General features: G+C 66.8%; 38 protein-coding genes and 2 tRNA genes. 18 read left to right on the top strand and 22 right to left on the bottom strand.

Going from position 1 to position 44,371, the window contains the following annotated elements:
- Positions 1-112: 112 nt before the first annotated feature.
- Together cydC and cydD are read right to left on the bottom strand one after the other, a co-directional pair.
- Positions 113-1,786, bottom strand: coding sequence for a thiol reductant ABC exporter subunit CydC (cydC, locus tag V9K93_RS12355; RefSeq protein ID WP_046986135.1), 1,674 nt, complete (start codon positions 1,784-1,786; stop codon positions 113-115).
- The gene (gene cydD / locus V9K93_RS12350) at positions 1,783-3,528 is read right to left on the bottom strand and encodes a thiol reductant ABC exporter subunit CydD (RefSeq protein ID WP_046986136.1); all 1,746 of its coding nucleotides are present in this window, start codon (positions 3,526-3,528) and stop codon (positions 1,783-1,785) included. The genes cydC and cydD overlap by 4 nt, the downstream gene beginning before the upstream one ends.
- A 228-nt stretch (positions 3,529-3,756) precedes the next feature.
- Here cydD and V9K93_RS12345 point away from each other — a divergent pair, with 228 nt between their 5' ends.
- The 10 genes from V9K93_RS12345 (at position 3,757) to pgaD (ending at position 14,423) form a co-directional block, all read left to right on the top strand.
- Positions 3,757-5,340 carry a cytochrome ubiquinol oxidase subunit I gene (locus V9K93_RS12345; RefSeq protein WP_006378378.1) on the top strand — a complete coding sequence of 528 codons (1,584 nt, stop codon included), beginning with the start codon at positions 3,757-3,759 and terminating at the stop codon, positions 5,338-5,340.
- A 15-nt stretch (positions 5,341-5,355) separates the two neighbouring features.
- Positions 5,356-6,510 (top strand): cytochrome d ubiquinol oxidase subunit II, encoded by a 1,155-nt coding sequence (gene cydB / locus V9K93_RS12340; protein WP_046986137.1) that lies wholly within the window; start codon positions 5,356-5,358, stop codon positions 6,508-6,510.
- Between the two features lie 54 nt (positions 6,511-6,564).
- Positions 6,565-6,681, top strand: a complete 117-nt coding sequence (gene cydX, locus V9K93_RS12335; protein WP_005410354.1) for a cytochrome bd-I oxidase subunit CydX — start codon at positions 6,565-6,567, stop codon at positions 6,679-6,681.
- A 55-nt stretch (positions 6,682-6,736) separates the two neighbouring features.
- Positions 6,737-6,813, top strand: a tRNA-Pro gene (locus V9K93_RS12330).
- Between the two features lie 140 nt (positions 6,814-6,953).
- A tRNA-Pro gene (locus V9K93_RS12325) sits at positions 6,954-7,030 on the top strand.
- Between the two features lie 202 nt (positions 7,031-7,232).
- Positions 7,233-8,438: a CynX/NimT family MFS transporter gene (locus V9K93_RS12320; RefSeq protein WP_136639736.1), complete on the top strand. Its 1,206-nt coding sequence runs from the start codon at positions 7,233-7,235 to the stop codon at positions 8,436-8,438.
- Positions 8,439-8,782: 344 nt separating this feature from the next.
- Positions 8,783-10,810 carry a poly-beta-1,6 N-acetyl-D-glucosamine export porin PgaA gene (gene pgaA, locus V9K93_RS12315; RefSeq protein ID WP_337302638.1) on the top strand — a complete coding sequence of 676 codons (2,028 nt, stop codon included), beginning with the start codon at positions 8,783-8,785 and terminating at the stop codon, positions 10,808-10,810.
- 1 nt (position 10,811) lies between these two features.
- Positions 10,812-12,698 (top strand): poly-beta-1,6-N-acetyl-D-glucosamine N-deacetylase PgaB, encoded by a 1,887-nt coding sequence (gene pgaB, locus V9K93_RS12310; RefSeq protein WP_046986140.1) that lies wholly within the window; start codon positions 10,812-10,814, stop codon positions 12,696-12,698.
- A 7-nt stretch (positions 12,699-12,705) separates the two neighbouring features.
- Positions 12,706-13,956 carry a poly-beta-1,6-N-acetyl-D-glucosamine synthase gene (gene pgaC / locus V9K93_RS12305; protein WP_202909479.1) on the top strand — a complete coding sequence of 417 codons (1,251 nt, stop codon included), beginning with the start codon at positions 12,706-12,708 and terminating at the stop codon, positions 13,954-13,956.
- Entirely contained in the window at positions 13,953-14,423 is a 471-nt protein-coding gene (gene pgaD, locus V9K93_RS12300; RefSeq protein WP_046986142.1) for a poly-beta-1,6-N-acetyl-D-glucosamine biosynthesis protein PgaD, read from the top strand. Before pgaC ends, pgaD begins: the two co-directional genes overlap by 4 nt.
- Positions 14,424-14,502: 79 nt before the next feature.
- On the opposite strand, the gene V9K93_RS12295 is transcribed toward pgaD, so the two are convergent.
- The 11 genes from V9K93_RS12295 to V9K93_RS12245 all read right to left on the bottom strand — a co-directional run bounded on the left by V9K93_RS12295 (position 14,503) and on the right by V9K93_RS12245 (position 25,851).
- The gene (locus V9K93_RS12295; protein ID WP_337302637.1) at positions 14,503-15,774 is read right to left on the bottom strand and encodes a glutamate-5-semialdehyde dehydrogenase; all 1,272 of its coding nucleotides are present in this window, start codon (positions 15,772-15,774) and stop codon (positions 14,503-14,505) included.
- Positions 15,771-16,928 carry a glutamate 5-kinase gene (proB, locus tag V9K93_RS12290; RefSeq protein WP_046986144.1) on the bottom strand — a complete coding sequence of 386 codons (1,158 nt, stop codon included), beginning with the start codon at positions 16,926-16,928 and terminating at the stop codon, positions 15,771-15,773. The genes V9K93_RS12295 and proB overlap by 4 nt, the downstream gene beginning before the upstream one ends.
- 10 nt (positions 16,929-16,938) lie before the next feature.
- Entirely contained in the window at positions 16,939-17,202 is a 264-nt protein-coding gene (locus V9K93_RS12285) for a YciI family protein (protein WP_046986145.1), read from the bottom strand.
- Positions 17,202-18,497 (bottom strand): argininosuccinate lyase, encoded by a 1,296-nt coding sequence (argH, locus tag V9K93_RS12280; protein WP_337302636.1) that lies wholly within the window; start codon positions 18,495-18,497, stop codon positions 17,202-17,204. The genes V9K93_RS12285 and argH overlap by 1 nt, the downstream gene beginning before the upstream one ends.
- A gap of 20 nt (positions 18,498-18,517) precedes the next feature.
- Positions 18,518-19,471 (bottom strand): N-acetyl-gamma-glutamyl-phosphate reductase, encoded by a 954-nt coding sequence (gene argC / locus V9K93_RS12275; RefSeq protein ID WP_046986147.1) that lies wholly within the window; start codon positions 19,469-19,471, stop codon positions 18,518-18,520.
- Positions 19,468-20,067 carry a GNAT family N-acetyltransferase gene (locus V9K93_RS12270; RefSeq protein ID WP_046986148.1) on the bottom strand — a complete coding sequence of 200 codons (600 nt, stop codon included), beginning with the start codon at positions 20,065-20,067 and terminating at the stop codon, positions 19,468-19,470. Before V9K93_RS12270 ends, argC begins: the two co-directional genes overlap by 4 nt.
- Before the next feature lie 5 nt (positions 20,068-20,072).
- On the bottom strand, positions 20,073-21,401 hold the full coding sequence (locus V9K93_RS12265; protein WP_046986149.1) for an acetylglutamate kinase: 1,329 nt from the start codon (positions 21,399-21,401) through the stop codon (positions 20,073-20,075).
- Positions 21,402-21,476: 75 nt separating this feature from the next.
- Positions 21,477-22,565: an acetylornithine deacetylase gene (locus V9K93_RS12260; RefSeq protein ID WP_046986150.1), complete on the bottom strand. Its 1,089-nt coding sequence runs from the start codon at positions 22,563-22,565 to the stop codon at positions 21,477-21,479.
- A gap of 125 nt (positions 22,566-22,690) precedes the next feature.
- Entirely contained in the window at positions 22,691-23,884 is a 1,194-nt protein-coding gene (locus tag V9K93_RS12255) for an argininosuccinate synthase (RefSeq protein WP_337302635.1), read from the bottom strand.
- A gap of 67 nt (positions 23,885-23,951) precedes the next feature.
- Complete coding sequence (locus V9K93_RS12250) at positions 23,952-24,962, bottom strand: N-acetylornithine carbamoyltransferase (protein WP_005410369.1); 1,011 nt, start codon at positions 24,960-24,962, stop codon at positions 23,952-23,954.
- A gap of 319 nt (positions 24,963-25,281) precedes the next feature.
- On the bottom strand, positions 25,282-25,851 hold the full coding sequence (locus V9K93_RS12245) for a glycine zipper 2TM domain-containing protein (RefSeq protein ID WP_046986152.1): 570 nt from the start codon (positions 25,849-25,851) through the stop codon (positions 25,282-25,284).
- Positions 25,852-26,039: 188 nt separating this feature from the next.
- Here V9K93_RS12245 and cysS point away from each other — a divergent pair, with 188 nt between their 5' ends.
- Genes cysS through V9K93_RS12230 form a run of 3 tightly spaced genes read left to right on the top strand, consistent with a single transcriptional unit; the run spans position 26,040 to position 29,169 of the window.
- Positions 26,040-27,416: a cysteine--tRNA ligase gene (cysS, locus tag V9K93_RS12240; RefSeq protein WP_337302634.1), complete on the top strand. Its 1,377-nt coding sequence runs from the start codon at positions 26,040-26,042 to the stop codon at positions 27,414-27,416.
- Positions 27,417-27,472: 56 nt separating this feature from the next.
- Entirely contained in the window at positions 27,473-27,925 is a 453-nt protein-coding gene (locus tag V9K93_RS12235; RefSeq protein WP_006378633.1) for a SufE family protein, read from the top strand.
- On the top strand, positions 27,922-29,169 hold the full coding sequence (locus tag V9K93_RS12230) for an MFS transporter (RefSeq protein WP_046986154.1): 1,248 nt from the start codon (positions 27,922-27,924) through the stop codon (positions 29,167-29,169). The genes V9K93_RS12235 and V9K93_RS12230 overlap by 4 nt, the downstream gene beginning before the upstream one ends.
- Before the next feature lie 640 nt (positions 29,170-29,809).
- Here V9K93_RS12230 and dksA read toward each other — a convergent pair.
- Positions 29,810-31,027: an RNA polymerase-binding protein DksA gene (gene dksA, locus V9K93_RS12225; protein ID WP_337302633.1), complete on the bottom strand. Its 1,218-nt coding sequence runs from the start codon at positions 31,025-31,027 to the stop codon at positions 29,810-29,812.
- A gap of 272 nt (positions 31,028-31,299) precedes the next feature.
- Between dksA and yidD the strand changes: the two genes are divergently transcribed.
- The 3 genes from yidD to V9K93_RS12210 are packed head-to-tail and all read left to right on the top strand — an operon-like array spanning position 31,300 to position 33,747.
- The gene (gene yidD / locus V9K93_RS12220; protein WP_005414016.1) at positions 31,300-31,554 is read left to right on the top strand and encodes a membrane protein insertion efficiency factor YidD; all 255 of its coding nucleotides are present in this window, start codon (positions 31,300-31,302) and stop codon (positions 31,552-31,554) included.
- 1 nt (position 31,555) lies between these two features.
- Entirely contained in the window at positions 31,556-32,902 is a 1,347-nt protein-coding gene (locus V9K93_RS12215) for a dihydroorotase (RefSeq protein ID WP_337302632.1), read from the top strand.
- Positions 32,902-33,747: a M23 family metallopeptidase gene (locus V9K93_RS12210; protein WP_046988150.1), complete on the top strand. Its 846-nt coding sequence runs from the start codon at positions 32,902-32,904 to the stop codon at positions 33,745-33,747. The genes V9K93_RS12215 and V9K93_RS12210 overlap by 1 nt, the downstream gene beginning before the upstream one ends.
- A gap of 87 nt (positions 33,748-33,834) precedes the next feature.
- Here the strand turns inward: V9K93_RS12210 and V9K93_RS12205 are convergent, their stop codons facing one another.
- The 5 genes from V9K93_RS12205 to efp all read right to left on the bottom strand — a co-directional run bounded on the left by V9K93_RS12205 (position 33,835) and on the right by efp (position 38,113).
- Positions 33,835-34,539, bottom strand: coding sequence for a squalene/phytoene synthase family protein (locus V9K93_RS12205; protein ID WP_136639853.1), 705 nt, complete (start codon positions 34,537-34,539; stop codon positions 33,835-33,837).
- An 11-nt stretch (positions 34,540-34,550) separates the two neighbouring features.
- Positions 34,551-35,246: a phosphoglycolate phosphatase gene (locus tag V9K93_RS12200; RefSeq protein ID WP_295377079.1), complete on the bottom strand. Its 696-nt coding sequence runs from the start codon at positions 35,244-35,246 to the stop codon at positions 34,551-34,553.
- On the bottom strand, positions 35,243-35,959 hold the full coding sequence (gene ubiG, locus V9K93_RS12195) for a bifunctional 2-polyprenyl-6-hydroxyphenol methylase/3-demethylubiquinol 3-O-methyltransferase UbiG (RefSeq protein ID WP_337302631.1): 717 nt from the start codon (positions 35,957-35,959) through the stop codon (positions 35,243-35,245). The genes V9K93_RS12200 and ubiG overlap by 4 nt, the downstream gene beginning before the upstream one ends.
- Before the next feature lie 25 nt (positions 35,960-35,984).
- Positions 35,985-37,328, bottom strand: a complete 1,344-nt coding sequence (locus tag V9K93_RS12190) for a TRZ/ATZ family hydrolase (RefSeq protein ID WP_337302630.1) — start codon at positions 37,326-37,328, stop codon at positions 35,985-35,987.
- Positions 37,329-37,546: 218 nt separating this feature from the next.
- Entirely contained in the window at positions 37,547-38,113 is a 567-nt protein-coding gene (efp, locus tag V9K93_RS12185) for an elongation factor P (RefSeq protein WP_046988145.1), read from the bottom strand.
- 97 nt (positions 38,114-38,210) lie between these two features.
- On the opposite strand from efp, the gene epmB reads away from it, so the two are divergent.
- Positions 38,211-39,251 carry an EF-P beta-lysylation protein EpmB gene (gene epmB, locus V9K93_RS12180; RefSeq protein ID WP_337302629.1) on the top strand — a complete coding sequence of 347 codons (1,041 nt, stop codon included), beginning with the start codon at positions 38,211-38,213 and terminating at the stop codon, positions 39,249-39,251.
- Between the two features lie 60 nt (positions 39,252-39,311).
- Here epmB and V9K93_RS12175 read toward each other — a convergent pair whose 3' ends face one another.
- The 3 genes from V9K93_RS12175 to V9K93_RS12165 all read right to left on the bottom strand — a co-directional run bounded on the left by V9K93_RS12175 (position 39,312) and on the right by V9K93_RS12165 (position 43,184).
- Positions 39,312-41,438 (bottom strand): putative bifunctional diguanylate cyclase/phosphodiesterase, encoded by a 2,127-nt coding sequence (locus tag V9K93_RS12175; RefSeq protein WP_046988143.1) that lies wholly within the window; start codon positions 41,436-41,438, stop codon positions 39,312-39,314.
- Complete coding sequence (locus V9K93_RS12170) at positions 41,435-42,337, bottom strand: phosphate/phosphite/phosphonate ABC transporter substrate-binding protein (RefSeq protein ID WP_426355553.1); 903 nt, start codon at positions 42,335-42,337, stop codon at positions 41,435-41,437. The genes V9K93_RS12175 and V9K93_RS12170 overlap by 4 nt, the downstream gene beginning before the upstream one ends.
- Positions 42,338-42,413: 76 nt before the next feature.
- Complete coding sequence (locus V9K93_RS12165) at positions 42,414-43,184, bottom strand: RNA methyltransferase (RefSeq protein WP_136639850.1); 771 nt, start codon at positions 43,182-43,184, stop codon at positions 42,414-42,416.
- A 120-nt stretch (positions 43,185-43,304) separates the two neighbouring features.
- Here V9K93_RS12165 and V9K93_RS12160 point away from each other — a divergent pair, with 120 nt between their 5' ends.
- Entirely contained in the window at positions 43,305-44,132 is an 828-nt protein-coding gene (locus V9K93_RS12160; protein ID WP_136639849.1) for an inositol monophosphatase family protein, read from the top strand.
- The last annotated feature ends 239 nt before the right edge of the window (positions 44,133-44,371 follow it).

Raw genomic sequence — 44,371 nt, 5'->3', positions numbered from 1 at the left:
TTTTGGGTTTTTTTGTTTCTTTTGGGGGGGGGGGGGGGGGGGCCCCCACCGGCTTTGTTTTTCTACGGGGGGGGGGGGGGGCCGCCCCGGGCCCGGCACTACCGGGATGATTTCACGCTTCGCGGATCAGAACCCCATCACACAACCGGTACTGCGCATCAACCACGCCTTCGGGCAGGTCGTCGTGGGTGATCATCAGCAGGCTGCGGCCGTCCAGCAAGCTGGCCAGATCCAGCAGCAGCGCGCGCGCGGTATCCACGTCCAGGCCCTCGGTCGGCTCGTCCAGCAGCAGGATCGGCGCATTGCGCAGCAGCGCGCGCGCCAGTGCCAGGCGCCGTGCCTGACCGGCCGACATGGTCGCGCCGTTCTCGCCCACCCAGGCCTGCAGGCCACCATTGTGCTCGGCCCATTCGCCCAGGCGCACGCGCCGCAGCACCGCCCACAACGCCGCGTCGCTCGCATCGGGATCACCCAGCCGCAGGTTCTCGGCCACGCTGCCGGCAAACACCGGGGCGTTCTGCGGCAACCAGGCCAGCTGCCGATGCCAGTCGCCCTGGGCGAAGTCGCGCAGGTCACGGCCACCGTAGGTCAACCGCCCCTGCTGCGGATCCCACAATCGCAGCAGCAGGCTGGACAGCGTGGTCTTGCCACTGCCGCTGTCGCCGCGGATGGCAATGCGCTCGCCCGGTGCCAGGGTCAGCTGCAGGCCAGACAGCACCGGACGCACCGCGCCTGGCCACTGGAAATGGATGTCATCCCAATGCACGCGCGCCGCCTGCGGCACCGGCTGCGGCGCCTGCGGGTCTTCCACCGTCGGCGGCTGCTCGACGATCGCCTGCAGCCGCGCAGCAGCGATGCGCCCGGACTGCAGTGACTGCCAGGCCAGGCCCATGCCGGCCCACAGTTCGATCAGTGCCACGGTGAGGAACACCAGCCCAGCGGCCATTTCCGGCGCGATGCGCTGCTGTTCGGCCGCATGCAGAGCCAGTGCCAGCATCGCTACCAGACCCAGCCCGGCAACCAGGCCGTGCAGGGTCGAGGCCGCGATCAGGCGCCAGCGACGGCGACGATCACGCGAGGCCAGTTGCTTGGCGGCCACCCGCACCTTCAACTGCCATGCCGTGCTGGCATGCAGTGCGGCCAGATCACCCGCGCCTTCCAGTCCTTCGAACGCGGCGGTGCGCAGCGCAGCGCGATGTGCGGCGCGATCGGCCTCCTCATCGTCATGCCCACGCACGCCCAGCCACGGCACCCCGAAGCTGATCAGCACCGCCAGTACCGCCAGCAGCACAGCCGCCGAAGGCAGGACCACAGCGGCCGAAGCCACCCCCACCAGCGACAACCCACCCAGGGCCAACAGGGGGCCGATGGCGCGCACCAGCAGGCCATCCACTTCGCCGATGTCACCCAGCAGGCGTGCCAGCAGCTCGCCGGTACGCGTCGCGCCCAACCGCGCCGGTGCCAGCGGCAGCGCGCGTCGGAAGAACCACACGCGCAGGTCACGGGCGATGCGCAGGGTCACGTCATGCCCCACCAGTTTTTCGAAGTAGCGCGACGCGATGCGCGCCATGGTCAGCCCACGGATGCCCGCCGAGGGCGTGAAGAAATTGAAGCCCTGGCCGAGGCCGGCGGCACCGGCCAGCGCTGCGGCGGTCAGGAAGCCGCCGGACAACCCCAGCAGGGCGGTGCCGGCCAGCATCGTGGCCCACAGCAGCAGCACGGCCAGCAACAGGCGCGCGCGATGGCGCAGGAATACCGCGCGCAGTGAATCCGGCGAACGACTCATGCGCGCACCGCCTGCGCTGGCTCGACCAGCCGCCCTTCGGGCAGCAGCAGGCAACGGTCGGCCCAGGCAATCACCGCCGGGCTATGGGTGGCGACCACCACGCTGCGCCCGCGCGCATAGGCGGCCAGGCTGCGCAGCAGCGCGGCTTCGGTGTCCGCATCGAGGAAGGCGGTGGGCTCATCCAGCAGCAGTACCTGTGGATCGCGCAGCAGCAACCGGGCCAGGCCGATGCGGCGTGCTTCACCACCGGACAGGCCGAAGCCGCGCTCACCGATCACGGTATCCAGCCCCTGCGGCAGGCGCTGTGCGAACTGCAGCACCTGCGCGGCCTCGGCCACCGCGCGCAGGCGGGCGTCGCTGGCGCCCGGATCGGCCAGCCGCAGATTATCGGCGATGCTGCCATGGAACAGGTAGGGCCTCTGGCTGGCATAGGCCACCTGCAGCCCCGGTCGCAGCTGCACCCTGCCCGCACGGGGGGGCAGCCAACCGGCCAGTGCTTCCAGCAACGTACTCTTGCCACTGCCACTGGGGCCCACCAGCGCCAGCCGCTGGCCTGGCTCCAGTGTCACGTCCAGGCCCTGCAGCACATCATGCGGCGCGCCCAAGGGACGCAGCATCAGCCCCCACGCCCGCAACGGCGCCATCGCCGCTTCGGCCGGCTCCTGCGGCAGCGGCACCATTTCGTCATCGGCAAGGACAGCTTCTTCCGGCAGCACCTGCAACAGGCGCTCCACTTCAGCGGCCGCAGCCAGCGCGTTGGCACGGTCGTGGTAGTGCGCTGCCAGCCGCCGCAGTGGCGCATAGAACTCCGGTGCCAGCAGCAGGCAGAACAGGCCCGCACCCAGCGTGGGCACCGTCGCATGCAACGACATCAGGCCCAGATAGCTCAGCCCCAGGTACAGCGCGACCATCGCCACGCTCACCGAAGCGAAGAACTCCAGCACGGTGGACGACAGGAAGGCGATGCGCAGCACCTTCATCGTTCGCACGCGCACGCCTTCTGCAGCCGCTTCGATACCCTCCAGCTCGGCCTCGCCGCGGCCATACAGGCGCAGCAGGCCCAGGCCCTTGATGCGATCGGCGAAGTGTCCGCTCATCCGTGCCAGTTCGCCCAGCTGCGCACGGCCGGCCGCTTCGGCACCCCAGCCCACCAGCATCATGAAGAACGGCACCAGGGGCGCGGTGAACAACAGGATCAGCGCTACTACCCAGTCGACCCAGGCCACTGCCGCGAGGATCAGCACCGGCACCACCACCACTTCGGTGCGCACCGGCAGGAAGCCGCTGTAATAACTCTCGATCGCATCGCCGTGATGCAACATCAGTTCGCCCAGCTCGCCGGTACGGCGCTGGCGCAGCCACAGCGGCCCATGGCCAAGCAGGCGCGCGAATACGCGCTCGCGCAACGCCAGCCGCGCGGCATCGGCCACGTCACCCGCTGCAGCCTGGGTGGCGCTGCCCAGCAGCGTACGCACGATCAGGATCACGACCAGCGTGGCCAGCACCGGCAGGCCCGAGGCCAGTGGTGCACGCTCGACCAGCACCTGCTGCACCAGCCAGGCGATGGCGGCCGCCTGGCCGATCAACAGTGCGCCGGACAGGCTGATGCACAACGAGGCCAACCGCTGGCGGCCGCGCGCGGACCGCGCCAGATCGGCCAGCCACGCGCTACGGATGCGCCGCAACCGGGTCGATTCGTCTTCGGAAACAGCGGCGTCAGCAGTCGGTTCGGCAGCGCTCAAGGGTCTTCACAGGCAACAGGGCATTGGCAGGCATTGTAGGCGCAGGCAACAGCCTCCCCCTGCGGCCGGCGGTCGCAGTCCCAGGCGGGTTGGCATACGATCCTCCTGAATACCCATTCATACATTGATCTGGATCAAGGCTGTTTGAAGTAGTCGGTCACATCATTCACCCCGTAGACCACCCTTCCCGCCACCTGCAACGGCACTATCCAACGAGGTAGCCAGGCCATGATTGATCAGACAGTCGTAGAACTGTCGCGGCTGCAATTCGCTCTGACCGCGATGTACCACTTCCTATTCGTCCCCCTCACGCTTGGCCTGTCCTTCATGGTGGCCATCATGGAAAGCGTGTACGTGATGACCCGCAAGCAGGTCTGGCGGCAGATGACCCTGTTCTGGGGTGCCCTGTTCGGCATCAACTTCGCCATCGGCGTAGCCACCGGCCTGGTGATGGAGTTCCAGTTCGGCATGAACTGGTCGTACTACAGCCATTACGTCGGTGACATCTTCGGTGCGCCGCTGGCCATCGAAGGCCTGATGGCGTTCTTCCTGGAAGCGACCTTCATCGGCCTGTTCTTCTTCGGCTGGAAGCGCCTGACTCCGGTCAAGCACCTCACCGTGACCTGGCTGATGGCGCTGGGCACCAACCTGTCGGCGGTGTGGATCCTGATCGCCAACGGCTGGATGCAGAACCCGACCGGTGCGGTGTTCAACCCGGAAACCATGCGCATGGAAGTGGTCGACTTCGCCGCGGTGCTGCTGAACCCGGTGGCGCAGGCCAAGTTCGTGCATACCGTCAGTGCCGGCTACGTGACCGGTGCGATCTTCGTGATGTCGATCAGCGCGCTGTACCTGCTGCGTGGCAAGTACAAGGACATGGCCCGCCGTTCGTTCGCGGTGGCTGCAGCCTTCGGCCTGCTGTCCTCGCTGTCGGTGGTGGTGCTGGGTGACGAAAGCGGTTATGCCGCCAGCGAACACCAGAAGATGAAGCTGGCCGCGATTGAAGCGATGTGGGAAACCGAGCGTGCGCCGGCCGACTTCACCGCCTTCGGCATTCCCAACCAAGACACCCATCAGAACGACTATGCGGTGAAGATCCCGTACCTGATGGGCCTGATCGCCACCCGCTCGCTGGACCAGCCGATTCCCGGCATCCTGGAGCTGGTGGAACGTGCCGAGCACCGCATCCGCGGTGGCCAGATCGCCTACGGCGCACTGGAGCGCGTGAAGAAGGACCGCAACGATCTCGAAGCACGCGAGATGTTCGATCGCCACTGGCAGGATCTCGGCCATGGCCTGCTGCTGAAGCGCTACCGCGAAGACATCCTCAACGCGACGCCGGAGGAAATCTCCAAGGCCGCGATGGATACCGTGCCGCGCGTGGCCCCGCTGTTCTGGACCTTCCGCATCATGGCGGGCCTGGGCTTCTACCTGATCGCCTTCTTCGCGTTGGCCTTCTACTTCTCGTGCCGCAACAACTTCCAGGACAAGCGCTGGTTCCTGCGGTTGGCGGTGTGGTCGCTGCCGGCACCGTGGATCGCGATCGAATGCGGTTGGTTCGTTGCCGAGTACGGCCGCCAGCCGTGGGCGGTGGACGGCGTCCTGCCGACCTTCTACGCCGCATCGGGCCTGGCACTGCATGAAATCCTGACCACGCTGGCGGTGTTCACCAGCTTGTACACGGTGCTGCTGATCATCGAGATCAAGCTGATGCTGAAGGCGATCCGCAAGGGTCCGGACGACATCCTGCCGACGCTGCAGGCCGATATCCGCCCTGTTTCCCCCAATGCAGTCGCCCCCGGCCAGGCCTGAGGCAGGAGAATCCAGATGGAATTCATTGCACTTGATTACACCACGCTCCGCGTGATCTGGTGGCTGCTGCTCGGCATCCTGCTGATCGGCTGGGCCGTGATGGATGGTTTCGACCTTGGCGTCGGCACCCTGTTGCCGTTCGTTGCAAAAACCGATGAAGAACGCCGGCTGGTGATCAATACCGTCGGCCCGGTGTGGGAAGGCAACCAGGTGTGGCTGGTACTGGGTGGCGGTGCGATTTTCGCCGCATGGCCGCCGCTGTATGCGGTCAGCTTCTCCGGCTTCTACCTGGCGGTGTTTGCGATGCTGTTCGGGCTGATCCTGCGCCCGGTCGGCTTCAAGTACCGCAGCAAGCTGCCGTCCAAGCGCTGGCGCGACAACTGGGACCGCGTGCTGTTTGTCGGTGGCCTGCTACCGGGCCTGATTGCCGGCGTGGCGGTGGGCAACGTGCTGCTGGGTGTGCCGTTCCACTTCGATGACACCCTGCGCGTGACCTACACCGGTTCGTTCTTCGGCCTGCTCACGCCGTTCGCGCTCATCGCCGGCCTGATCAGCGTGGCCATGCTGGTTTCGCATGGTGCGGCCATGCTGGTCATCAAGACCGACGGCCCGGTGGCCGAACGTGCCGCACGTTACGGCAGCGTCGCCGCCATCATCAGCTTCGTGCTGTTCGCCGTGGCCGGTGCCTGGGTGGCCTTCGGCCTGCCGGGTTACCAGATCACCTCGCAGGTGGTCACCGATGGCCCGACCAATCCGCTGCTGAAGACGGCCGAGCTGGGCACGGCTGCCGGTGGTTGGCTGCGCAACTACAGCAGCATGCCGGCCACGATCGTGTTCCCGGTGCTCGGCCTGCTCGGCGCGCTGGCCAGTGCGGTGCTGCTGCGTGCCCGTCGTGGTGGCCTGGCCTTCATCGCCTCGGGTGCATCCATCGCTGGCATCATCCTGACTGTCGGCTTTGCGATCTTCCCGTTCCTGCTGCCGTCCTCCAGCCAGCCCACCTCCAGCCTGACCGTCTGGGACAGCTCGTCCAGCCACCTCACGCTGTGGGTCATGCTGCTGGCCACGGCCATCTTCCTGCCGATCATCCTCGCCTACACCACCTGGGTGTACCGCGTGCTGAAGGGCAAGACGACGGTCGAGGACATGGACGACAACCCCAACGCCTATTGATTGCCAGCGTGCCGACCCACGGTCGGCACCTGTCTTGCACACAGGAGATTGAACATGTGGTATTTCGCCTGGATCCTCGGCGCCGGCCTCGCCTCGACGGTCGCCATCCTCAACGGCATGTGGTTTGAAGCCCGCGAGCAGAACCGCATCGAGAAAGAAAATCGTCGCTGAGCTGTAAAAAAGCCTTGCCGCCTTGGTCTTCACACGGTATCTTAGGCGGCTCCTTCGGGGTGTAGCTCAGTCTGGTAGAGCGCTACGTTCGGGACGTAGAGGTCGCAGGTTCGAATCCTGTCTCCCCGACCACTCAAGTGGTCGCATTGAAGCCTGGTGAAGTCGTCCAGGCTTTTTTGTTCCCTGAAGTGGCACTGCTTCGGCAGTGTGAAGAAAACAGCATCCACCCCTTGCCGCCATCGGGGTGAATCGCTAGAATAGGCGGCTCCCTTCGGGGTGTAGCTCAGTCTGGTAGAGCGCTACGTTCGGGACGTAGAGGTCGCAGGTTCGAATCCTGTCTCCCCGACCACTTCGGTGGTCACCAAGAAGCCTGGAAGACATCACTGTCCTCCGGGTTTTTTTGTGCCTGCGGCCCGGGACAGGCGCGGCCGCCCGCAACGCCACTGGCCAGCCACGTACAATGGCCGCCTCCCCCACCTGCCGCTTCGGCGTAGACCGATGCCGGCGCTGCATGCCGTTGCTGAAGCGTGCGACACCTGCAAGGACCACCGATGAGTTCCTCCACTTCCGATTCGCCGTCGCTGCTGCACGGCCGCGTCCTCGCATTCGCCGCGATCCTGTTGGCCGCGATCAACCTGCGCACAGCGGTCACCTCGATCACGCCCCTGCTCGATGTGCTCGGCCAGCAGTTCGATTTCGGCACCACCATGACCGGTGTGCTGGGCATGCTGCCCACCGCCTCGTTCGCGCTGTTCGGCGTGGCAACGCCGGCACTGGCGCGGCGCCTGGGCCTGGAGCGCACCACCCTGCTGGCCATGCTGATGGCAGCCGCCGGCCTGCTGCTGCGCTCCAGCGCCGGCAACGTCGGCACGCTGCTGCTGGGCTCGGTGATCGCACTGGCCGGCATGGGTATCGGCAACGTAGTGGTGCCGCCGCTGGTGAAGCGTTACTTCGCCAACAAGGTCGGCACCATGAGCACGCTGTACATCAGTGTGCTGCAGCTGGGCACGATGATGCCGGCGCTGCTGGCGGTGCCGGTGGCCAATGCGGCCGGCTGGCGGGTGTCGCTGGGCATGTGGGCACTGCTGGCGCTGGCGGCGAGCCTGCCGTGGCTGCTGCTGGCGCGCCGTGCGCCCGGGCCGGTGCTGGATGCCCACGACCCGACCGCACAACCGCATGGCAAGGTCTGGCGCACGTCGCTGGGCTGGAGCATGACGCTGATGTTCGGCATGACTTCGCTGATGACCTATTCGATGTTCACCTGGCTGCCGCGCATCGTGGTCGAGGCCGGCGGCACGCCCGCCTTCGGCGGGGTGATGGTGGCAGTGTTCTCGGCGCTGGGCCTGCTGCCGTCGCTGGTCATCCCATCGATGGCGGTGCGCCTGCAGAACCCGTTCCCGCTGGTCCTGATCGGCTTCTTCTCGTTCGTGATCGCCTTCACCGGCCTGCTGCTCGCACCGATGAAGGCGCCACTGCTGTGGGCCTGCCTGCTCGGTGTCGGCCCGTCCACGTTCCCGCTGGCACTGACCCTGATCAACCTGCGCACGCGCACTCCGACCGGCTCGGCCGCGCTGTCCGGCTTCATGCAGGGTGTGGGCTACAGCTTCAGCTGCCTGGGGCCATTCCTGGTCGGCTGGCTGCACACCGTCAGCGACGGTTGGACGATCCCATTCAGCTTCCTGTTCGGCTGCGCGACCCTGATGCTGTGTGCCTCCTGGGTGGCATGCAAGCCGCGCAAGCTGGAAGACCTCTGGTAAGCCTCCACCCGGGCCGGCTGCCGCCCTCCATCTACCGCCGGTCAGCTTTCACGCAGATTTTGACGCTGGGCTGACAGTTCCGGGCAGATAGTGCCCCCGAATGCCCATCCTTGCCGCGTGCCGGCATCGGGCATGGGGGCGGCAGCGCCGTCCAGGCCACCAGTCGGTGTGCGGGGGACTCTCGTTTCAGACTAGACATTGCAGGTCGCTGTCCCGGTTCTACCCATCCTGCTGGATGGGAACGCACGAGGGGAGTGACGCAGGCCACGGCCATCCCAAAATCTGGCATGTGATGTGCGTCACATTTTTCAGGTTGTCTGGTTCGGAAGCCAAGGGGGTCCCCAATGGTTGTCCACCGCCGGCTGGCGCTCTGCGTCGGCCTTGCTTGCTTCGCTCTGGCCTGGGCCAGCAGCGCGGCCCCGCCTGATCGCGAGGCCGCCCTGGCCGAGATCGGCCGCTACCGCGACCAGGCCCGCTGGCTGGATGCGCTGGGAGCGATCGAGCGCGCCAGCCAGCAGCAGCCCAACGACGATCTGTTGTTCAAGCTGCGCGTGCTGACCCTGGGCGATATCGGCAACGCGTGGCGCGCCTGGGAGCTGTACCAGCAGCGCCCGCAGTTGTTCGACGATGCACAGAAGCAGCGACTTGAGGGCGACTACCTGGCCAAGCTGGTGGTCTGGAGCCTGGCCTACAGCAGCAGCGAGGACGCCCGCCTGGAAGAAGCCGAGTCGACCCTGGCGCGCATGCAGCGCTACGTCGGCAGCGAAGGCACCACTGCGGCGCAGGCACCCCTGCGGATCCGGCTGGATCGCCTGATCCTGCTCAACCGGCTGGGCCGCCACGCACAGGTTCGTGAGGAAGCACGCGCACTGCAGGCCGAGGGCCATGCACTGCCCGACTACGTGCTGCCCGCTGTGGGTGATTCACTGATGGGCACCCTGCATCCGCTGGAGGCCATTCCGGTGCTGCAGGCGGCGGTGACCGGCGATCCCACACGCGATGCTTCGCATTCGGAATTGGCCTATGCCTATCTTGAGAGCGAACAGCAGGAAAAGGCCATCGGCCTGCTGCAGGCGTGGCGCGACAAGGAACCGGCCTGGCGCTGGGGCAACGGAAAATCGCCGTATGCGAACTGGTCACGCTACGAGGCCGACCTGAATCTGGCGATGGTGCGTGCCTACAGCGGCGACCTGCCGACCGCCCAGCGCGACCTGGAATCGATGGTCGATATCGCCCCCGGCAACGGTGGCCTGCAGAGTGCGTTGGGCAGCGTGTACATGATGCGCGGCTGGCCACGCATGGCCCTGCAGCGGCAGCAGATGGCGCATGCACTGGACCCGCGCGACATCGAGCCGCGGCTGGGTATGGAAGAGGCCTACGTCGCCCTGCAGCGCGATGACCTGGCGCGGCCACTGCATGACGACCTGCTCGCGCGCTATCCCACCCAGCCTGCCGTCGAACGCATGGACCAGGCCTGGCGTGCACATCGCGGCTGGCAGCTGAAGGCATGGACCGACATCGGCCGCAGCTCCGGCGGTGGCGGCACTTCGCCACTGGGCAACAACGACCGTCACTACGGCATGGAAGTGCAGACGCCGGTGCTCGACGACCGCTGGCGGTTGTTCGCCTTCGCCGACAGGCGCTCGGTCGACTTCCAGGACCAGCGCATCGACCCGCTGTGGCTGGGTGCAGGCGTGCGCTACCGCTTCGGCCGGCTGGATGCGGAGGCCGCGGTAGTGCGTGCCAACGATCACGTCGGCGATACCGGCCTGCGTGCCAGCGTGGGCTGGCAGTTCAACGACTCCTGGCATGCCGGGCTGATGGCTGCGCGCAATGATCCGGAGGCCTCGATGCAGGCGCGCGCGGCCGGCATCACCGCCGACAGCGTGGGCGCGCAGGTGGACTACCGGCGCAGCGAACGCACCCACTGGATGTTCGGCGCCAGCCGCTTCCGCTACGACGATGGCAATCACCGCGAACTGTTCAGCACCAGTGTCGAGCAGCGGCTGCTGACTCGACCACGCTGGCTGATCGATGGCCTGGCCAGTGCCTATACCAGCCGGGGCAGCCGCGACGATGCGCCCTACTTCAATCCGAAGCGCGACCGCATGGTCGAGATCGGCCTGCGCGTCGACCAGCAGCTGTGGCGACACTATGAGCGCCATTTCCGGCACCGGCTGACGGTCTCGCTGGGCGACTACTGGCAGGACGGCTTCGGCAGCGCACTGGTGCCGTCGGTGTCCTACATGCATGAGTGGCAGATCGGCCAGGGCCGCGTGCTCGAGTATGGCGTGCGCTGGTCACGGCCGGTCTATGACGGCCACCGCGAGCGCCATATCGGCTTCGAAGCCGCACTGCGCTGGGGAGACTGACATGACCCACATCCTGCGACTGATCGTGCTCCTGCTGCTGGCCGCCGCGACACCGGCCCCTGCGCAGCAGGCCGTGCATCTCGACGCGGCCGACAACGGCCTGCTGATCCTCAGCTATCACGATATCCGCGACCAGGTCGCGGCCAAGGGCGACGCAGATACCTACGCGGTAAGCACGCAGAACTTCGCTGCCCACCTGGACTGGCTGGGTGCGCATGGCTACCACCCGGTGTCGTTGTCGCAGGTGATCGACGCCTCGCAGGGACGCGCGACACTGCCACCGAAGCCGGTGCTGCTGACCTTCGATGACGGCCTGCGCAGTGTCTACGACAAGGCCTTCCCGCTGCTGCAGGCCTATCGCTATCCGGCGCTGGTGGCGGTGATCACCGACTACGTGGACATGGCGCCGGGTCGTACCATCGACTACGGCTACCGCCCGTTCGGTCGCGAGGACTTCATCACCTGGGCACAGCTGAAGCAGATGCACGACAGCGGCCTGATCGAAGTGGCCAGCCATACCGACGACCTGCACCATGGCGTGATCGCCAACCCTCAGGGCAACTCCACGCCAGCGGTGGTCACCCGTGTCTATACGCCCGCGACCCACAGCTACGAGAGCGAAGCACAGTACGAACAGCGCCTGCGTGCCGACCTCAGCCGCAGCGCACAGCGCATAGAGCAGCATCTGGGGGTCCGCCCGCGCGCCATCGTCTGGCCTTACGCCGCGTACAACCAGCTGAGCAACGATATCGCCGAGCAGCTGGGAATGCCGGTCTCGTTCGATCTGGAAGGCCGCAGCACGCCAGTGGCCAGTGACCTGCACGGGTTGGCGCGCTTCCTGGTCAGCGACAACCCGACCGTGGAGGGACTGGCCTACGAACTGCGCCGCGACGTGGCACTCGATGGCGTCCGCGCCCTGCAGATCGACCTGGATGCCGTCTATGACCGTGACCCTGCCCAGCAGGCGCGCAACCTGGATGCACTGATCGAGCGGGTCAAGCGGATCGCGCCGACCCACGTCTACTTGCAGGCCTTTGCCGACCCTGATGGCAACAACACCGCCGATGCCGTGTACTTCCCCAACCGCCACATGCCGATGCGCGCTGACCTGTTCAGCAGGGTCGCGTGGCAGCTGAAGTCGCGTGCTGGAGTGAAGGTGTACGCCTGGTTGCCGGTGCTCGGTTTCGAACTGCCGGATCCGGCGCAGCGACAGGCACTGGCGATCCGCAGTGGAGATGCCGATGGCATGTACCGGTTGGACTTCACCAACCCCAAAGCACGCCAGATCATGCTGGATATCTACGAGGATCTCGCGGTCAATTCCTACTTCGAAGGGTTGCTGTTCCATGACGATGGCTACCTGCGGGATACCGAGCTGCCCACACTGGCTGCAGGCCACGATGGCAGCGGGCGTACACAGGCATTGATCGACTTCACTCTCGCCCTGCGCGACCGCGCACAGCGCTGGCGGCCGAAGCTCGCAACGGTGCGCAACCTGTACGCCGAACCGGTGCTGCGCCCGCAGAGTGAGGCCTGGTTCGCCCAGCGCCTGGACCTGTTCAACAAGGCCTACGACCAGACTGCACTGATGGCGATGCCGTGGATGGAGGGCAGCAAGCACCCGGAGCGATGGCTGGACCAGCTGCTGGCCGAGGTGCGCAGGCATGACCCGCAGCTGCAGCACACGTTGTTCGAACTGCAGACCGTTGACTGGCGTAGCGGCCAGCCGATTCCAGCTGATCGCCTGCGCGCGCAGATCCGCCAGCTGCAGGCACAGGGCGTGCACCACTTTGCCTGGTACCCCGATGATTTCATCGCTGGCCAGCCCTCCACCCACGATGCCCGTGCGGCCATGTCCGCCGGCAACTTCCCGTATCCGGAGAAGTGACGTGGACATGCATCCGTTGTTGCAGATCCTGTTCCAGTTCGCCTTCTACTATCCGATGGTGATGGCGTTCTTCTGGATGTCCGGTGGGCTTTACTACTACTTCCGGCGCGAACGGCATTCGCCGCCGCGTAATGATCCACCGTTGATGGTTGATCCACCGTTCGCCAGCCTGCTGATTCCCTGCCACAACGAATCGGAGAACCTGGACGACACGCTCGGAGCGGCACTGGCACAGCGCTATCCGGCCGACTACGAGGTGATCGCCATCGACGATGGCAGCAGCGACGACACCGGTGCCCGCCTGGACGCGCTGGCCGCGAAGCACCCGCGGCTGCGCGTGCTGCACCTGGACCGCAATCTGGGCAAGGCCAACGCGCTGCGCATGGGCGCGTTGGCGGCACGTTCGGAGTATCTGGTGTGCATTGACGGCGATGCGATGCTGGAGGAGCACGCGCTGCACTGGATGATCTGGCACCTGGTCAGCGGCAACCGGGTCGGCGCGGTCACCGGCAACCCGCGCATCCGCAACCGCTCCACCCTGCTGGGCCGGCTGCAGGTGGCTGAGTTTTCCTCGATCATCGGCATGATCAAGCGCGCGCAGCGCGTGTACGGACGCATCTTCACCATCTCGGGAGTGATCGCCGGCTTCCGCCGCACTGCCCTGCACCAGGTCGGGTGGTGGTCGGATGACATGGTCACCGAAGACATCGACATCAGCTGGCGGCTGCAGCGCGCGCACTGGGACATCCGCTACGAGCCCAACGCGCTGTGCTTCATCCTGATGCCGGAAACGCTGAAGGGGCTGTGGCGGCAGCGCCTGCGCTGGGCTCAGGGCGGCGTGGAAGTGATGCTGCGCCACGCACGCTCGCTGCTGCACTGGAAGGAACGGCGCATGTGGGGCGTACTGCTGGAATACGTGCTGAGCGTGATCTGGGCCTACACCATGCTGTTCATCGTGGTGTTGTGGGCGTTGGGCAAGTTCATCGAACTGCCCCACCAGCTGTATATCGCCAGCCTGCTGCCCCAGTGGCATGGCGTGATCCTGGCGTTGGTCTGCCTGCTGCAGTTCGCCAGCAGCCTGATCATCGACCGTCGATACGAAACACAGATAGGACGCAACTACTTCTGGGTCATCTGGTACCCGATGGCGTACTGGCTGATCAGCCTTTCCACCACCCTGGTGGCGCTTCCGAAGACCCTGCTGCGCCGTCGCAGCAAGCGTGCCACCTGGACCAGTCCTGACCGGGGTATCCGATGAACACACACCACTCTTCCAACCGCTTCGATTCACGGATGATCCGCAAGCCGCACCGCCAGCCGCGGTTCCAGCGCACTGCCTGGGGGTTCGTCACCCTGGCGTTCTGGGGCTTCTACTTCTACCTGTGGGCTCCTCTGGTCACTCTGGTGTCGTGGCTGGCCGGCGGCCGGCTGGCTTGGCGGCAGCTGTACGAGCGACAGAACCAGTTCGATCCGTATGTGCTGGTGGCGCTGCCGCTGATGCTGCTGTGCGCCAGCGTGCTGCTGATTGGCTGGGCCGAGTACAACCGCGCGCGCTTCCGTGGCCACGAGCGGCGCCTGCCGCGGCCACCGGCCAGTCTCAACGAGGTCGCCGCTGACCTGGGTGCCAGCACCGGCCTGGCCGAACGCCTGCTGGGCTGCAAGGCCGCCACGCTGCACATGGACGATCACGCGCGGCCGATCGGCATCCGCCGGGAAGTGGTGTGAACCTGCGCTTCGCCGGGCATGGCCCGGCGCTACCCGATGTGCGGCGGTAGCGCCGGGCCATGCCCGGCGTCCGTTGCGCTCAGGTGCGGGTCTGCCCTTCGCCACGCACCACGAAACGCTCGACGGTGAGCGCTTCCAGGCCCATCGGGCCGTAGGCATGCAGGCGCGTGGTGGAGATGCCGATCTCGCTGCCGAGGCCGAGCTGGCCGCCATCGGAGAAGCGCGAAGAGGCATTGACCATCACCACCGCAGAGCGCAACGCGTTGACGAAACGCTCGGCGTTGCCCGCGTCCTCGGTGGCGATTACTTCGGTATGGTCGGAACTATAAGCACGGATGTGCGCGATGGCCGCATCGAGGTCGTCGACCACGCGTACCGCCAGCACCAGGTCAAGGAACTCGGCGGCGTAGTCGTCTTCGGTGGCCAACGTGCTGCCCGGCAGCAGCGGCTGCGCCAGCGCATCGGCGCGCAGCTGCACGCCTCGCTCGCCAAGCGCTTGTGCCACGCGCGGCAGGAAGATATCGGCCACGACACGATGCACCAGCAGGGTCTCCAGCGAGTTGCAGGCTGCCGGACGGCTGCACTTGCCGTCCACCAGCAGGTCGATGGCTTTGCCCAGGTCGGCGCTGGCATCCACGAACAGATGGCACACGCCCTTGTAATGCTTGATCACCGGCACCCGCGCATGCTCGGCAACGAAGCGGATCAGGCCTTCACCGCCGCGCGGAATGGCCAGGTCGATCAGCTCATGCAGCTGCAGCAGTTCCAGCATCGCTTCGCGACGCAGGTCGGTCAGCACGGTCACCGCCGCCGGAGGCACGCCATTGGCGGTCAATGCACCAGCCAGTGCCTGGGCGATGGCGGTGTTGGAATGGATCGCTTCGGAGCCGCCACGCAGGACCACGCCGTTGCCGGCCTTCAGGCACAGCGCCGCGGCTTCGGCGGTCACGTTCGGACGTGCTTCGTAGATCATCGCGATCACGCCCAGCGGCACGCGCACCTTCTGCACACGGATGCCGTTCGGGCGCACGTCGTCGCGGGTGACCTGGCCGACCGGATCGGGAAGCGCAGCGACCTCACGCACGGCTTCGGCCATCGCGAACAGGCGTGCCGGGTCCAGCGCCAGGCGGTCGAGCATGGCACTGCCAACGCCCTTGTCGCGCGCGGCGGCGAGGTCACGTGCATTACCGGCCAGGATCAGCCCGGCATTCACTTCCAGCGCCTGTGCCATCGCCAGCAGCAGCGTGCGGCGGGCCGCACTGTCGAGGCCGGCAACGATCTGGGCCGCGTCACGGCAGGCACGCGCCTGCGCTTCGATTTCGCTCATCGGGGTGTCCTTCAAACCGGTCATGGCAGCACCAGATCATCGCGATGGACGACACTGCCACCGTAGTTGTAGCCCAGCACGGCCTCGATGTCGCGCGAATGGCGACCGGCGATCCGGCGCACATCATCGGCGGCGTACTGGCTGACACCGCGGGCGATGCAGACACGGCCCTGCGACGAGGTCCAGCACACCTGCACCATGTCGCCACGGCGGAAGCTGCCTTCTGCACCGGTGATGCCACCGGGCAGCAGCGAAGCGCCTTTCTCACGCATGGCCTGGGCCGCGCCCGCATCGACGATGATCGCGCCCTCGGCCAGCGGCGCATGCCGCAGCCAGTGCTTGCGTGCGGCCTCACGGCTGCGCGCGGCGTGGATGCGAGTGCCGAACAGGCGGTCCTGCGCTAGTGCGCGCACCACGTCACTGCTGCGGCCATTGAACAGATAGGTCTCGATGCCGAGGCGGCCGGCCTTGGCCGCCGCTTCCAGCTTGGTGCGCATTCCACCAGTGCCGGCGCGCGAACCGGCGCCGCCGGCCATCGCCAGCACGGCATCGTCCAACTCGGGCACGTCATGCATCGGTCGTGCGTCGGCCACGGTGCGCGGGTCGGCGCTGTACAGACCATCGATGTCGGTGGCGATGAACAGCGCATCGGCATTCACCAGCGCCGCCACCGTTGCGGCCAGGTTGTCGTTGTCGCCGAGCTTGAGTTCATCCACCGATACCGTGTCGTTCTCGTTGACCACCGGCAACGCGCCCAGCCGCAGCAGCTCGGTGAGCGTGGCGCGCGCATTGAGGTAGCGACGACGGTTGCGCAGGTCGTCGTGGGTCAGCAACACCTGCGCCACCGGGCGTTCGAAGAAGCGCTGCCAGAGCCCGATCAGCTGGGCCTGTCCGAGCGCGGCCAGCGCCTGACGCGCCGCCATCGCCGCACCGGGCTCGTCGGCCCGGGGAAGAATCGCGCGGCCAGCGGCAACCGCGCCCGAGGACACGATCACCACCTCGCGTCCGGCCAGTACGTTGGCGGAGACGAACTGGGCCAGGCCCAGCGCGTGGCGTGGCGACAGGCCACCGCCATCGGCGGCCAGCAGGCTGCTGCCAACCTTCAGCACCGCGCGCCGCCACGGTGGCAGCACCTGTTCCGGGAACGGCGAGGCGACGTGGGTGGCGTGCAGGGTCATCAGGTGCGCCTCAGCGGGTATTCCATTCGTGCACGGTCAGGTCGGAGGCCCGCATCGTCACCAGCGGGTCGGTGGCGACGATGGCCTGCGCCTGCGCCAGGTTCTCCACGTTGCACAGCACATAGGCGCCGCCGCTGCCGTCGGCGAAACCGCCGGTCAGCTGCAGCCTGCCCTGCGCACGCAACGCGTCGAGGAAGTCCAGATGCGGCTGCACCGCTGCGGCGTTGAAGTCGGGCCGGCGCATGGCCAGCACCAGGTACACGGTAGCGGCCATCAGGACAGCGCCTGCCAGCGCGCACGCAGTTCGTCCAGGCGCAGGTCGGCTGCCGAACCCGGCGATACGCGCGCGGCCAGGCTGCCTTCCGGGGTACGTCCCTGCCCTGCACTGTCCGCACCGGCCGCAGCAGCCTTGTAGGCCTCGCGGAACGGCACGCCCGCCACCGCGGCTTCCACCGCAACGTCGGTGGCATACATGCCCGAATCGATCGCCGCGCGCAGCCTGTCATCGCGCCACTCCAGGTTGGCCAGCAGCGCCGGCAGCAGTTCCAGCGCGGCGAGGCCGCGCCCGAAGCCGTGGAAGATGGCGCCCTTGGACGACTGCAGGTCGCGGTGGTAGCCCGACGGCAGCGACAGCAGCTGCTCGATTTCGGTACGGGCAGCGGCGACGCTGGCATGGGTCGCCCGCATCAGCTCGATCACGTCCGGATTGCGCTTGTTGGGCATGATCGAACTGCCGGTGGTGTACTGCGCCGGCAACGCGACGAAACCGAATTCGGCGCTGGTGAACAGCGACAGGTCCCAGGCAATGCGGCGCAGGTCCAGGGTGGCACCGCCCAGCGCTTCCAGTGCAGCCAGTTCGAACTTTCCACGCGACAGCTGCGCGTAGATCGGCGAAATCTGCATGCGCGCAAAGCCGAGCGCGGCGGTGGTGTGCTCGCGATCCAGCGGCAGGTTCACGCCGTAACCGGCGGCGGTGCCAAGCGGATTGGCATCGACCAGTGCATGGGTATCGCGGGCACGCACGGCGTTGTCGATGAAGGCCTCGGCCCAACCGCCCCACCACATGCCGGCCGAGGACACCACGGCGCGCTGGATGTGGGTGTAACCGGGAATCGGCAGGTCCTTTTCCGCGTGTGCACGATCCAGCGCGACTTTGGCCACCTCGGCACTGAGCTGAGCGACGCGCTGCAGCTTCTCCTTCAGCCACAGGCGGGTGGCGACCAGGATCTGGTCGTTGCGGCTGCGTCCGGTGTGGATCTTGCGGCCAGCATCGCCAAGGCGCTCGGTCAACCGTGCCTCGATCGCCGAATGGCCATCTTCATACTGCGTATCCAGCACGAAACGGCCTTCGCGGAAGTCCTGCGCCAGCACGTCGAGCTCGCGCAGCAGGCCAGCCAGCTCATCGGCGCTGAGGATGCCGATGTGCTGCAGGCCCTGTGCGTGCGCGGCGCTGGCCGCGATGTCGTGCAGGAAGAACTCGCGGTCGAGGATGACGTCGTCACCGGCGAGGAAGGTCTGGATCTGGGCGTCGACGGCGACGCCGGGCTTCTGCCAAAGAAGGTCTGCCATGGGGGCTCCGGAAGGCGTGTTCAGTGCGGGATCGACGTCAGTTCGTCGATGCCCAGCGCGAGATTGAGGTTCTGCATGGCCTGGCTGGCCGCACCCTTGAGCAGGTTGTCCAGGGTCGCCACCACCACCACCCGCTTGCCGCCCGGGGCCAGGGTGAAGCCACCGACCTGGGCACCGTGGCGACCAGCGATGCGGCTGACCCACGGTGCCTCATCCACGACCTCGATCAGCGGTTCGCCAGCATAGGCCTGCTGGAAGCGCTCGACGATCTGATCGCGGGTCTGCACGCGGTTCAGCCACAGGTTGGCAGTCAGGGTGATGCCACGGAAATGCGGGGCCACGTGCGGCATGAACTCGACCGCCACGCCCATCTGCACCGACACCTCGCGCTCATGCACATGGTTGGTCAGTGCATATGGCATCAGGTTGTCGGCCAGCAGCTCGACATTGTTCTTGTCCGACGGCGTGGTGCCGGCACCGGAGTAACCGGACACACCGAAACACTGCGGCGGGCCGGCCAGCAGGTCCAGCAGCGGGTGGATAGCCAGCTGCATCGCGGTGGCATAGCAGCCCGGATTGCTGATGTGCTTCTGGCCGTTGTAGCGACCGCGGGTCAGCTCCGGGAGGCCGTAGTACCACGCATTGTCGAAGCGGTAGTCGGCCGACAGATCGACGATGACGGTGTCCGGCTTCGCCGCGTCCAGCGCGGCCACGAACGGTGCGGCCAGGCCGTTGGGCAGGGCCAGGATCACCGCGTCCACCCCCTTGGCGGCCACCGCGTCGGCATCCAGGTTCTCGTACTGCAGTTCGCCCCGGAACTCGGGATGATGGTCAGCCAGGCGCTGGCCCGCGCGTTCGCGCGAGGACACGAACGCCAGCTGCAGCTGCGGGTGCGCAGCCACCAGCTTGATCAGCTCGGCGCCGGTATGGCCACGGGCACCGACAATGCCCAGGGTGAAAGTCGAATCGTTCATGCGTGGCTGTCCAGGCGATACTGCAGATGGCGTTTCACGCCCTGCCATTCCGCATCGATGATGGAGAAGATGACGGTGTCGCGCGGCGTACCATCGGCATGCCGCTTGTGGTTGCGCAGCACGCCATCCTGCTTGGCCCCCAGGCGCGCGATCGCGGTACGCGAGGCAAAGTTGAACCAGCTGGTCTCGAATACCACGCTCAGGCATTCCAGCCGCTCGAACGCATGGCTCAGCAGCATCAGCTTGGTCTCGGTATTGACCCCGGTGCGCTGCGCAGACTCGCCATACCAGGTGTAACCGATGCTCAGGCGCGGCACGTCCGCTTGCAGATCGTAGTAGCGGGTGGTGCCGACAATCTGGTCGTTGGCATCGAACACCACGAACGGCAGCACCTTGCCTTCGGCCTGCGCCTGCAGCGCGGCCTGCACATAGCCGGTCATGGTCTTCGCATCGGGCACCTGGGTGTACCAGAGCCTGGACAGCGCCCCATCGCCGAGCGCGCCGCGCAGGCCATCGATATGCCCCATCTGCAGCGGCTCCAGCCGCGCATGGGTGCCCGCCAGGCTAGGGACCTTGGTCCAATCAGCATGGTTCATCGTGCTCAGCCCTCCAGGCTCGGTGCACGAACGCCGCAATGGTCGACATAGGTCCTGATACGGTCGATGCCATCAGCACCGTACCAGAACACCTTCCAATGGCCCTGCTTGTAGCAGCCATCGGATTCGGCGTAGTAGAAATGGTTGATCGGGTTGCCGTTGCGCGAACGCCAGAACAGCTGCGGCGTCTCCTCGCGCATCACGTTCCAGACCGCGCGACCCAGGCCTTCACCCTGTGCATCATCAAGCACCGCGAACTTGTCCAGGTACACGCCCTCGGCCTCGTCAGTAAGGATCACCGCCGTGCGGTAGTTCTCGCTGACGTAGGCGCGCAGCAGCGTGGTCTTCTGGAAGTAGTCCGGCACAAGGGTACGGCCGAAGCTCGATTCGATCAGCTGCTTCAGGCGCGGCAGGTCCAGCTGCTCCCACGCGGTGGCGCGCAGCACCTTCTCACCCTTGCGCACCAGCGTGCCCGAGCCCTTGTGAGTGAACAGCTCCTTGGCCAGGTCGGCCGGGCGGGTGATCGACACCGACGATTCCAGCGGCAGGCGGTCGAGCAGATCCTTGATCTGTTCGATCTTCACCTTCATGCCACCGTGGATCCACGGCTGCGCGATCAGATGGTCGTACTCGGTGGACAGGTTGATCGAATCGATCACGCTGCCCTGCTCGTCCAGCAGGCCGCCGGTGCCGGTCAGGAAGATGATCTTGTACGGCTGCAGCTCCTGCACCAGCTCGTTGGCAGCGAAATCGGCGTTGACGTTGAGGATCTGCCCGCCGGCGGTCTCACCCAGGCTGGTGATGACCGGAATCGAGCCAGCGCGCAGGCTGGCCTCGATCGGCGCCAGGTTGACCTTCTTCACCTCGCCGACCAGGCCGTAGGTGTCCACGTCCAGATACTCGGCTTCGAACACGCCACCGGTGATCGAGGTCGCACGCGCACCGTTCTGCTGCAGTGCTTCGACCAGACGCAGGTTGGACTGCTGGAACACCCGGCGCACGATCGCCAGCGCTTCCGGCGAGGTCACGCGCAGTCCGTTGACGGTCTGTTTCTCAATGCCGGCTGCGGACAGCTCGGCATCCAGCTGCGGGCCGGCGCCGTGCAGCACGATCGGGGTCAGGCCGACTTCCTGCAGGAACGACAGCGACGAGGTCAGCGCGTCAAGGTCGTCGCGCAGGACGGCACCGCCGACCTTGACCACGGCGAAGCGCTTGGCATCCAGCTGCGAGAAGCGCTTGAGGTACTGGCTGATCTCCTTCGCGCTGGCCATGCTGGAAAGCAGGCGCACGATGGTCTGGCGGGTCTGGCGGTGGGGCTGGAGGGCAGGAGACATTTCGGTTTCGTCACAGGCGGCGGTCGCCGCGTTGCAGTTCCACCGTGCCGGAGCACGGCGGCGTTGTGGGGTCGATCAGGCGCCGGCAGCAATGATGCGGTGCACGGCGTCGGTGTAGCGCTGCAGCTGGTCCAGCGTTACGAACTCATCGGCGGTATGGGCCTGGGCGATGTCACCCGGGCCGAACACCAGCGTGGTGTAGCCACCGGCCGAGAACAGCGAGGCTTCGGTCCAGAAGTCCACCGCGTTGCCGATCGGCAGCTCCAGTGCGTCGGCCACGTCGCGCGCCAACAGGCGGCGGTTCTCGGCTTCGGCGATGTCACCGGCCGGCAGGCTGGGACCACGGAAGGTTTCGGTGAACAGTGCCGCTTCCGGTTCGGCGAAACCGGCAAAGGTCGCCAGCAAGCCATCAATGTCCATCGACGGCAGCGGGCGGAAGCCGAACCGCACTTCGGCGGCCGGGGCAATCATGTTGGCCTTGATCCCGCCCTCGACGCGGCCGATGTTGAAACGCAGGCCGGTGAGGCCGCCGAAGCGCGCCGAGGCCAGCGATTCCACATGGTCCAGCGCACGGTTGCCCCAGCGCATGGCCTGATGCAGTGCGCTGGCGGCCGCATCCTGCTTGCCCGAGGCATGCCCGGCGCGACCGGCGAACTGCATCAGCACCGAGCTGATGCCCCGGTGCGCCAGTACGGCTTCGCTCATGGTCGGCTCGGCCACCAGCACTGCTTCATACGGAATGCCACGGGCCAGAAACGCGGCGATGCAGCGCGGATCGTTGGCTTCCTCGTCGCTGGAGAACAGGAATGCAGCGTCTCCGTCGCTGGCATTGGCCGCGGCCACCAGTGCGGCGGCGGCGCCCTTGATGTCACACACGCCGAGGCCGACCACGCGGTCGTCCAGGCGGCGCATCACGTGCGGGTCGGCACTCCAGTGCGGCGAGTCCGGCACGGTATCCAGGTGCACGTTGAACAGGTACTTCGGCGTACCGCGCACCGCATACAGGCTGACCGCACCGGCGCCATGGTCGATCACCTCGACGTTGAACCCGGGCAGGTTCGCACGCAGGTAATCGAAGATGCCACCGGTGGTGATCGCACGCGGCGGGTTGCGGGTGTCGAAGGACACCAGGGCCTGCAGATGCGAGATCGTCTGTTCAAGCATGAATCAAAGATCCTTCAGTACAACGTGTACCGGCTGGAGGAGAGCCCCCTTGATGCTCAAGGGGGCGCGCCAACGGCGCGGGGATTAGGTGGAATGCGCGGGAGACGCGCATGCAATTCAATCGCTCAGCGATTGACTTGCGCGTACAGCGTCGAGCTCATGCCGAACAGCTTGATGAAACCTTCGGCTTCCTCCACGCCCCAGTCGGCCGACTGCGCATAGGTGGCGCCCTTGGTGTTGAGCAGGTGCGGCGACTTCACCGCTACCGCATCGACGCGGCCACCACGGGTTTCCAGCACCACTTCGCCGTTGACCTTGGCCTGCGAGGACTTCAGGAAGGCTTCGATGTCGGTCTTCAGCGGGTCGTGGTAGAAGCCTTCGTACACCAGCTCCACCCATTTGCGCGCCACGTCCGGCTTGAAGCGGTTCTGCTGCTTGGTCAGCACCGCATCTTCCAGCGCGCGGTGTGCGGCCAGCAGCGAAACCAGGCCCGGGGCCTCGAACACGATGCGGCCCTTCAGGCCGATCACGGTGTCGCCGGTGTACACGCCACGGCCAACGCCGTACGGGGCGAACAGCTTGTTGAGCTGGGCCAGGATCTGGTCACCCGCCATCGCCTTGCCGTTCAGTTCGACGGCTTCGCCCTCGACGAACTTCAGGGTCACGGTCAACGCCTGTTCCGGCCACTCGCTGCGCGGTGCGCACCAGCCACGCGCGCCCTCGCCCGGGGCTTCCCAACGGTCGATCTCGCCGCCGGACATGGTCAGGCCCAGCAGGTTCTCGTTGATGGTGTAGGCCTGCTGCTTGGCGCGCACGCCGAAGCCGCGCTCTTCCAGGTACTTCTGCTCGTAGGCGCGGGTCTGGGTGTGTTCCTTCTGGATCTCGCGGATCGGCGCGATGATCTGGTAGTCACCCAAGGCCTTCACGGCCAGGTCGAAACGGACCTGGTCGTTGCCCATGCCGGTGCAGCCGTGGGCGATGATGTTGGTGCCCAGTTCGGCAGCGCGCTTGAGCGCGGCATCGACGATCAGGTAGCGGTCGGACACCAGCAGCGGGTACTGGCCCTGGTAGCCTTCGCCGGCCCACACGAACGGCTTGACGAAGCCTTCCCAGATGGCCGGGCCACCGTTGACGGTCTGGTGACTGGCCACGCCCAGCTCGGCGGCGCGCTTCTCGATGAAATCGCGCTCTTCATCATCCACGCCGCCGGTATCGGCGAACACGGTGTGCACGTTGTAGCCGCGCTCCTGCAGATACGGCACGCAGAAGCTGGTATCCAGGCCGCCGGAGAAGGCGAGAACGACGTCTTTGTTGCTCATGGGGGTAATGTCCAATCAGGTGGGTAGCGCCGGGCCATGCCCGGCGGATTGTTTCAATGCTTGGGAATCAGCGCCCGGCAACGGCCGCCATGATCGCCTTCTGCACGTGCAGTCGGTTCTCGGCTTCGTTGATGGCGATGCACTGCGGCGAATCCATCACCGCATCGGTGGCCTTGACGTTGCGGCGCAACGGCAGGCAGTGGCTGAACACACCGTTGTTGGTCAGCGCCATCTTCCGCTCGTCCACGATGAAGTGCTTGAACTGGTCGCGGATCGGCTTTTCCGGTTCCCAGTTGCCGAAGAACGGCAGCGCGCCCCAGCTCTTGGCGTAGACCACGTCGGCACCGGCGTAGGCGCTGTCGATGTCATGGCTGATCTTCAGAGAACCGCCGCTCTCGGCCACGTTCTGCTCGGCCCAGCCCATGTAGCGGTCGTCGAGGATGTAGTCGGCGGTCGGGCACAGCAGGGTCACGTCCATGCCCATGCGGGTGGCGATGGTCAGCGCCGAGTTCGCCACCGCGGTGTTCAGCGGCTTGGGGTGGTAGGTCCAGGTCAGCACGTACTTCTTGCCGCGCAGGTCCTGGGTGCCGAAGTGCTCCTGCAGGGCCATCACGTGGGCCAGTTCCTGGCACGGGTGGGTGATGGTCTCCATGTTGATGACCGGCACCGGCGAATACTTTGCGAAGCTGTTGAGGACGATGTCCTGGCGGTCGTAGGCCCAGTCGATGAACTTGGGGAACGCACGCACGGCGATGATGTCGCAGTAACGGCCCAGCACCTTGGCCACTTCGGCGATGTGCTCTTCGGTATCACCGTCCATCACCGTGCCGAGGTTGAACTCGATCGGCCACGCATCCTTGCCCGGCTGCAGCACCACGGCGTGGGCGCCGAGCTGGAACGCGCCCAGTTCGAAGCTGGTGCGGGTGCGCATGGACGGGTTGAAGAACACCAGCGCGATCGACTTGCCCTTGAGCTGGTCGCCGAGCTTGTTGCGCTTGAACAGCGCGGCCTGGGTCAGCAGCGCGTCGAGATCGCTGCGGCTCCAGTCCTGGGTGTTCAGGAAGTGCTTGGGGGACATCATCTTTCCTTGCGTGGCGGCGCCGAAGGTCGACGCGGTGGAAGGGAAACCAGGAACCAAAGGTGGTACGAAAAGGTTGCAGTTGCAGCTTTCATGACGCGGAAACGAAAAAACCCAGCCGGTGGGCTGGGTTTTTTTCGGACGAACAGCAAAAAGCTCCGGTTACCCAGCGAGGATGTGGGGTTCCGGTCGACGCGCACGCGAGGTCATGCCCGACGCCTGTCGGGCTGCGCTGCTGTCGTGCTGGAAGTCGGTGAGCTTCATGGCCGGGCATCTTTGCATGCGGCCGGGACCGGCGCAAGGGGCGTGGGTCGCGGAATCAGGGATTGCTGGCAGTGTTCTGTTCGGGACCGACCCATGGGGTGATCGAGACCCGGACCTTGAGCCGGTTGCCGGGGTCTTCCGGCAGCCGCGAGCGGTACTTGGTGCCCTTGTAGACGTAGTCCACGTCATAGGCGATCGGCCGGCGGAATTCACGCCCGACCGGCACGATGCGGCAGTCACGGGTCAGCATCGGCCCGTTGTTGGCCGGCGCCGGGGCCGGCGCGGGCGTCTCGGCGGCGGTCTCCTCGGCCCCCTCTTCATCGCTGCGCTTGAACATCGAGCGCACCGAGTCCCAGAAGCGGCTGATCCGGCCCTTGTCCTCGACCGGCTCCTCACCGGTGACGTTGACCGGGGCCAGGGTGCGGGTCGAGATCGGCTCGCAATGCTCCTCGGTGCGGGTCGCGCGCAGGGTCTGGAATACCGGCTCGACGTTCAGTACCTGGGCGTAGTCGAACTTCACGTTCTCTACGATCACCACCCGGTTGCGGGGCTCGGCCTCCTGGGCCAGGACCACGGCAGGCAGCGCCGACAGGCAGGCCAGGGTCAGCAACGCGGTGGTTTTCATTGGCGAGGAGTGCAGGGACACGGCAATAGTGTAGGCAGTGGTGACCGCAAGGGGCTGAACATTACCCGTCCGCGCCGCTCCTGCCCACCCCACCATGGGTGGGCTTCAGGTCCACCGGTGGCAGCGCGTCGCCCCAAAGCGCCCCGACACGTTCTAAAATCACAGGCTTGTCCCCCAGACACAGCCCCATGACCCTGCGCCTGCACAACAACCTGACTCGCCAGCTCGAACCGTTCACCCCGCTCGACCCGGCCTGTCCGACCCTGTATGTGTGCGGCCCGACGGTCTACAACTACGTGCACATCGGCAACGCCCGTGGCCCGGTGGTGTTCGGGGTATTGGCCGACCTGCTGCGGCGGCGCTTCGGCAGCCTGCGCTACGCGCGCAACATCACCGACGTGGACGACAAGATCAACAACGCCGCGCGCGAACAGGGGGTGCCGATCAGCACCATCACCGACCGTTTCGCCGCCGCCTACCGTGAAGACATGGCCGCGCTGGGCGTGGCACCGCCGGACATCGAGCCGGAAGTGACCGCGCACATCCCGCAGATCATCACCATGATCGGGCAGCTGATCGCCAGTGGCCACGCTTACCCGGCCGAGGGCCACGTGCTGTTCGCGGTCAGCAGCTTCGAGGGCTATGGCAAGCTCTCGCGCCGCGATCCGGAGGAAATGCTGGCCGGTGCCCGCGTCGATGTTGCCCCGTACAAGCGCGACCCGGGTGATTTCGTGCTGTGGAAGCCGTCCAGCGACGACCTGCCCGGCTGGGAATCGCCGTGGGGCCGTGGCCGTCCGGGCTGGCACATCGAATGCTCGGCAATGGCCGCCGCTCATCTGGGCGAGACCATCGACATCCATGCCGGTGGCGTCGACCTGCAGTTCCCGCACCACGAGAACGAACTGGCGCAGAGCGAATGCGCGCACGGAGGCAGGATCTTCGCCCGCTTCTGGCTGCACAACGGCATGCTCAACTTCGGCGGCGCCAAGATGAGCAAGTCGCTGGGCAACATCGAGCGCGTGCATGACCTGGTACGCCAGCACCCGCCGGAAGCGCTGCGCCTGGCGCTGCTGTCGGCCCATTACCGGCAGCCGCTGGACTGGTCCGACGCGCTGATCGAGCAGTCGGTGCGCACCCTGGACCGCCTGTATGGCACCCTGCGCGAGCTGGCCGCGATCGAGGCGACCACGCTGATCCCGGCTTCGATCGAGGCCACGCTGGACGACGATCTGAACACCCCGCAGGCGCTGGCCGAAGTGGCCCGCATCGCTGCCGACGCGCGTCGCGCAACTGACCCTGCCGAGCAAGCGCGCCTGAAGGGCGAACTGCGCGGCGCCGGCCTGGCGCTGGGCCTGCTGCAGGCCGACCCGGCGCAGTGGTTCGGCACCGCCGCCGGCGATGATGGCGACGACGCCCGCATCCAGGGCCTGATCGACGCGCGCGCCGCCGCCAAGCAGGCGCGCGACTTCGCCCGTTCCGATGCCATCCGCGACCAGCTGGCCACCGAAGGCATCGTGCTGGAAGACACCCCGCAGGGCGTGCGCTGGTCGCGCAAGCGCGGCTGACCTGTGCCCTGCCCCGTGGCCGGTGCGCCGGCCACGCCCCCACTGTAGAGACCGCTGTGACCGACTCCCCGTTCCCGCTTGAACCCACCGCCGCCGAGGCCCAGGCCGCCATCGCCGAGGAATTCGGCTTCTTCGGTGACTGGTCCGAGCGCTACCAGTACCTGATCGACCTCGGCCGCAAGCTGCCGGTGTTTCCGGAAGAATGGAAAACCGAAGAGCACCGCCTGCTCGGCTGCCAGTCGATGGTCTGGATCGTGCCGGAAGGCAACACGCAGTCGCTGCGCTTCCACGCCATCAGTGATTCGGCCATCGTCTCCGGCCTGATCTTCCTGGCACTGCGCGTGTACTCCGGGCGCTCGGCGCAGGAGATCCTCGACACCGAGCCCAGCTACATCCAGGACATCGGCCTGGCCCGCCATCTGTCGCCCACCCGCAGCAACGGCGTGGCGGCGATGCTGGCCTTCATCCGCGAGACCGCGCAGGCCCAGCTGCAGCGCGAGCCCTCGTGAGCGAGCCTGCCACAGCCGAAGACACCGCCCTGGGCCTGCTGTCCCGACCCGGTTTCGCCAGGCTGCTGGCCTACCGCATCTTCGCAATGCTGTCCTACCAGGTGGTCGCGGTCACCGTCGGCTGGCATATCTACGAAGTCACCCGCAATCCATTCTCGCTGGGCCTGATCGGCCTGGCCGAGGTGTTGCCGTTCTTCTGCGTGGCGCCGTTCGCCGGCTACCTGGTCGACCACCTGCCGCGCCGCCGGCTGGGCATGGTCGCCTGTTCCGGGCTGATCGCCACCGCGCTGGTGCTGACCAGCGTGGCGATGGGATGGCTGCCGGTTGACGGTGTGTGGCCGATCTACGCCGCCATTGCGCTGACCGGCATGGTGCGTGCCTTCCTGTCGCCGATCTACAACGCCCTGTTCGCCCGCGTACTGGCCCGTGACCAGTTCGCCCGTGGCGCCGGCCTCGGTGCGGTGGTGTTCCAGGCGGGCATGATCGCCGGCCCGGCACTGGGTGGCGTACTGGTCGGCTTCGCTGGCAAGGGCCTGTCCTATGCGGTGGCCACCGTGTTCGCGGCAGTCGCGATGGGCTGCCTGGCCACGCTGAAGGTGGAAGAGCCCGTGCATTCCGGCCCGGCTGCGCCGATCTTCAAGAGCATCGCCGAAGGTGCACGCTTCGTGGTCGGCAACCGGATCATGGTCGGGGCGATGGCGCTGGACATGTTCTCGGTGCTGCTGGGTGGCGTGGTGGCGATGCTGCCGGCGTTCCTGCACGAGATCCTGCACCACGGTCCGGAAGGCCTTGGCATCCTGCGCGCGATGCCGGCGCTGGGTTCTGTGTGTGTCGGCCTGTGGCTGGCGCGCCACCCGCTGCACCGCAATGCCGGGCGCGTCCTGCTGTTCGCGGTGGCCGGCTTCGGCCTGTGCGTGATCAGCTTCGGGCTGTCGCAGCACTTCTGGCTGTCGGCGCTGATCCTGTTATTCTACGGGGCCTTCGACGGCGTCTCGGTGGTGATCCGATCGACCATCCTCCAGCTGGCCACGCCGGAAGAGATGCGCGGACGGGTGTCGTCGATCAACGGCATTTTCATCAGTTCCTCCAACGAGCTCGGCGCGTTCTATGCCGGCACGATGGCCAAACTGCTGGGGCTGGTACCGGCGGTAGTGCTGGGCGGCTTCGCGGTGCTGAGTGTGGCCGGGATCACGGCGTGGAAGAACCCGACGCTGCGGAAATTGAATCTTCGCGACCTGCAATAAGTGGATTTCCGCGCGCCCACGCGCCCGTAGCGCCGGGCCATGCCCGGCGGGCTCTTTCCGCGACCGCGGTGGGGTGTCGCTTTTCTTTTCGCGCGAAAAGAAAAGTAACCAAAAGAAACGCGCCGCCATCCGCGAGCCGGCGCTGCGCGCCGGTGCCCTGCGCTCCTCGGCGAATCAGGGGACGGCGCGGAACTCGCTTCGCTCAGACACCCGCGCCTCTTCGCCCCTGATTCCCCTGCGGTGCTTGGCTCGCTACAAGGCGGACCCAACAGCCGCGAGCGCACGCATGACCGCTTCTGGTAGAGCCAAGCCATGCTTGGCTGCTTTTGCTTTTGCTTTTGCTTTTGCTTTTGCTCTTCCTTTCCCTCCGGCTTCGGCCAGAGCCGGGCATGGGCTCGGCTTTACAGCAACCGCGCACGCAGGAAACCGTCGAGAGCCTGCGGGTGGGTCCGGGCAGGACCGTCCGCGGCATGGATGCCGCGGCCGAGCTTACAGGGATGTACTTGCAGCGTGTCCTGCCCGGACCCACCCGCAGCCCCCCCCCGATACCCGGAAGGCGCCGTTCTACCCAGCCAACCACCACCCAACAAAAAACCCGGCCGAGGCCGGGTTTTTCGCATGACCATACAACGACCGGGAATCAGTCGCCCTGCTGCTTCTGCAGGTGCTCCCAACGCTCCTGGGCGTCGATGGTGCGCTCGGCGGTGAGGCGCGCTTCCAGGCGCTCCAGGCCGATTTCTTCACCGGTGTCCACGCAGTAACCGTAGTCGCCCGCTTCCAGGCGCTTCAGGGTGCTGTCGATCTTGCCGATCAGCTTGCGGTAGCGGTCACGGGTACGCAGTTCCAGCGAGTTCTCGGTCTCGCGGGTCGCACGCTCGGCTTCGTCGCCGATGTCACGCACTTCCTCGCGCAGGTTCTCGATGGTCTGCTTGGACTCTTCCACCAGGTCCGCACGCCAGTTCTGCAGGCGCTGGCGGAAGTATTCCTGCTGCAGCGGGCTCATGTATTCCTCTTCCGAGGACGGCTTGTAGCCAGCCGGCAGGATCGGGCGGCCAGTGGCCTCATCGGTCTTGTATTCGACCACCTTGTACTTGCTGCGCGGGGCCGGCGCGGCCGAGCGGGCGGCGACGGCCACGGCGACCTTGCCGACAGGACGCGGCACGGTCTTCGGGGCGGAATCGGATTTCACGGCGGTTTTGGCAGGCGATTTCGAAACGGGCACGGGATTCTTGGATTGCGGGGCGGTCGATGCTGCAGGAGCGGCGGCCGGGGCCGGCTTGGGAGCCGGTTGGGCTGCTGCCACTGCCGCGGTCTTGGCCGGGACAGACTTGGCCGGAGCCGGCTTCGCAGCTGGCTTCGGTGCGGACTTCACAACGGGGGCCGGGGTCGGCTTTACGGCCGGCGCGGCGACATTCTTGGCAACTTTCTTTACAGCAGCAGGCTTGGCCGCAGCGACTTTCTTCGCTACAGGCTTGGCGATCGGCTTGGCCGCAGCCTTCTTCACCACCGCCTTCGGCGCTGGCTTGGCTGCTGCCTTCTTCGCCACCGGCTTGGCGGCGGCCTTCTTCACCGGTGCAGCCTTGCTGACGGCTTTCTTCACCACCGGCGCCTTCCTGCCGGCAGCGGCAGGCTTGGCCTTGGCAGGCGCAGCGGCCTTCTTCGCCACCGGCTTGGTTGCCTTCACCGGCGCTTTCTTTGCGGTGGCCTTCCTGGCCGCCGGTTGCGAGGACGCTGCCTTGGTCACCGGCTTGCTGGCCGGTTTCTTGGCAACGGGCTTTGCCGCCAACTTCTTCACAACAGGCTTGGCGGTTTTCTTGGCGGCCGTTACGGCCTTCTTTGCAGTTTTTTTAGCAGCCACGAAACGCTCTTCCTTGGATTCCCCGGGGCCCGGGAAAGCGGGCCTTTATAGCCTACCCGACCCGCAGCAGCAACCTCGGTGGCCCACTCCATTCAGTCCAGGAGACAACGGGCCCAAGGTGCGGTCCGACCAACACGGACCGCCCTGCGCGGTACGGAACCTGTCCGGCACCTGGAGGGTGCCGCGAGCGGTCGCAGGCCATTGGCGACATGCGACCAACGGCCCATCCTGCACAAATGCGGCCTTCATGCCAACTGGCATAAGATGACTGGGTGATCTCGCGCCTGCTCATCGCCCTGCTGCGCTTCTACAAGCGCTTCATCAGCCCCCTGCTTGGGCCGCGCTGCCGTTTCGTACCCAGTTGCTCTGAATACGCGATGGAAGCGATCTCGCGCCATGGCCCGCTGCGCGGCAGCTGGCTGGCGGCGCGACGGCTGGGCCGCTGCCATCCGTTCCACCCAGGCGGCTTCGACCCAGTGCCCGAATCTCCCAACGCCCCCTCTTGCCGTTGCACAGGAAAACACTGACATGTCCTCCACGCTCATCACCAACGCCCGCATGGTCAACGAAGGCCGCACCTTCGACGGCGACCTGCGCATCGAGAACGGCCGCATCGCGCAGATCGGTTCCGGGCTGGCGCCGCGCGACGGCGAGCAGGTGGTGGACGCGGCCGGGCGCTGGCTGCTGCCCGGCATGATCGACGATCAGGTGCACTTCCGCGAGCCGGGCCTGACCCACAAGGGCGACATCGCGAGCGAATCGGCGGCGGCCGTGGCCGGTGGCCTGACCAGCTTCATGGACATGCCCAATACCAATCCGCCGACGCTGGATTCGACCATCCTCGAAGCCAAATACGAGCTCGCGCGCGGCCGCGCCTGGGCCAACTACGGCTTCTACCATGGCGCCAGCAATGACAACCTGGAGGCGATCCGCGCACTGGACCCGAAGAAGGCACCGGGCGTGAAGGTGTTCATGGGCGCCTCCACCGGCAACATGCTGGTGGACAACCCGGAAACGCTGGACGCGATCTTCCGCGAATGCCCGACCCCGATCATCACGCACTGCGAAGACACGCCGATGATCGATGCCAACCTGAAGGCGTTCCAGGAGAAATACGGCGACGCGCTGACCCCGGACATGCACCCGGACATCCGCTCGCGCGAGGCCTGCATCAAGTCGACCCGCCTGGCGATGTCGCTGGCACGCAAGCACGGCACCCGCCTGCATGTGCTGCACATCTCCACCGCCGACGAGCTGGCGCTGTTCGAGAAAGGCCCGCTGATCCGCGCCGACGGCAGCCGCAAGCAGATCACCGCCGAGACCTGCGTGCACTTCCTGCACTTCGCGCGTCCGGACTATGCGACCAAGGGCAACCTGATCAAGTGCAACCCGGCGATCAAGGACGTGTCCGACCGCGAGGCGATCACTGCCGCGCTGGCCGATGACGTGCTGGACGTGCTGGCCACCGACCACGCGCCGCACACCTGGGAAGAGAAGCAGAAGCCCTACGCGCAGGCGCCGTCGGGCCTGCCGCTGGTGCAGTACGCGCTGGTGGCCGCACTGGAACGCGTGCACGAAGGCAAGCTGACCCGCGAGCAGGTGGTGCAGAAGTTCGCCCACGCCCCGGCGCAGCTGTTCGACGTGGAAGAGCGCGGCTTCCTGCGCGAAGGCTACTTCGCCGATCTGGTCCTGGTCGAAGACGTGCCGTTCACCGTCAAGCGCGAGGACGTGCTGTCCAAGTGCGGCTGGTCGCCGTTTGAAGGCACCACCTTCCGTTCGCGCATCGCCTCCACCTGGGTCAACGGCCAGCTGGTGTGGGATGGCAGCAAGCTGGTGGGCGAACCCGCCGGCCAGCGCATGACCTACGACCGCTGATGCGCTCCGTTCTCCTGATCGGGGCGCTGCTGGCGGCGCCCTTGTTTTCCGCACCTTCGGCGCAGGCACAGGATGGCATCGGCAGCCTGATCGACAGCCGCGTGGTGTTCCCGGCCAGCGCGTCGCAGGGCGCGCTGGTGATCGGCAAGGTACCCGCCGGCAGCCGCGTGCAATACGCCGGCCGCCAGTTGCGGGTGAGCGGCTATGGCAGCGTGGTGTTCGGCATCGGCCGTGACGAGAAGGGTCCACTGCGCGTGCAGGTGCAACGCCCCGATGGTGGCAGCGAGACCGCAACCATCACGGTGACACCGCGCGACTGGCCCACCGAACGTGTCAACGGCGTGCCGCCGAAGACGGTCAATCCACCACCGGCCATCGCCGAGCGGATCAAGCGCGAGCAGGCGCAGGTGACGGCTGCACGCGCCCGTGATGACGACCGCACTGACTTCACCCAGACCTTCATCTGGCCGGTGCAGGGCCGCATCAGCGGCCGCTTCGGCAATGCGCGCGTATACAACGGCCAACCCGGTGCCGGGCATTCCGGCATGGACATCGCGGTGCCGACCGGCACTCCGGTGAAAGCACCGGCTGCCGGCATCGTCACCTTCGCCGGCCCGGACCTGTACCTGACCGGCGGCACGCTGCTGCTCGACCACGGTTTCGGGGTCAGCTCCAACTTCCTGCACCTGTCACGCATCGACGTGAAGGTCGGTGACCGTGTGGAACAGGGCCAGGTGATCGCCGCCGTCGGCGCCACCGGCCGCGCCACCGGCCCGCACCTGCACTGGGGCATGAACTGGTTCGATACCCGTATCGACCCGCTGCTGGTGCTGGAACGCAAGTAACGCGCGCAATGCACTTTGGTGGGTGCCGACCTTGGTCGGCACAATCTCATACAGCGTGCGGACCAAAGTCCGCACCCACCTAAGCAGTCAGCCGCGCGCGGCCCACCACACGCGCAGCAGGGTGCGCACCGGCGTCGCTTCAACCGGCTTGCCTGCGGCCTGCGCGGCGACGCGGGCACGCGCCAGGCTGGACCACACGCGGCGCGGGCGCGGGCCGGGCACCCGGCTGCCCCACCCCTTCAACAGATGCTGTGCCCAGCGCTGCGCGGCGGTGCTGGAATCCTCGTCCAGCAGGCTGCGCGGCACACCAGCCACGCCGGCGTCCTGCAGGCGCTGGGCCAGGGTCTGCAGCAGCACCGCACGGCCTGCGCCGGTGCGCGGCTTGTCGGCAAAAAGCGCCGCTTCCACGGCGGCTACGGCCTCGGCGTAGTTGGCCAGCGCACGCTCGGCACCAGCCGCATCCAGCGCGACGGTACGCGCTTCAACCAGATCCGGAAGTGCTTCGGCCAGTTGTGCCCACGGCGCACGCACCGGCTCCAGCAGACGGCCCAGCGGATGGCGCGAACGATGCGCGGCCCAGCTGCGCAGCTCCTCGCCCCACCACGCCAGCTTGGCGTCGGCCGGCAGCGGGTCGCCGCTGGTGTTGAGCATGTCGTCGAATTCCTGCAGCAGCGCAAACCACGCCACTGCGATATCGCGTTGCGGTTCGGCCACGAACGGGGCGGCCACCGACCATTCCGGCCAACGGCTGCGCCACTTGTCGAGGAAACTGTCCAGCGCGGTACTGCTCACTACGTGATTCCTTACGGCTGGGCCGGGGCTGCCGGCCGGGTCGGCCAGAGGCTGGCCAGTTGCAGAAGTTCGGCGTTCTCGACCAGCACGTCGGCCTGCCAGGCCAGCGGATCATCGCTGTGCAGGCGGTAACCCCACAACGCCGCCACCGACGGCATGGCCGCAGCACGCGCGGCGATGATGTCGCGCTCGTCGTCACCCACGTACACGCAGTCTTCGGCGGCGATGCCGATGGCCTGCGCGGCGTGCAGCAACGGCAGCGGGTGCGGCTTGCGCTCCGCCAGGCTGTCACCGCCGACCAGCACCGCACAGCGCTGCTGCCAGCCGTACTGCGGCAGGATCAGCCGCGCCAGGTACTCGGGTTTGTTGGTGACAATGCCCCACACCGTACCGGCCTCATCCAGCGCGGCGAGCATGCCGGCCACGCCGTCGAACAGCACTGCGTGCTGGCCGATCAGCGCTTCGTAGCACTGCAGGAACTCGGGGATCAGAGCATCGCGTTCAATGGCTTCCAGCTCAGGGAAGGCCACCGACACCATCGCGCGCGAGCCCTTGGACACTACCGGCCGCAGCAGCACCGGATCGACCGGCGGGCGACCACGCTCGGCCAGCATCGCATCAAGTGTGGCGACGAAGTCCGGTGCGCTGTCCAGCAGGGTGCCGTCCAGGTCGAACAGCACCGCGCGCGGGAACTGCACGGTGGTCATGCAGCCTTGACCGCGTGGGCCAGGTAGTTGATGTCGGTACGGCTGCTCAGCCGCGCGCGGTTGCGCCAAGGCTCGTAGGCCATGCCGCTGACGTCGGCCAGCTGAAGGTCAGCCTCGCGCAGCCAGCGCGCCAGCTCGGCCGGCTTGATGAATTCCTGGTAGTGATGGGTGCCCTTGGGCAGCAGCCGCGCCACGTACTCGGCACCAACGATCGCCACGGCAAAAGCTGCAGCGGTGCGGTTGATGGTCGACAGGAACAGGTGACCGCCCGGCTTCAGCAGGCGCATGCAGGCCTCGATGATCGCGCCCGGGTCCGGCACGTGCTCGAGCATTTCCATGCAGGTGACCACGTCGAAGCTGCCCGGCTGCTCGGCGGCCAGGTCCTCGGCGGCCTGTACCCGGTAATCGACCGTGGCACCGCTTTCCAGCGCGTGCAGCCGCGCGACCTTTACCAGTTCCGGGGCCAGGTCGATGGCGGTGACCTCGGCACCGGCCTGGGCCAGTGCTTCACTCAACAGACCACCACCACAACCGATGTCGAGCACGCGTGCGCCGCGCAGCGGCACGCGGTCGGCCACGTACTGCAGGCGTACCGGGTTCAGCGCATGCAACGGCTTCTGCGGGCCGTCAGCGTCCCACCAGCGGTTGGCCAGTGCGGCGAACTTGTCCAGCTCGGCCTGATCGAAATTGGAGGATGCGTGGGGGGCAGTCATGAGGGAGTCCTTGCGGCGCCGGGGTTCAGGCGCGGATATGACGGATGCGCTCGCGCCACTGGCGCGCGTTGGCGATGATGCCCGGCAGGTCCATGCCGACCAGCTCGCGCTGCACCAGCTTCGGCTTGCCGGCAATCCAGACGTCGCTGACCTGCTGGCGGCCGGTGGCGTACACCAGCTGCGACAGCACGTTGTGCAGCGGCTGGGTTTCCAGCGCGGACAGATCAACGCAGACCAGGTCGGCCTGCTTGCCGACTTCGATCGAACCGATGCGGTCGCCGAAGCCCAGCGCACGGGCGCCACCGAGCGTGGACGCGCGCAGTGTGGTCGCCGCGTCCAGCGCGGTGGCATCGTCGGCCACGGCCTTGGCCAGGATCGCCGCGGTGCGGTTCTCGCTGAACATGTCCAGGTCGTTGTTGCTGGCGCAGCCGTCGGTGCCGATGGCCAGGTTCACGCCTGCGCGCTGCAGGGCGCAGGCCGGGCAGAAACCAGAGGCCAGCTTCAGGTTCGATTCCGGGCAATGCACCACGCTGACGCCGCGCTCGGCGCACAGGTGGATCTCGGCCTCGGTCAGCTGGGTCATGTGCACCGCGATCAGGCGGTCGTTGACCAGGCCGAGGCGATCCAGCCGCGCCAGCGGACGCTGGCCGTGCAGCTTGATCGAATCGGTGATTTCCTGCGCGGTTTCATGGGTATGCAGATGCACCTGCATGTCCAGCTGGTCGGACAGCATCCGCACCCGCTCGAAATTGGCATCGTTGACCGTGTACGGCGCATGCGGCGCGAATGCGGTGCCGATCAGCGGATCGGTGCGCCACTGGTCATGCAGTTCACCGGCCTTGGCGAAGTACTCATCGTCGGTCCTGGCCCAGGCGGTGGGGAAATCGATGATGACCGCGCCGACCAGCGCGCGGAAACCGTGCTTCTTGTAGATCGCAGCCTGCACGTCACCGAAGAAATAGTTCTCGTTGGCGCAGGTGGTGCCGCCACGCAGCATCTCGGCGATGGCAAGGGTGGTGCCGTCGGCAACGAATTCGGGGCCGATCACCGCCGCTTCCACCGGCCAGATGTGCTGCTGCAGCCAGGTCATCAGCGGCAGGTCGTCGGCGACGCCGCGCAGCAGGGTCATCGGGTTGTGCGTGTGCGCGTTGACCAGGCCCGGCATCAGCGCGGCCTCGGGGCGGCTCACCACCTGGGTGGCGCGGAAACGCGCACGGGCTTCGGCACGCGGCAGGATGGCCACGATCTCGCTGCCACGGATGGCCACGGCATGGTCTTCCAGCACCACCGCATGCGGCTCGATCGGAACGACATAACCGGCTTCGATGAGCAGGTCGCAGGCTTCGGGGAGGTGCGGGCTATCGCTCATGCGGGCTCACTGGCTGGGGGAGGAGGGACCATTGGCGGCCTTGGGTCTGCCGGGCGACTGATCTCCGGCCGAACGGCTACCGCTGAGCTTCTGGAGGACGAGCCCCTGAGTCAGGGGCGGCCGCGAAGCGGCGGGGTGTGGGTGCTGGTAAGTGGGGCCCACGATCCGCATCGCGGATCGTGGGAGCGCCAGCGCGAATGCGCCAGCGCGTACCCGGATTACTTGACGCGCGAGGAGTACTCGCCCGAGCGGGTGTCGACCTTGATGATTTCATCCTGGTTGACGAACAGCGGCACGCGGACCACTGCACCGGTTTCCAGCGTGGCCGGCTTGCCGCCACCGCCGGAGGTGTCGCCACGGACGCCCGGATCGGTCTCGGTGATCTTCAGTTCGACGAAGTTCGGCGGCTGCACGAAGATCGGCGAGCCGTTGAACAGGGTCACGATGCAGGACTCTTCGCCCTTCAGCCACTTCTCAGCGCCGCCCATGCCGGACTTGTCGGCCTGGACCTGCTCGAAGGTTTCCGGGTCCATGAAGTGCCAGTACTCACCGTCGCTGTACATGTAGTCCATGTTGGTATCGACCACATCGGCCACTTCCACGTCATCGGTCGCCTTCATGGTCATTTCGACCGTGCGGCCCGACTTGATGAAGCGATAGCGCACGCGGGTGAAGGCCTGGCCCTTGCCCGGCTTGATGAACTCGGTCTCGGAGATGACGGCCGGTTCATTGTTGACCAGGATCTTCATCCCGTTCTTGACATCGTTCATGCCCGCAGTGGCCATGCTCAAGCTCCTCAAATGGCGAAACCGCCGCGCGTGCGGCGAGCCGGATAGAATGGAAAGCCCACCGGAACCCCGGCGGGCAACTGTTTATGTGTCCATGATAACCGCAGGCCCCCTGTCCATGCAGCTTTCCGCCTTCCCCCGGACCCCGTCGCCAGGCGCGCCCGCACGCTGGCAGCAGCTCTGGCGCCAGGCGCTGCGCGACCCGCACGCCCTGCTGGCCCGGCTGCAGCTGGACCCGGCCGCGTTGGGTGTCTCGGACGAAGCCATGGCCCAGTTCGCGCTGCGCGTGCCGGAGGGCTTCGTGGCCCGCATGCGCAAGGGCGATGCGGCCGACCCATTGCTGCGCCAGGTGCTGCCGATCGACGAGGAAATGCGTCCGGCGCCCGGGTTCAGCTTCGACGCGGTGGGCGACGGCGCGGCAAAGAAGGCCACCGGCGTCATCCAGAAGTACCGCGGCCGTGCCCTGCTGGTGGCCACCGGCAGCTGTGCGATCAACTGCCGCTACTGCTTCCGCCGGCACTTCGACTATGGCGCGGAGAATGCCGCCAAGGGCGGCTGGCAGGAGGCGGTGGCGGCCATCGCGGCCGACCCGGACATCGACGAGGTGATCCTGTCCGGCGGCGACCCGCTGTCGCTGGCCACGCACAAGCTGGCCGAGCTGACCGACGCGATGCGCCAGATCCCGCACATCCGTCGGCTGCGCATCCACACGCGGCTGCCGATCGTGCTGCCGGAGCGGGTGGACGAGGAGCTGCTGGCCTGGCTGGGTGGGCTGCCCTGGCCGCTGGCGATCGTGGTCCATGCCAACCATGCCAATGAATTCGATGCCAGCGTGGACACCGCGATGGCGCGCCTGCGCGGCATCGGTGCGCAGCTGCTGAACCAGGCGGTGCTGCTGCGCGGGGTCAACGACAGCGTGCAGGCGCTGCAGGACCTGAGCGAACGCAGCTTCGCCGCCGGCGTGCTGCCCTATTACCTGCATCAGTTGGATCGGGTTGAGGGCGTGGCCCACTTCGAAGTGGACGACATCCAGGCCAAGGCGTTGATCGCCGGCCTGACCGCGCGCCTGTCCGGTTACCTGATCCCGAAGCTGGTGCGCGAACTGCCCGGCGACCCTAGCAAGCGCCCGCTATAACACGGGGCCGGGGTCAGATCCCTTTTCCCGCGGAAAAGGGATCTGACCCCAAGACAACGGCTACAGGCCCGACTCGATCATCCGTACCACTTCGGTGGCGGTCACCGGGTGGCTCAGCCAGTAACCCTGGCCGAGGTCGCAGCCACGCTGGGCCAGCAGTTCGAATTGCGCCTGCTGCTCGATGCCCTCGGCCACCACCGTGATGCCCAGCGCATGGGCCATGGCGATGATCGCCGTGGTCAGAGCAAGGTCGTCGGGGTCGCGCTGCATGTCGGCGACGAAACTCTTGTCGATCTTTACCCCATCCACCGGCACCTGGCGCAGATGGCTGAGGCCGGAGAAGCCGGTGCCGAAATCATCCAGCCAGACCTTCACACCGGTGCGGTGCAGCTTGTCCAGCAGTTGCGCGGCCACCATCTCATCACCGATCACCGCGGTCTCGGTCAGCTCCAGGTGCAGGCGCGAGGCCGGCAGCCCGGACTCATGCAGGCACTGCGCCACCAGTGCCGGCAACTCACCGCCGCGTAGCTGCCGAGGCGATACATTGACCGATACGAACAGGTCATCGCCGCCCGCTCCGCGCGGCCACTGCGAGGCTTCCATGCAGGCCGCGCGCAGCACCTTCGGGCCGATGATCTCGATCAACCCGCTCTGCTCGGCCACTTCGATGAACACCGACGGCGGGATCGTACCCAGGGTCGGGTGCTGCCAGCGCAGCAGTACTTCGACACCTACCATGCGGCGGTCGCGCATGCGGAAGATCGGCTGGTAGGCCAGGCGCAGCTCGCCGCGCTCCCAGGCACCGCGCAGCTCCTGCTCCATGTGCACGCGGCGCTCGACTGCATGGTCCATCGCGCGGCTGTAGTAGCGATAGCAGTTCTTGCCGGCCATCTTCGCCTGGTACATGGCGATGTCGCCGTTCTTCAGCAGCGTGGTCGCATCGGCCGCGTCGTCGGGGAACAGGGTCACGCCGATCGAGGTTCCGAGGAACAATTCCCTGCCCTGCACCACCAGCGGCTTGCCCAGCTCGCGCACCAGCACTTCGGCCAGCAATCGCGCATTGGCAGCCACGTCACCGTCGCCGACCAGGATCACGAACTCGTCGCCACCGAACCGCGCCAGCAGCGCCTCATCGCCACCGGCTTCGGTCACTGCGCGGCCGATGCGCTGTGCGAACTGCAGCAACGCCTCGTCGCCTGCCTCGTGGCCAAGGGTATCGTTGACCCGCTTGAAGTCGTCAATGTCGGCAAACAGCAGGCCCAGCCTATGGTTGGAAGCGCGCGCAGCCATCAACCGGTGATCCAGCGCCTCGCGGAACGCCAGCCGGTTGGTCAGCCCGGTCAACGCATCGGTATAGGCCATGCGCCGCACTTCGCGATCATGGCGGGCGATCGCATCCCGCATGCTGGCGAAGCCGCGTACCAGCTCACCAACCTCGTCATCGCGGCTGTTCTCCGCCAGCGGCGCCTGGTAGTCCCCGGCTTCGATACGGCGTGCCGCCGCGGCCAGGTCACGGATCGGCGCCACCAGGGTGCGCTGCACGTAGAGGATCACCACCACGCCGATCACCACCAGCAGCCCCAGCATCAGCAGCAGCCAGCCCAGGTGGCGGCTGCCGACCTGCTGCAGGCGCTCTCCGAGCGTGGCGTTGGCAGCCTGCTCGCGCTGCTGCACCTCGTCCAGCGCCATGCCGACGCGGACGCCACCGATGCGCTGGTTGCCGACCATGATCGGCATCGCGTTGTCGAGCACCTTCGGCGATTCCTGCACCACCAGGGCCCGCGCGGCCACTGCTCCGGGCGCCAGCGGGTCGGCCATGGGCTGCCCGAAACCGGCAACCTCGACCGTACCGTCATGCACCAGCCGGCCATGGTCATCGAACACCAGCACGTAGCGCACCACCTGCTGGCGGGCAGTATTGCGCACCAGCGCACCGATCTGGTCCAGATCGCGGTAGTACAGCGGGTTGGCCAGCGCATCGGACAACTCGCGCGCCATCGCCTCGCCACGGCTGCGCACGCCGCGATCGAACAGTTCATGGATGACACTGCCACTGAGGTTGCGCACCTCGCTCTGCATCGCCGTCTGCCGCCCCAGCAGTACCGCCAGGATCGCCACGACCACGATCATCGCCCCGCCCATCGCAAGCAGGAACCGGGCCTGCATTCCCGAGCCGAGCCACTTCATTCCACTTCCATCCGCACGCGCGTCAATCCTTGTTTCAATTCATCCAGCCGCTGCTGCGCATGCGCATCGACGCGGTGGAAACCGGAAGTGCCAAAAAACCGATGCAACGCCCCCTGCGCCCGCGGATCGCTGGCCGCCTCCAGCAGTACCTGCTGCAGGCGGTCACGCACCCTCGGATCGAGGTCGGCGCGCACCATCTCCACCGCACGCGGGTACGGCTCGGTGCGCAGCAGTTCGCGGAAGTCGCGACGGAACGCCGCCGGCACCCGCCGTTCGTCGTTCCAGTCCACGCTGCTCACCGCTCCCACATCGGCCATCCCCTTGTGCACGTAGGTGGCGATGTTCAACTCACTGCGCACGAACACATAGCCCACGCTGTCCCGGCCCGGCATATCCCAGACCCCGGCAAGGATCTGTGGTGACAGCCCGTCCTGCAGCAGGGTCATCACCGGCACCAGGTAGGCACTGGTGGACGCGGTGTTCTGCAGGGCCAACCGATGGCCGCGCAGATCCTGCACGCGCTGGATCGGGCTGTCGCTGCGCACGAAGAACACCGTCTGGTATTCACGCACGCCATTGCGCTCGGTCAGCAGCAGCGGACGAGCGCCACTGCGCTGGCCCAGCGCCATGGCCGTGCCCGATGTTTCGGTGACCCAGTCGACCCGTCCCCGCCGCAGGTAGCTGGCCATCTGCTGGGGGTCGCGCGCCATCAGGATCCTCCCCTCCTTGATCCCGACGTCGTGCATGCGCGGCACCACATAGTCCAGCAGTGGCTGCAGCTGCTCGTAGTGGGCCTTGGGATCATCGCTGATCCGGCCCAGCACCAGCACCGGGTCCGGTGCTGCACGCACCGTCCCGGCCAGCAGGACCATGGCCAGGCTCAGCAGTCCCCCCTGCATTGCCTTTCGAAGACCTGACACAGGCTTCATCCCCCCTGGGTATCCGGACAGACTACCCGAAAAAATGAGAACGTCGTCAGCTGTCCTTGTTGCCCGCCTGGGCCAGCCGCGCCATGCGCTGGGTATCGGCGAGGATGCCGCGCAGCAGGCGTACTTCCTGCTCGCTCGGCTCGCTGCGCAGGAACAGGCGGCGCAGCTTGCGCATCGCCGATTCCGGCGCGCGGCCCTTGTGGAAATCGATCTCGTCCAGGGTGTCGCCGAGCTGGGCGAAGAAGCTCTCCATCTGCTCATGGCTGGCGACCTGTTCGCGGACGCCGGTCCCCGGCTCAGCCACCGGCTGTGCGCCAAGCAGCTGCATGCGGGTTTCATAGGCCAGCACCTGTACGGCTGCCGCCAGGTTGAGCGAGCTGAACTCCGGATCGGACGGGATGTGCACCGCCGCGTGGCACAGCTGCAGCTCTTCGTTGGTCAGCCCGGTACGCTCGCGGCCGAACACCAGCGCTACCTCGGCACCTTCGCCGGCCTTGGTCACGGCGCGGGCAGCGGCCTCGGCGGGCAGGTACTCCTCCAGCTGGACGCGGCGCGCGCGGGCAGTGCAGCCCAGCACCAGGCGGCAGTCGGCCACGGCCTCGGCCAGGGTGGCCACCACCGGGGCGTCACCGAGTACGTCTTCGGCACCGGCCGAGCGGCGGAAGGCCTCCTCGTCCAATGGCTTTTCGGGCGCGACCAGCACCAGGCGGGCCAGGCCCATGGTCTTCAGGGCACGGGCGGCGGCGCCCATGTTGCCGGGGTGCTGGGTACCGACCAGGACGAATCGGAGGCGGGTGGCGACGGGAAACTGGGACATGAACAGGGAAAATGTCGAGCTGGACGAAGACCAATGGTAAACTGTGCGGCCGGCCACTGCGCCGGACCCGCTCTTTTCCCCCGCCAGCCCTTCTCTTCTGCCTTTCCGGGAGCCCACGCCATGCAGAAACCCGCCGTAACCGTCATGGTCAAGGCCGCCCGCCTCGCCGGCAACGTCCTGTTGCGCAACATCAACAAGCTCGAGGCGCTGAACGTGGTGCAGAAGGGCCGGATGGACTACGCCAGCGAAGTGGACGCGGACGCGGAAAAGGTCATCGTCAAGGAACTCAAGCGCGCCTATCCCGAATACGGCATCTTCGGCGAAGAAGGTGGCGTGCAGGGCGAGCGTCGCCAGATGTGGGTCATCGACCCGCTCGATGGCACCAGCAATTACCTGCGCGGCGTGCCGCACTACTGCGTGTCGATCGCCCTGGTCGAGAACGGCGAGCCGACCGATGCGGTCATCTTCGACCCGCTGCGCAATGAACTGTTCACCGCCAGCCGTGGCGCTGGTGCCGTGCTGAACGACCGCCGCATCCGCGTTGCCGACCGCAAGGACCTGGAAGGCACCATGATCCACACCGGCTTCGCCCCGCGTGAGCGCGCCCGCGCCAGCGCCCAGCTGAAGTCGGTCGACACCCTGCTGGTCCAGGCCGAGGACATCCGCCGCACCGGTTCAGCCGCGCTGGACCTGGCCTACGTGGCCTGTGGCCGCGCTGATGCCTACTTCGAAGCCGGTGTGAAGGCATGGGACATCGCCGCTGGCCTGCTGCTGGTCCGCGAGGCCGGTGGCAAGGTCTGCGACTTCAAGGGCGCAACCCTGGGCCGGATGGACAACCGCGGCCCGGACAACCACCAGATCGTGGCCGGTAACCTGAAGGTGGCCGAATCGCTGCAGAAGGTGCTGGTGAACACCGGCTACGCGGCGGAGTTCGACGCGAAGTTCTGAGGTTCCGTGTAGAGCGGTTCATGGAAACGGCACCTGCGAAGGTGCCGTTTTCGTTTGAGCGCCCACGCATTTGGTCGCGCCGGGCCATGCCCGCGGATCGTTTCCGCGACTGCGGAGGGGTGTCACTTTCTTTGCTCGTGCACCGCGCTGCAGGAGCAGCGTGGAACGGCGTAGCCGGCCCGTAGGGTGGCGCACATGGATGTGCGCCATCAAGAAAGTAACCAAAGAAACACGCCGCC

This window comes from Stenotrophomonas sp. CCNWLW162, assembly GCF_037203745.1.
Classification (GTDB): domain Bacteria; phylum Pseudomonadota; class Gammaproteobacteria; order Xanthomonadales; family Xanthomonadaceae; genus Stenotrophomonas; species Stenotrophomonas maltophilia_AQ.
This window is presented reverse-complemented; position numbering and strand designations above follow the sequence as displayed.

Excerpts from the sequence above, each read along its gene's own strand:
- cydC (WP_046986135.1), bottom strand. The coding sequence starts at position 1,786 with ATGAGTCGTTCGCCGGATTCACTGCGCGCGGTATTCCTGCGCCATCGC.
- V9K93_RS12345 (WP_006378378.1), top strand. The coding sequence starts at position 3,757 with ATGATTGATCAGACAGTCGTAGAACTGTCGCGGCTGCAATTCGCTCTG.
- cydB (WP_046986137.1), top strand. The coding sequence starts at position 5,356 with ATGGAATTCATTGCACTTGATTACACCACGCTCCGCGTGATCTGGTGG.
- cydX (WP_005410354.1), top strand. The coding sequence starts at position 6,565 with ATGTGGTATTTCGCCTGGATCCTCGGCGCCGGCCTCGCCTCGACGGTC.
- V9K93_RS12320 (WP_136639736.1), top strand. The coding sequence starts at position 7,233 with ATGAGTTCCTCCACTTCCGATTCGCCGTCGCTGCTGCACGGCCGCGTC.
- pgaA (WP_337302638.1), top strand. The coding sequence starts at position 8,783 with ATGGTTGTCCACCGCCGGCTGGCGCTCTGCGTCGGCCTTGCTTGCTTC.
- pgaB (WP_046986140.1), top strand. The coding sequence starts at position 10,812 with ATGACCCACATCCTGCGACTGATCGTGCTCCTGCTGCTGGCCGCCGCG.
- pgaC (WP_202909479.1), top strand. The coding sequence starts at position 12,706 with ATGCATCCGTTGTTGCAGATCCTGTTCCAGTTCGCCTTCTACTATCCG.
- pgaD (WP_046986142.1), top strand. The coding sequence starts at position 13,953 with ATGAACACACACCACTCTTCCAACCGCTTCGATTCACGGATGATCCGC.
- V9K93_RS12295 (WP_337302637.1), bottom strand. The coding sequence starts at position 15,774 with ATGACCGGTTTGAAGGACACCCCGATGAGCGAAATCGAAGCGCAGGCG.
- proB (WP_046986144.1), bottom strand. The coding sequence starts at position 16,928 with ATGACCCTGCACGCCACCCACGTCGCCTCGCCGTTCCCGGAACAGGTG.
- V9K93_RS12285 (WP_046986145.1), bottom strand. The coding sequence starts at position 17,202 with ATGGCCGCTACCGTGTACCTGGTGCTGGCCATGCGCCGGCCCGACTTC.
- argH (WP_337302636.1), bottom strand. The coding sequence starts at position 18,497 with ATGGCAGACCTTCTTTGGCAGAAGCCCGGCGTCGCCGTCGACGCCCAG.
- argC (WP_046986147.1), bottom strand. The coding sequence starts at position 19,471 with ATGAACGATTCGACTTTCACCCTGGGCATTGTCGGTGCCCGTGGCCAT.
- V9K93_RS12270 (WP_046986148.1), bottom strand. The coding sequence starts at position 20,067 with ATGAACCATGCTGATTGGACCAAGGTCCCTAGCCTGGCGGGCACCCAT.
- V9K93_RS12265 (WP_046986149.1), bottom strand. The coding sequence starts at position 21,401 with ATGTCTCCTGCCCTCCAGCCCCACCGCCAGACCCGCCAGACCATCGTG.
- V9K93_RS12260 (WP_046986150.1), bottom strand. The coding sequence starts at position 22,565 with ATGCTTGAACAGACGATCTCGCATCTGCAGGCCCTGGTGTCCTTCGAC.
- V9K93_RS12255 (WP_337302635.1), bottom strand. The coding sequence starts at position 23,884 with ATGAGCAACAAAGACGTCGTTCTCGCCTTCTCCGGCGGCCTGGATACC.
- V9K93_RS12250 (WP_005410369.1), bottom strand. The coding sequence starts at position 24,962 with ATGTCCCCCAAGCACTTCCTGAACACCCAGGACTGGAGCCGCAGCGAT.
- V9K93_RS12245 (WP_046986152.1), bottom strand. The coding sequence starts at position 25,851 with ATGAAAACCACCGCGTTGCTGACCCTGGCCTGCCTGTCGGCGCTGCCT.
- cysS (WP_337302634.1), top strand. The coding sequence starts at position 26,040 with ATGACCCTGCGCCTGCACAACAACCTGACTCGCCAGCTCGAACCGTTC.
- V9K93_RS12215 (WP_337302632.1), top strand. The coding sequence starts at position 31,556 with ATGTCCTCCACGCTCATCACCAACGCCCGCATGGTCAACGAAGGCCGC.
- V9K93_RS12210 (WP_046988150.1), top strand. The coding sequence starts at position 32,902 with ATGCGCTCCGTTCTCCTGATCGGGGCGCTGCTGGCGGCGCCCTTGTTT.
- V9K93_RS12200 (WP_295377079.1), bottom strand. The coding sequence starts at position 35,246 with ATGACCACCGTGCAGTTCCCGCGCGCGGTGCTGTTCGACCTGGACGGC.
- ubiG (WP_337302631.1), bottom strand. The coding sequence starts at position 35,959 with ATGACTGCCCCCCACGCATCCTCCAATTTCGATCAGGCCGAGCTGGAC.
- V9K93_RS12190 (WP_337302630.1), bottom strand. The coding sequence starts at position 37,328 with ATGAGCGATAGCCCGCACCTCCCCGAAGCCTGCGACCTGCTCATCGAA.
- efp (WP_046988145.1), bottom strand. The coding sequence starts at position 38,113 with ATGGCCACTGCGGGCATGAACGATGTCAAGAACGGGATGAAGATCCTG.
- epmB (WP_337302629.1), top strand. The coding sequence starts at position 38,211 with ATGATAACCGCAGGCCCCCTGTCCATGCAGCTTTCCGCCTTCCCCCGG.
- V9K93_RS12175 (WP_046988143.1), bottom strand. The coding sequence starts at position 41,438 with ATGAAGTGGCTCGGCTCGGGAATGCAGGCCCGGTTCCTGCTTGCGATG.
- V9K93_RS12170 (WP_426355553.1), bottom strand. The coding sequence starts at position 42,337 with ATGCAGGGGGGACTGCTGAGCCTGGCCATGGTCCTGCTGGCCGGGACG.
- V9K93_RS12165 (WP_136639850.1), bottom strand. The coding sequence starts at position 43,184 with ATGTCCCAGTTTCCCGTCGCCACCCGCCTCCGATTCGTCCTGGTCGGT.
- V9K93_RS12160 (WP_136639849.1), top strand. The coding sequence starts at position 43,305 with ATGCAGAAACCCGCCGTAACCGTCATGGTCAAGGCCGCCCGCCTCGCC.